Genomic DNA, 52,780 nt, shown 5'->3' with positions numbered 1-52,780 from the left:
ATCTACATCAACGCGCCGATTGGCATAGAGCATGCGGACCTTTTCGGGATCTGCCTTGATATCCCTTTCGTAAGCATCCGCCATTGCTTTCAGCGCCGACCCGGCGTCCGCCTTCTCGACAAGGGAGCCGGTTGCGGCGAGCGTTTCCACGAGCTTCTTGTGATCGCCAGCCTGCAGGGCTTCCACAATGGAAGTCTGCGAAAAATGACGCTCGCTGCCTGCAGAGTCAGCGCCTTGCATTTTCTGGTCATTCGAAGCCATATTTTTTTCTCCTGAGTCTTTGGTCGATCGTTTCTCTGAGACGTTTGAGGGGGCGTTCGTTGACGACAATTCCCAATTTGATCCCGGATCATCTTCCCGGTGCGGTATTGGACCCACTCGGCCATCAGTACCGATGATATGATCGACGTCCGCATACGTCGGTTGAACTGTGTTGGTGACCGAGGTTGCCAGTTTCAATCGTTCGAACAGGGAAGTGATATCTTCAACTTCCTCGGCAGAACTAACTGAGTGACGGGCCATTTTTTTGCGAGAATCGATTTCTTCCTTTGCCGCCGCTCGTTTCCGTTTCTCGATCGCTATCCCCAGGTTTGTTACCGTTGCGATCGTGACTTGGTGGCTTTCGTGGGCTGAGGTGTTAGCCGTCGATTCCGACCCGCAGAATTCCGGTTGCATTTGCTCTTCAGTCGTGATGACAGAAGACTGGAAAACTTCGAAGTCAATGGCGCTCGGGTAAAGGTCCGCGCTTTCCGGCATTTCCACATCCGATGTGGATGGTTCGTGCAGCTGGTTCTCCCCGAAGGAGCTTTCTTGTCTGCCTTGGAAGGAAAGCGGCGTCGTTGGAGAGATTTCCATCTGGTCGAGCGGCCTTAGCAAGTGCGCGTTCGAAACCGACGAGCGCTCTTGGAAGGCAGCAGGTTCGAGCGCTGGGAATTGAATGGAATTATTTGGCGCGCTTTGCTGAGTGAGCTTTGCACTGAGAGCCTCAACATTGTTTGCCACGAGGGGAGAAGCAATGACGTCGAGACGACTGCGATGCCTCGTCAGGCCGACATAGGTCAGCTTATCTGAAAGAGCACCATCACAGAGGAGAATGGCGTGATCAACTGTGGCCCCCTGACTCTTATAAATTGTAGCAGCATAGCCGTAGGTAAAACCCTTAAACTCGCTATCGGTCCAAGTGACGGTTCGTCCAGATCCGTCTAACCTTGCAGTAATGCGAACCCCAGCAGATGTGCCATTCTCAGCTCGGGAAGCTTCTGTGCTATTAAGTCCGACTACAGTTGCAAAAGTACCATTGCGGATGTCCGCTTGCAGACGGTTTTCGCTGAATATAATCCTGTCTCCCAAGACGAGATTAATCCTTTGCTGAACGCGTCTCGACGAACCCTCATCTATTCCAGATTCCGAACTTCCACTATCTATTACGCTTGACCACACACTCATTTGCTGGTCTTGCAATCCGGATTTGTCAACAAACCTCTGATGAAGAGCGATATTGGCGCGATTAACGCTCCTGTTGGAGTGTGCCATCACAAGACGATCATACACCGGATATCGGTCGCAAACTCTATTCATCTCCTCCAGCATGCGGTCAGTGATCTGGTCTGACGCCCTGACGTTTGAGCCGCTAGGAGGAGCATATACGAAATGGACGAGGCCCATTTGTTCGAGCGCTGTGAGATAGTGCCCGACGGCGCTCTTGGCATCGCGTCGTATGTCACGTCCGAGCTTTTCTGTTTCTATTCGCGACCGCGCGTCGAGCTGTCGAAGCGGCTGGACGAGTTCATAGCAGCCGGCTTGCTCCATAATAATCGGAAGCAGATCACCAGGTCCAACAGGGGGCAGTTGCCGATCGTCTCCCACACATATCAGTTTCGGCCTTTCGGTTGGGTGATAGGAAGTGGCATTTGCAACTGTCTCGATTAGTTGCGCGATCTCCTGCGTCTTGGCCATCGACATTTCGTCGATCACGACGATGGTATTTTTTCCGATGGTGCGGTCTTTCGCCTTGAAAGTCGTCGCGACGTCGCGAAGACCTTTCTCACGAAGCTCCTGGGCCGCCCGGTTGGTGGGTACGAAGGCAATCAACTTTATTTTCTCGGTCGGGAGCGCTTCCTCGTTGAACCTGTCCACCGCTTCGTTCAGGGCTCCAAGTACACTTGTTTTTGCGGAACCCGCTACGCCCACCATAGTGGAAGCTCGATTTCGCCTAGACAGATAATGTAATGCTCCTCTGAGCTCCGGTGTGAAAATGCCTCTATCGGCGACCATATCAACAATGGTTCCCGGAACGCCGAAGCTTTCTTCTGCGGAAAGATTGGTGACATGACGTACAGTATTCTGTTCCGCAGCTCTCAGCTCTGTAGAGGTGTAGAGAGGTTGGCCATCTGGAGAATCAAGCCGGGTCAGTTTGTCGCTTGCGACGACCTGTTGGAATAGCAGGTCGATTTCTTGTACCGGCCGTTTGTAGTGCGTGAGTGCCCGAGCCGCCGAAATCTTAAGTTGGTCTTGTCCGAAGCACGCATTGCGATTTGCGGCGTGGTTTACGACCCATTCCACAATATTGCTCTCGTCCAGCAGGTTACTGAACTGGCGAAGATCTGTCTGGAAGCGCGTAGGGACAGACGTGTCAACAGCAGCCATTCCGGGATCGGACATTACAATGTCGTCGGTTGGCATGCTTGCCACTCCTATTCCCCTCGCTTTCCAATCGTGTGTGATCAGCCAGCCAGGATGGAAAGTTCGGTAACGGTGCTGATTTCAAAACTCAATGAGCATCCGGTGCGGTCTCAAAGCCATTGAGGGGACATGGTGTTCATCAAAACCTAGAAGTCAGTTAGATGGCCCGCGTGGCTCCAAGTATATCTGAGGAAGAATTGAATTCCTTAAGCTCAGATGAGCAATCTTTCTATGGTGGATCGATTGCGAGGACTATAACTTGATATCAGGAACGCTTCTACACATGAAAAATTCAAAATCGCTACAAATGAAACTTTGGAAATGTTTACCTTTAAGGGTTACGGTTTGCAGTTTGTAATCATTAACGTTGGGTCGCTGGTTCGATCGAGCCTGTTCGTTGAAACGCGACTTTCATGCCTTTAGGCGAAGCGCGACAACAGTCCGCCGACGTCTGCGTGCTGAACCGTATGCTTCGAGATCTTCTCACCGCCACCTACCGACAATGATGTGACCAACCATGTCGCTCGGCTTAACTCAAGGAACACGAATATTGCACCTCTGTGCGGATTTCGGTCTTATTGTCGTAATGACTCTGGGAAGCTTCATGATCGTCTCCTGGAGCTTGATTGCACCCCGTGCGACCACACTCTCGCAGAGCGCTGGGCGCAGTTCACGCCTGCGGAAGTCCAGAGTGGCGTCAAGCTGGCGAGCGAAACCGGTCAGGTGCTGAAGACCATCGAAGGCTATATCGTCACGGTAAATCATGACGCGGACTCGAGCGCGACGTCGGCACGCGAACAGTCGGTCCGCCTTGCCGAGGTCAATACGGCAGTCAACCTGATAGACCAAATCATCAGCAGAATGCAGCGATGGCAAAGCGAGCAACGCGGCGAGCGCCTCGCGCGCGGGGTGAGGCCGCACGGCTTTGCGATCTCGTCGGCCGGTCGGACCTCTCGCCCGGTTTGCCTCCCCAGCACCGCGGATGGCGTCGGGTGTGACCAAGGCCATTGCCGACAAAGCTGCCGTCAAGCAGGTGGCTAGGCAAGAGTTCCGAGTTGCCCTCCCCGATCCGAACGGTGAACCTTTCGCACTCGGGGTGATTCCAAGAGGCTCGCCCACCGAACGAGAGGGGAGCGTCAGGACAGCCCTCGGTGATCGCGCCTCAGGCTTCATTCTTGCCCAGGGTTCGAAGAGATTTTTGCCGAACTCTCGGCACCCTCCTTAAGCGCCACACCGCTCAACTGCAAGCGCAGCGCCTCCCGGACGATCCAGGCGATCTTATCCGCGGCAATCTCGTAGCCGAGCCCGTCGGCGTGAATATTCGAAATGCAGTTACGCTCGCTGTCGCGCCGTCCTGCCTGGGGGCGGAAGGTGATGTAGGCACCCAGACTGTCAGGCACGCTTAACCCCGGTCTCTCGCCGATCAGGACGATTGCAACCTCCGCACCGAACGCCGCCGCCGCCTCGTCGCCGAATGCTACCCGCGCCTGTTCGCCCAAAATCACCGGGGCGACACTGAAGCCGCCAAGACGCTTCATGCATGCCTTGAAAAGCGGAACGGCATGACGCTCGACCGCCGAGGCGGAAAGCCCGTCCGCGATGACGAACGCGATGTCATGGCTATCCCCTGGCATTGGAAGATCGGCTGCAAGCGGCTGGCGACCCAGATCCGGGCGCGACAAGTAGATGGTACGATCCGTGGCGCAGGACCTGATCCGGATCGTTGATACCGGTGCAAGCTGCTTGGCGAGGGCGACAAAATCCACTTGACCGTGCACGGCGTCCCTGGCCTTCGCATGGGCCAGCTGGAAATCCAGAATTGCCGAGGTCGGCAACGCGTCGCCCGCTCTACCGAGTCCAATCCGGGCGCGTGTCGAATGGCGGAAGCGCTCAAACGGGTCTCGACCCCAACTCATGCGGACACCCCGTAGCTCAAGAGATTGCGAGAGAATTGGCCCGAGGCGCTGGCGGGCGCCAGCCGGCCCGAGTGATCAAGCATGCCCATGCGATTGAGCCAAGCCTCAAATTCGGGCGCCGGCGGACGATTGAACTGATGCCTGAGGCCGACAATATCGTGATAAGACAGGCTCTGGTAGTTAAGCATGACGTCATCAGCGCCGGGCACGGCAATCATGAAACTGACGCCCGCGACAGTCAATAGCACCATCAGATTGTCCATGTCGTCCTGGTCTGCCTCGGCATGGTTGGTATAGCAGACATCGACCCCCATCGGCACACCGAGCAGTTTTCCGCAGAAATGATCCTCTAGCCCGGCGCGAATGATCTGTTTGGCGTCGAACAGATATTCCGGTCCGATGAAACCGACCACGGTGTTGACGAGCAGCGGGCGGAGTTCACGTGCGACTGCGTAAGCCCGCACCTCGACCGTCTGTTCATCCACGCCGTGATGTGCATCTGCCGAAAGAGCGCTGCCCTGACCGGTCTCCAGATACATCACGTTGTTTCCGACGCTGCCGCGCTTCATCGACAGCGCGGCGTCATTGCCTTCCCTGAGAACGGCGAGATCGACGCCGAAACCATTGTTGGCAGCCTCAGTGCCGGCAATCGACTGGAACACAAGATCGAGCGGCGCCCCGGCCTCGATCGCCTTGATGGAAGTGGTGACATGAGTCAGCACGCAGGATTGGGTGGGAATCTCGAACCGCTCGCGCAGCCGGTCGAAAAGGACCATCAACCTGGTGCAGGCATCGAGGTTGTCGGTGGCGGGATTTATGCCGATCACCGCATCGCCGATTCCGTAGAGAAGGCCGTCGAGTGTCGAACCGGCGACGCCTTCTGGATCGTCGGTCGGGTGGTTGGGCTGGAGCCGGCTCGACAGCCTGCCCGGCAGGCCGATGGTGGAGCGGAAGGCAGTGACCACGTTACATTTACCGGCAACGGTGATCAGATCGTGATTGCGCATGATCTTGGAGACCGCCGCGACCATTTCCGGCGTGAGGCCCGTCGCAAGTGCTGCCAGCCTTTCGGTTGTCGCGTCGTAGGAGAGAAGCCAATTGCGAAACTCGCCGACCGTCATATGTGAAACTGGCGCGAAGGCAATTGGGTCGTGGCGATCGATGATCAACCGGCTGACCTCGTCGACTTCGTAGGGGATCAACAGATCCTCCAGGAATGTCTTGAGCGGCATGTCGGCAAGCAGGCAGCGGGCAGCGACCCGCCGCTCGTTGCTTGACGCTGCAACCCCCGCAAGCACATCGCCTGACTTGAGTGGCGAGGCACAGGCCATGACCGATTTCAGGTCGGCGAAGACATGGCGCTCGCGTCCAAGTATGATCGAATACATTTTATCTCCGCTCGTGGGTATCAGGCAGCCCATTTCTTGCGCAAGGGCGAAGCTACCTTCAAGATTGTAAGTCCAGCCCGAACTGGGCAGTGCGGGCGCCATGCCTCCTGAAAGCTATGCACGATCCATGCCACTCCTGGCTTGGGCGCGCGCGGTCCATTCATCGAAGGGCTTGTGCTCCTAAGGTGCCTCCGGACGATGCAAGCCGTGACCGAAGCATTTCGGATCCGCCATGGATCATGAGGCGTTCGGAACTCGATTGCCCGAGGCGGCTTCAACTGACCGTTTGCCCGGCCTTCACTGTCGAGGCTGCCTTTCCAATGAGCCTGGAGAGATAGCTGCCAACCGCAGCTTGGTCATCCGCGGCCACCAGGAGGTCATTTCTCACCTCTATCATGACATTTGGAATACCGTTCGCGATGCCGTGCTCGACGAGCGTGTGCGTGACCCCATCGGCTGGACCGTATGGCTGGTTGCGCATGACGACATACTTGCGATCGGCCCCTTCGAATTCCGCGAGAATTGCATCTGCGAGCGTCGTGTCGCTGTCGTGCAATATCCCGATCTCGACCTCGCGCTTCTTGCCGAAATAGACGGGGGTGAAACTATGGACTGTGACGAGCATCGTCCCGCGCCCCTGGGCCTTGCGAGAGGCGAGAATTTCGGACAGTCCATCACGAAAGGGTAGATAAATCTCGTTGATCCGCGTCAGGCGATCTGCTTCCGGCATGCTCTGATTTCCCGGAACGTCATAGATCTCGCTTTTGCCAACAATTGCAGACACTGCCTCCGGCGGGCGATTGCAGTCGTAAACGAGCCGCGAAAAGCGCTGGTAATAGAGGACCGCATCGAGAGATGACGAAAGATATCGTGCGAGTTCCAGGGCGCCCGGATCCCAGGCGATATGACTTGAACGCGCAGACGCATCAAGGCCGAGGTCGCCGAGTGAAGGCGGGATCAGGTGTGAAGCATGCTCGCATACGATTACAAACTTGCCGAGCGCGGCCTTGTTTTCGATCGCGATTGCAGACTCGCCAGGGGCGAGCAACGACAATTTACCCATAACAGTCTCCGTTGATATCCACACAATAACAACGAAAACAATAAAAGCAACATGATATCAACATTGCATAAAGTAGCCCTCTGTCGCGGTGGAGGTTTCGCCACGTCACGGCCCCTCGTTCGCTACGCCGATTTCTAACTGTTGCCGAAAACATGGGCAAAATGCCTGCAAAATATGCCTTTTTGTAAGGCAGATCCTCAGAGCATTTTATCCAATTCCCATCCTGTGCCGACGCTTGTGCTGTCAGCCGCGATCACTCTCATGGCGATTTTCTTAGCTACGGAAATTGAAAAACCCTCATCGGGTGTGTTGACAAACGCAAAATATCCACATAAATCCACATTCCAAGGAGATCGCAATCGTGGATTTTTCAGTTCTTTCGCTCAGCTCAGCAATTGTTTCCGGCAAGCTCACATCCGAAGCGCTCGTTCAGGAATGCCTGGCGCGCATTGCGCGGCTGAACCCCATCGTCAATGCCTTCAGCCAGGTGTTTGAAGAACAGGCCCTCAAAGAAGCGAGGGCCTGCGATCGCGAGGCAGCCGAAGGTCGGTTCCGTGGTCCTCTTCATGGTATCCCGATGGGCGTGAAGGACCTCTTCTTCGTGGAAGGGCAGCTATGCCAGCGCGGATCTCGTGCCTATAAGGATTTCGCTCCCAAGATGACGGCGCCGATCGTCCAGAGGATGATTGACGCCGGATCTATCATCATCGGCAAGACGACAACTACCGAAATGGGGTGGTCCGGTTCCGGCTTTTCCGAATTCTATGGCCCGACGCGCAATCCATGGGACCCCAAGCTCACAAGTGGTGGTTCGAGCTCGGGTTCGGGTGCTGCGCTCGCGGCCCGAATGGTTCCCTTCACATTGGGGTCCGATGGTGGCGGTTCCGTGCGCATCCCGGCAGCTTTCTGCGGTGTGTTTGCCATGAAGGGCTCGCTGGGGCGCGTTCCGGCTTGGCCCTGGAGCGCGACGGAGATGCTGTCCCACGCCGGTCCGATGAGCGTCACGGCAAAGGATAGCGCTTTCTTGTTCAATATTGCCAAGGGGCCCGATCCGCGAGACCATCAGGCGCTGCCGGACGACGGAGCAGATTACACTGAAACGCGATCGACAAAGTCCCTCCGGATTGGTTTTGCACCAAGCCTCTTCGGGTTCAAAGTCGCGCCGGAAATCGACCGGGTCGTGCGCGAAGCGGTCGATGCGCTCACCAAGGCGCTCACTATCGATGTTCGTTCGGTTTCCCCGGACTGGGAAGATCCGATCCGTATCTTCGAGACACTCTGGGTTGCCGGCCGGGGCGTCGCCTATGGGTCCCAGTCGGATCTTTCCGATTTTGGCAGCGGTTTCCGTGCGCTCGTCGAAGCGTCGGCACGCTACGATCTTAAGGATTATCTCTCGGCTGCGAAAGCGCGCGCGGAATTTGCTGGTCGCGTGCACGCACTCTTTGAGGACGTCGACCTGCTCCTCTTGCCAACCATCCCGGTCGAGCCGTTTGCGGCGGATCGGGAGGCGCCCGAAGGGTTCCAATCGCCCTCGGAAGTCCTCGCGTGGACGGGCTGGACGCCCTTTACATATCCCTTCAATCTTTCCGGCAACCCGGCAGCCTCGTTGCCTTGCGGCCTGACCGTCAACGGGTTGCCCGTTGGCCTGCAGGTCGTCGGCCGTCGCCACGCCGATGCGCTTGTCATGGCATTCTGCCAGCAGGCCGAGGACCATCTTTTCAAAAACAACAATCCTCCACTTGTCGTTGCTGGCGACAAGATGGGGTGGGGAACGCCCAGCAAATCAACTGTGGAGATGTCGTCATGGAGTTCAATAGAAGATCGCTCTTAAAGAGTTCGGCGCTTGCGGGCATCGCACTTGGCATGCCTATCCTCAATACTAAGTTCCTGGTCAACCCGGCCAATGCCGCGGAAAACAAGGTCCTTAAATTTCTCTCGGCCGAAACTCTGACCGGCAACTGGGATCCGTCTTCTCACACGACGCTGGCGCAGATCAACCTTGAGAGCTTTGTGTTCGGTTATCTAACCCGCGCACCGATGACGCCGGAAAAGCCTGACGAGCTCGTCATGGAACTGGCGACCGAGATGAAGCTGATCGACGAGCACACGCTCGAATTCAAGCTGCGCGAAGGCGTCACCTTCCACGACGGCAAGCCGTTCAGGGCCGAAGACGTCAAGGCGACATTCGAGTATGCAAGTCGCCCCGACCGACCGGCCGCCTGGTATCCCGGTCCCTGTGAAGTCGAAGTCGTCAGCGATTACGTCGCGCGCGTCAAGACCGACAAGGCCGGCTACCCCGCAAGCCTTTTCTGGTTCCTGTCCTCCTTCCTGCCGATCATGTCGGCAAAGGACGTCGCCGACCCGAAGACGCTCTCTGCCCGGCCGAACGGCACCGGTGGTTTCAAGTTCGTCAAGCAGGACGGCAACACGACCGTTCTCGAGGCCTTCGACAATTTCTACCTCGGCAAGCCGACGATTCCCGGACTGCATTTCAGCTTCGTCGGCGATGCGACGACCCGGACACTGGCGCTTCTGAATGGCGAGGCCGACCTTATCGAACGCCTTGAAGCCGAACAGGTCGAAACGATCGAAAAGACCGGCGGCTTCCAGCTTCACAAGGCGATCTCGGTCGAGAACAAGTATCTTTGGTTCCGTTGCTCGAAGCCGCCCTTCAACGACTGGAGACTGCGTCGCGCCGTGTGCCACGCGATCGACCGGTCGGTGATCGACGATATTCTCGGCGTTTCCGGTCACGCGTCGAACTGCTACGTGTCTCCGGTCAAGTTCGGCTATGTCGATATCCCGAACTATCCGAAGTTCGATCCGGACCAGTGCCAGAAGCTTTTGGCGGAAGCCGGCTTCCCGAAGGGCGAAGGTCTGCCCGAACTCGAATACATCACGTCGGTCGGCTTCTACCCGAAGACCAAGGAATATGCCGAGGCCATCACGGCGATGCTTCAGGAACAGGGCTTCCCCGTCAAGCTCAACGTCATGGAAGTCGCGGCCTGGGGTGACGCGCTCTACGATCGTCCCGGCGGCGGGCCCGGTCATATGATCGACTGCGGCTGGTCGACGGGTTCGCCGGAACCCGATCTGGTGCTGAGGACCCATTTCCACTCGACGACGCACCGCATCTGCGGCATCCAGGATCCGGAAATCGATGCTGCCCTCGACAAAGAGCGCAACGCCTCAAAGCCCGAGGAACGCAAGAAGGTCATTCAGACCGAGCTGATGCCGTTGCTGGCGGAGAAGACGCCATCATTTTCTCTCTTCACGTCCGTTTTCATCCACGGCATGCGTGATGGCCTGAGTGGTCTCTACATCTACCCGAATGGTATGATGGACGCCAACAAGGCGACATTGGCCTGATCCAGCGCTGCGGCCACTGCCTGGCAGTGGCCGCCTTGGCCCCGACAGACTAGGGTAAGTACATGTTCCTTCTATCATTCCTGATGAGACGGCTTCTGCAGGGGGGCCTGATCATCCTTCTCGTCATATTCATCATCTTCACGCTGTTGCGTGTGGTGCCGGGTGACCCCGCGCGCCTTATCGTCGGCGGCATGGCCCCTGATGCGGTCGTGGCGATGAAGGCAAAGGAACTTGGTCTCGATCGGGCCATCCCGCTGCAATTCGTCTCCTATCTTGGCCATTTGGCGACCGGCGATCTTGGCACGTCGTTCGTCAGGCCGAAGAGCGGGGCGAGCCTGGCCGGCTCGGCCTATAACGACCCGACACGCGAAGAGCGGGCGAAGGTCCTAGATCTCATTCTCGATACACTCCCGATGACCCTGCAGCTCGCAGCCGTCGCACTGGTCATCGCGTTGCTCGTTGCTGTTCCGCTCGGCCTTGCCGGCGGGCTCTATCAGGGTCGCTGGCCCGACAAACTCGCGCTCGCATTGGGGTCGATCTTCGTCTCGACCCCGAACTTCTGGCTGGGCATCGTGCTGACGCTCTTTCTGTCGGTGAAGCTCAGGCTTCTGCCCGCGATCGGCTACAACGGCTTCGAATACACCATTCTGCCCGCGATCGTGCTCGCGGTGGAGATTGCGCCGTTCATCCTGCGTACGTTGACCGTTTCTGTCGCTCAGGTGTTGCGCGAAGACTTCATTCAGCTTGCTGCTGTTAGAGGCCTGAGCCGCGGGCGCACGATCTTCTCGCATGTGCTGGGCAATTCCGCGGTCCCGTTGATCAACTTGCTGGGTGTGCAACTCGGCATGCTTCTGGGCGGCGTCCTCGTGGTCGAGTTCATCTTCGACTATCCGGGCCTTGGGCTCCTGACGATCAATGCCGTTCAACAGCGCGACTTTCCGCTCATCCAGGGCGTCGCGATCTTCATTTCCGTGATGTTCGTGGTGATCAACATCCTGGTCGATCTTATCGCGATGACCATCGATCCGAGACTGGAATACTGAGATGACCGATATCGTAGAATTGAGCGCCACCGAGCGCACCGTCGTCAAGCGCGGCACCACACCGACCAGACGCATGTTGCAAATTGCCGTGGGGCGCCTCGACTTTCGCATTGGCCTCATCGGCTTCGGATTGCTGCTTGGACTTGCGATTCTCCTGCCATTTGTCAGTTCGGTTGATCCGCTCAAGATGGCCTACAGCCACAAGTTTATTCCGCCATTCCCTTCCGAGGGCTGGCAATGGCCTTATGTGCTCGGTACCGATCAACTCGGCCGTGACGTTCTGATGCGCTGTCTCGTCGGACTGTGTTATTCGCTGTTCATCGGCGTGACGACCGTGGTTCTGATGTTCATCGTCGGCTGCAGTCTCGGTCTTCTTGCCGGTTTTCGTGGTGGTTGGCTCGATACGGTCATCATGCGGCTGACCGATGCTCAGCTGTCAATTCCGATGATCATTCTTGCCATCACCATTCTCGGCGTGTCACGCCCGACCGTGCCTGCGATCATCCTCGTGCTTGGCCTCTCCGGCTGGCCGCTCTATGCCCGCGTCGCGAGATCCGTGGCGCTCGGCGAACGCAATCGCGGCTATGTTCTCGGTGAGAGGGTTCTCGGTGCCTCGGACCTTCGCATCATGCTGTTGTTTGTGGCGCCTGTCGTTCTGCCTCCGATCGCCTTCGTCGCTGTGCTCGATATCGCCCGCATGATGATCTTCGAGTCGATCCTCGGCTTTCTCGGTCTCGGGGTTCAGCCGCCGACACCGACATTCGGCAACGTGATCGCGGATTCACGAAAGTATCTGCTGAACGCATGGTGGATCGCGACGATGCCCGGTCTGTTCCTGCTGATATCGCTGACCTGCCTCAATCTGATGGGTTCGGCGTTGGAGCGCGCGCGCAATGCGGTTCTGAGAGGGGATGCGTAAATGAGTGATCCAATCCTAGCTGTCTCCAATCTCTCGGTCGATCTCCTGCGGGATGGCGGCAAACGGCGCATCGTCGACAATGTGGACTTTGCGCTCCAGCCAGGCGAAGTTCTCGGCCTCGTCGGCGAAGCCGGATCGGGCAAGTCGGTGCTGGCGCGTGCCATGGTGAACGCCATTCAAGCACCGCTGGAAATCTCTTCCGGTCAGGTGATTTTTGAAGGAAAGGACGTCCTCTCCCTCGATGCGCGGGGTCTTCGGTCGATCAGAGGAAACCGCATTGGCTTCATCGGTGCAAACCCCATGGGTTCGCTTGATCCGAGGCTGCCGATCGGCCATCAGATCGTCGAGAAGCTTCGATCTGTCCGGCCTGATATCGGTAAGGCGGAAGCGAAGGAAAAAGTTCTCGATCTCCTTGGCCGGGTGCATATTCCCTCACCGCGCTCTCGCTTCCACGAGGCGCCCTTCCAATTCTCCGGCGGTATGATGCAGCGCGTGATGATTGTCGATGCGCTCGTTTCCGAGCCATCGCTTGTTATCGCCGACAATATTACGCAGCCGCTCGATGTAACGGTCGCAGCCCAGATTATCCGGCTTATCGACAGCCTCAGGCAAAGCCTCGACACGGCGTTCCTGTTTATCTCTTCGTCGTTACCGGTGGTGTCACAGATTGCCGAGCGAACGCTCGTCATGCAAGGCGGCCGCATCGTCGAACGGGGCAAGACTGCCGATATTGCTGCCAACCCGCAGCAAGCCTATACGCGCGCCCTCCTCTCGCGCATTCCATCGATCTGGAAGAACGTGTCGGCGCCGGAAGCAAAAGACGGTGAGGCTGTCCTGACCGTCGAAAATGCAACCCGAACCTATAGCGTGCGCCGGCGCGATGCGTTCAATGCCTTCAACGAAGTCAAGGCGGTTCGGGACGTGTCCTTTACCGTCAAGGCGGGTGAAAATTTTGGCATCGTCGGGGAAAGCGGTTGCGGCAAATCCACGCTTACGCGCCTGCTTGCCTGGCTCGAACAGCCAAATGCCGGTCGCATTGCGTTCCTCGGGAAGAACCTCTCGAGTCTCTCTGCTCGTTCGTTGACGGAGATGCGCAAATCGTTCCAGCTTCTGCTGCAGGACCCCTATGGATCGCTGCCGGCGGGCATGTCGATCATACGCATGATCGAGGAGCCGCTTCTGATCCACGGCGTCGGCCGGCGTGATGCCGAGCAGCGCGCGCAGGAGGCCATGCGCGAAGTCGGCCTTCATGCGGACCTCGCCGAACGATTGCCTGTGGGGCTTAGCGCCGGGCAGCGCCAGCGCATCAACATTGCTCGAGCCCTGGTGCTGAAGCCGCGCCTCTTGATCCTTGACGAGACCTTGTCGGCGCTCGACCAGGTCGAGCAGGCCGAGCTCCTCGATCTCTTCAAACGGCTCCAGGCGGCACACGGGTTTTCCTACATTTTCATATCTCACGACCTGGCGCTGGTCCGTCGTATCTGTCACCGCGTGGCGGTCATGTATCTAGGGCGCATCGTCGAACTGGCTGACAACACGACGCTTTTTGAACATCCGCACCACCCGTATACGCGGGCGCTGCTGAGCGCCATGCCGACGCTGGAGGAAAACCGTTTCCCGGGCGCGCAATATCTGCTCGATGGCGAGCCCCCGAGCCCCATTCATCTTCCGGTCGGCTGCTCGTTCCGTTCGCGCTGCCCGCGCGCGCAGAGCGACTGCGAAAAGACCGATCCGATGCTTGTGGGTTCTGATGGCGGGAATTACGCAGCCTGCCTGCATCGGCATGAGGACGAGGCGGTCCATGTCCAGTGAGATCCGCAAGGAGATCATCCTGGAGCGTCTCGGCCGTGATCAGCGCGTCAGCGTTGTCGAGCTTTCAGCAGAGTTCGGCGTTTCGGGCGAAACCATTCGCCGCGATCTGAAGAACCTCGAAGCAGAAGGTGCTGTGCGCCGCGTGCATGGCGGCGCAATTCCAGCCGGCCGCACAGCCGACACGCCGATTACCGAGCGCATCAAGCTCAACTCGACTGAGAAGGATGCGGTTGCCGGCGTGGCGCGCAACCTGATCAATGACGACTGTGTGATCTTCCTCGATACCGGCACGACGACGCTTGCGCTCGCGCGCCGGCTGATCGGCTTCAAGAAGCTTCGGCTCTACACGAATTCCCTGATGATTGCACAAGCCGCCTGCCAGCATTTCGGCGTCAGCGTGCACGTGACGCCTGGAAATCTGCGACCGGTCGAGCAGGACCTGGTCGGCTATGACACGCTATCCTACATCCAGCAGTTCCACTTCGACATGGTCTTCATGGGTGCCGCGGCAGTCAATGTCGAATATGGCTTCATGGACTATGAAGAAGACGAGGCGCGAATCCGTCAGATCCTCATAAAGCGGTCCTCGCGAAGCGTCATGCTGGCCGATCATTCGAAGTTTGGAAGGGTCGGCAATGTGATCACCGCTCCCTTCGGGCAAATCGGTGCGCTTGTGACCGACCGGCGTCCGCCGGAAGACATCCTCGGCGCCGTTCGGGCAGAAGAACTGGAGATCATCCATGCTTGACGCGGCGACGACACGGCGGACGGATTTCGATGCGATCTTCGACCGAATTTCTGCCATCGGTGCTCATCCCGGAGCGGGAGTGACGCGCCTCGCGGCGAGCGCCGAGGACGGCATGGCGCGAGGTGTTTTTGCCGTGTGGATGGAACAGGCAGCCGTCCAGATCGCGAATGATGCGATCGGCAATCAGTTTGCCTGCTTCGATTGGGCCGGTCAGGATGCGCCCTGGATTTTTGCGGGCTCGCATCTGGACACCCAACCCCGAGGCGGTCGTTTCGACGGCACCTTGGGTGTCCTGACTGCCGGACAGGCCGCGCTCGCTATTCACGCCGAGGTGCAACGCGGACTGTGCAAACCGCGCTACAACCTCGCGGTGGTCAACTGGACGAATGAGGAAGGCGCCCGCTACCAGCCGAGCCTGACCGGCAGCACGGTCTTCTCCGGCGCATTGGCGCTTGGCGATGCATTGGAACTACGCGACGGAGACGGCGTATCCCTCAAGCGCGCGCTCGAGGCCATAGGCGTCAGCGGCAGTTCGGGAATTGTTCCCCCTCCCCCGAAAGCCTATGTCGAGCTGCATGTCGAGCAGGGACGGAAACTTCTCGAAGCGGGCCGAAAGATCGGCGTCGTCGAAGGAACCTGGGCGGCGCGCAAGAAGACCGTCCGCTGGATCGGCCGGGCAGCGCATACGGGTCCGACGCCGATGGCCGATCGCCGAGATGCGCTTCTCGCCGCAGCAAGAGGAATTGCCGCCTTCGAAGCAGTCGTCGCGGCCAGCCATCCCCTCCTCCACCGCTCCGCTGCGCGCCTCGTGGTCGAGCCCAACTCGCCGAACGTTGTCGTCGACCGGGCGACTGTGTGGTTCGAGCTCAGGGGGCCTGACGTGGCCGAACTCGACATGGCAGGTGAGCTCGCCCTTGCCGCGCTCGAAAAGGCGGCAGCCGAAACCGGCACGCAGCTGGAAATCGTCGCCGATACTTTGCGCGATCCCGCCAGCATGGACAGGCGGTTAATGGCACTCGTCGATCGCACGGCACGTTCTTGCGGTTTCGAGCCATTGACCATGCGTTCGGTTGCAGGCCACGATGCTGTCGCCTTGCAAAACAGTGGTATCCCGTCGGCGCTGATCTTCATTCCGAGCGTCGATGGCATCGCCCATCATCCCGACGAACTGACCGAGCCACAGGACGTGCAGGCGGGGCTGGCGGTGCTGACCGCCACGCTTCGCAACATCATTGAGGGAGAGTTCCATGCAGGATGATGCTGCAGTTCAGGCTGCGCTCGACGCGGTCGGCCTTTCCGGCGCCACCCTCTCAGCTCCGATTGGCGGAGTGGTGTCGCCCATTCACCGCGGCGTCGAAAATCTCTGCTTTTTCGCAAGCAAGGCGGATCAGCCGCGGGTTTTCGTCAAACGTCTCCACGATGACATGTCTCGGTTTGTTGCCCTGAACCATGTGGCGGAGGCCAGCCGCAAGGCAGGCGAACTGGGCATTGCCCCGCGGCTCATCCATGCCGCTCCCGAGGGCGGCGTCCTGGTATTCGAAGCGCTTGGCGAGGAATGGGCGTGGGGGCATGCCGATGTCCTTCGCCGCCCGCGGGTTCTCGAAAATCTTCTGACGGCAAAACGCAGCTTCCATCAGGCTGAGAGGCTTGGCGAAACGCGCAGCGTTTTCGAGCTCGTTGCCGCCTACCGGCAGCTTGCCGAAGGAGCGGATGTGATCTTGCCAGCACCGGTATTCACCGTCTCTGCTGCCGTCGAGCGCATTGCCGGCGCCATCGGCGCCGCAGGTGTCGATACGGTCCCGTGCCACGCGGACGGCATCTCGTCGAACGTCATGGTCGGACCGGACGACGGAGTTCGGCTGGTCGATTTCGAGTGGGCGCGCCAGGCGGACCCCGCGTACGATATCGGAACCGTGCTGGCCGAACTCCTCCCATTCGATGGCGAGGCGCTGCTGGCCATTGAAATCGCAACCGGAAAGCCGGATGCGAGCGTGCTCGCGCGGGCACGCCTTTATGGAGCGGCCGACGATCTCATGTGGGCGCTTTGGGGCTTCATCAATGCCGCACGCTCGCCGCGCAAGCATGTTGAATTCTTCAAATACGCCGAATGGCGGCTTCTGAGAGCCCGCACGGTCATCGAAGGACCACGCTTTGAAACATGGCTGAAACAGGTCTGATGGAGAGAGCGATGAGACTGAGATTGGGTGAAGGCGCATCGCAGGCCGAGCAGGCGATCGAGCAGGCCATCATAGCCGTGGCGGACTGGCGAGGCCTCGAGGTTTCCTACGAACCAGTACCCGGGGGCATCAGCAATCCCAACTGGCGGGTTTACGTCGAAGGTGCGCCGCACAGCTTCTTCGTGAAGATACCCGGCGCTGGGACCGAAATGTTCATCGACCGGAGAACTGCCAACGAAGCCGGCCGCAGGGCGCACGAGGCGGGCGTCGGCGCCCGGATCATCGAGTTCTTCCCCGAAACGGGGGTCGAGGTGAGTGAATTCGTCGAGGGGCTCAGAACATCGACAAACGCCGATTTTCTTGATCCTGTCATCCGCCTCAACGGTCTTCGTGCGCTGAAGGCCTTCAACGACACCGCACCGCTTTCGCAGCGAAAGACCACCTTCGACATGATCGACGAACATTTCCAGCAGGTCCTGGAGCTTGGCGGCGATTTCCCGAGCGACTTCGGCTGGATGAATGCGCGCTATCGCGAGGCGCGAGCTGCGCTCGAGGCATCGGGTCTCGATCTCGCGCCCTGCATGAACGACACACTGGCCGGCAATTTCCTCCTTCATTCCGATCGCCGGGTCATGCTTGTCGATTTCGAATACGCCTCCACCAATGATCGGGCGGCGGAACTCGCGCTTTGGTTCTGCGAGATGTGCTTCTCGCCGGAGACCGAAAAGGAACTGATCGAGGAATATTATGGCCGGGCGGATCCGGGCGTTCTGGCGCGGATCGCTTTGTTCAAGGCTCTCGTCGACCTCAAATGGTCGACCTGGGCGATGGTGCAGAACGAAGTCTCGCGTCTTGACTTCGACTTCTTCAAATATGGGTTCTGGAAACATATGCGCGCGCGTTTCGCAATGAGCAATTCGCTGTGGCCGCAATGGCTGAAGGCGGTCTGACACATGCAAAGCACTGAAGAGGTGATCTCTCCCGATTTTCTTCGCCGCCTCGCGGCAGTTGCCGCCCGCGAGACATTGCCCCGGTTCCGGTTGCCGGGAGCCGTCGTCAACAAGATTGCCGGCGGGTTCGATCCGGTCACCGAAGCCGACCGCGAAACGGAGAAAGCGCTTCGAGCGCTTATCCGTTCGGAATATCCCGATCACGGCATCCTGGGCGAAGAGTTCGGCAATGAAGGCGCGGATGCGGGCCTGGTCTGGGTCATCGATCCGATCGACGGAACCAGGTCGTTCATATCAGGTATCCCGCTCTGGGGCACGCTTGTCGGGCTGACCAGGGATGGTGATGCGGTGGCCGGCATGATGGCGCAGCCTTTTATCGGGGAATTGTTTTATGCGACGGGCAACGGCGCATACTACGAGGGCCAGCACGGACAAACGCGGCTCGCAACCAGCGCGACGAAGAACCTTGCCGACGCGACGCTCTTCACAACGACGCCGGCGATCTTCGAAGCCGACCGGAGAGCAAGCTACGACCGGCTCGAAAAACAAGTGCGGCTCGCGCGTTACGGGACCGATTGCTATGCCTATTGCATGCTTGCGGCAGGGCAGATCGACTGCGTCGTGGAAGCGGGCCTCTATCCCTACGACATCGTTGCCCTCATTCCGATCATCGAGCAGGCCGGCGGCGTCGTGACGGACTGGGACGGGGGACCGGCAGAAAATGGCGGCGGTATCGTGGCGGCGGCAAATTCCTCCCTGCATGCGCAAATCATGGCTTTCCTGCACGGGGATTGACCACGGGGCTTCCTCAGACGGCGGACACCGGTCTGACGCTTTCGGTATGGTCAACCGTGGATGATTTCGAGGTCGCCCCTTTTGGCGGCCGCCAATATATTTGCCGGGGGACGTTGATCGGTGACCAATGTGTTAACGCTGGAAAATGCGGCGGTAATGACATTGCCCGTCTTGCCGCACTTGGAATGATCGGCCAGCATGATGCTTCTGGCCGTCTGCTTCAGCAGAGCCTGGCGAATTCGCGCTTCATCCTCTTCATAGTCCATGAAGCCATACTCCGCCGCGATTGCCGCCGCACCCATAAAGACCATGTCAAAGTGGAATTGCTGGATGTAGGACAGCGTATCATAGCCGACCAGATCCTGCTCAATCGGGCGGAGATTTCCCGGCGTCATTTGGACCCGGACGCCGAAATGCTGGCAGGCGGCTTGCGCGATCATCAGGGAATTGGTGTAGAGCCGCAGCTTCTTGAAGCCAGTCAGGTGGCGCGCAAGGGACAGGGTGGTGGTGCCTGTGTCGAGGAAAATGGCGCAGTCGTCGGTTATGAGGTTGCGCGCCATCTGCGCGACCGCGTCCTTTTCGAGCGCATTGAATCTGATGCGGTCGGTAATCGGCACATCCGCGGTTCGGCCGGCCGGTATAGCGCCTCCGTGAACGCGCCGAACGGCTCCCTCGGCCTCCAGATCCTTCAGGTCGCGCCGAATGGTTTCACCCGAAACACCGAACTCTGTCGAAAGCTCCAGAACGCTGACGCGTTGATCACGATCGAGTCGTTCGAGAATGACTTCTTTGCGAACTTCACTCGACATTGACAGCTTCGTCCTCGGGTCGGTGCGGGGGTCGACAGCAACGCTGATGCTGACAATCCCTTAAAGCGGCAGATCTATCTCGCAAGCCTTCGGAAAAGGTTGCGAGATGCTTGTAAGGATGACGGTGAACCGGGAAGTCGACGACGTTGTCCTTGGATTTGTGTATTTATGTGGTGTTTGCGGATCTTTCAAACAAATTACGCGATCTTCCACCGCGCAATGACCATCCCGCCCGCGCGAGAATCGCTGCCTATGTGATCAGCAACGCGCTTGCCTTCCATACAAAATGAACCCTTCGATCGAAATCCTGGTCCGGAGTGAATGCGATTCTGTCCCTGCTCCATGTGGGAATGTTGGAATATTGAGGGCATATCACCGGAGAATTGAGCTAAAATCCACAAAAGCAACATCTGAAAACCTCAAGGTTCTTGAGGGCGTGCCTAAGCAACATATTGAAAATAGAAAGAAAGTTATGACCCGTAACGGATTTTTCAGAACTGTCGTCGATGATGATTAGCAACTGTTTGACTCGAAATGGATTCAAAATGCAGATTTTCCACAATGCTTTGCAATTGTCCCACCGCATGCGATCCATTAAGGCCAAGTTTGCCGTGGTGATCATAGGGACAGCGATCGTCTCTTGCGCGTCTGTCGGAGCATTGAGCTACCAGATCGGAAAGAACGGTTTGATCGAGGCGAGCAAGATCCGCCTTGAAGCGATTGCAGCCAATCAATCGAAGGCGCTCCGGGCCTATGATGAACGGGTCGAGCAGACGCTGACCGAGATCGCGCAGAGCCAGTCGCTCGGAGAGATGACGGAGCAGGCCGGAAAGGCCATCGCAATGTCTGATGCCAAGATAAGGGAGGCGTTCCAGGACATGTCGAAGAGCCCCGCACAAAGAGCGGCTTTCGACGGATCGACCGTCAAGATGCTCTATGCCGTCAAGCATAGCTCGGTGCATGGGCCACTCTTCAGCGCCTGGAAGAATGCCGATCTCAGCGATATCTTCGTCATCGATAACAATGGCCAGGTGGTCTATACGGTCACCAAGGGACCCGAGTTCATGGCGGCCGTCCAGGATTCGCAGAATGCCGCCCTGAAGTCCCTGTTTGCCTCATCCATCGCCGGACCGGCCGACCAAGTGTATCGGACGGGGTTCGTTTCGTTCAAAAGCGAGGAAAGCGATGTTTCGGCTTTTCTTGCCAAACCCCTTGCCAACGTTGTCTGGGGCTCTGTCGTCAAGCGCGGCACCGTCGTGATCCGTATCGCGCCGGCAAAGCTTTTGGCGCTCATTTCGCCCGAGGGCTTGGGACGGAGCGTCGACGAGGCGTTTCTGATTGCCGCCGACGGCACCTTGAGAGCAGGCAACGTCGCAGCGGAAAATGGAGTGCCGCCGGAGCTGCTCAAGGCCGCGAACGAGCAGAAGAATGGCTCCGTCTTCGCTGATGGGGCCCATGGTTCAAATTTTTACTCCTACGTCCCTGTCACCCTCTTTGGTCAGCCGCACCTTCTCGTCATCGGCCAGAGCAAGGCTAATGTCGTCTCCTCGGCAAACGAGCTTGCAAAGTGGGCCGCGCTGACCGCTCTCGCCGTCCTTTTCGGAATGGGTATCGTCGGGTACATCTTCTCCTCCCGTCTTACGAAGCCGCTCGCGGACATCACAGGCCTGATGAACCGCCTGAACAATGGCGATCAGGCAATCGAGATCCGGTCCGTCTCGCGTTCTGACGAAATCGGCATCATGGCGCGGGCGCTCGAATCCTTCCGCCAGGGGGCAGTCGACAAGGTGCGAATGGAGGAGGAGGCGATCCAGCGTAACCGTCAGATCGAAGAGGAAAGGCAACTCCGCGAGACGGACAGGGAAAAAAGCGCGGCCGAGCTGGAACATGCGGTCTCGGCACTCGCCGCCGGCCTGAAGAACCTGGCCGACGGGCGGCTCGATCATCGCATTGCGACTCCTTTCGCGCCCTCCCTCGACCAACTGCGGAAGGATTTCAACGGCTCGATGATGCGGCTGCAGGCGACGATGCGCCAGATCCGCGACAATGTCGAAATGATCCAGGGCAATGGCAACCAGATGGCCGAGGCGGCCGAGGATCTTGCCAAACGGACTGAGCAGCAGGCTGCTTCGCTCGAAGAAACGGCAGCCGCCGTCGACGAGATCACCGTCACGGTTCGCTCGTCGGCGGAACGTGCCAAGGATGCCGACCAGATCGTCCGCCAGGCCAAGCAGAGCGCCGACGATTCAGCCATCGTCGTCAACAATGCGATCGATGCGATGGGCCGGATCGAAGAAGCCTCCCGCCAGATCGAGCAGATCACCGGCGTCATCGACGAGATCGCCTTCCAGACCAATCTGCTGGCGTTGAATGCCGGCGTCGAGGCGGCACGCGCCGGCGATGCGGGCAAAGGCTTTGCCGTCGTTGCCCAGGAGGTGCGTGAACTGGCGCAGCGCTCCGCCAAGGCGGCCAAGGAGATCAAGGTCCTCATCAACAAGTCGACGGCCGAGGTCAATACCGGCTCGCATCTGGTCCAGGAAACCGGTTCGGTCCTTGCGAAGATCAGCTCGCAGATCGTCACGATCAGTCAGCATGTCGAGACGATCGCCCGCGGCAGCCACGATCAGTCGAGTGCGCTGCAGGGGGTCAACTCGACCGTCAATCAGATGGACCAGATGACACAGCACAATGCGGCGATGGTCGAGGAGACGACGGCCGCGAGCCGCGAACTCGCCTCCCAGGCTGACGGCCTGTTGGCGCTGGTCCAGCACTTTCAAATCGGAGGCGAAGATGAAGCGGCGTTGGCCCACAGTCGGGCGGCGTGATTTGCCGCAGTTGACATCGATTGACGCGGCGTCCCGTTCTTTCAAGGCCTCTTCTACGGCCGGTCCCGCGCATGTCGGGCTGGGATGGTGGCGGTGAACCCAGCCGCCACCACGGTCTTCAACTTTCCACCATGAAACGGGAGATGAATGGCAGGCTTGCAGCACCGACGGCCTTCGGCGTGTTCAATATGCCGCTCGGCATCACGGTCACTTCGGGAACCAGCTTTTGCAGCGAGACGCAGATGTTCCGATAGACGACATTCGGCACGAATGAAGAAACGATCACCGCTTCGAGCTCGACAAATTGCGCGAGCGACTTGACGATGCCCTGCATCTTTTCCGCCAGTTTGCCTTCCCATTCGAGAACCAGACTGTTCTCCGGCCATGGTGCGAGCGGCTGCCACAGGTGATCCGTTGGCGCGCCCACGGCGGTCAATACGGATTCCAAAGATGCCACGCCGACATCGAAACTGACCACCGAATTGCCGTGGTGGATCTGGTGGTTCAAGACCAGGCGGCTGTGGAGGTTCGCGCCGATATAAAAGTAGAGATAATCGGAAAACGGCTTGGCGACACCGAACATGCTTTCGCCGCTGGCCGCAGCCGTAATGTCGTTCTGCACGAACACCGAGTAGCCGGTAAGCTCCTCGACTTCCTTCTGGAGCGAGTCGAAGTAGGCCTTTTCCTCACGCCCCTCCGAAGCGCTCGACGGAAGCGCAAGGCCAATGCCGGCTAGACGCTTTTGAGCATTCTTGGGGACGATGTTCACCGCCTGACGAATGGTCTCGATGAACATTGTCTGGTTGCTGTCGCGTTCGGGCTGCGGATTAGGCAATTGCATATGATAGCGAACGGCGCCGGCAAAATCGATCAGAACGACGTCGGTACGCTTCAGGCCGACACTGATGCCGATCGAAAAGGCCCCTTCCGGATTGAGGGCAACCGGAACGGTCGGAGGCCCGACCCGTCCCTTCTGGGCTTCCCCCTTCGCAACCAGTCCTTCCTGCTCCAGCGACCTGACCAGCACCGAAATAGTCTGGGCTGAAAGGCCCGTCCGTTCGCCGATCTCCAATCGGGTGATCTCGCTGTTCTGAAGCAACAGCGACAGCAGCAGGCGCTCATTGTAACTGCGCACGCTGACCGCATTCAGGCCGGTTGCCCGATCGGCAATACGCAAGGGATTGGGTGGTGCAAAACGCATATCAGGCATCAATGCAATCCTCTTGGAGTAAGGCATAAAGATGTACTGGCATCCATTCGTAACGTCGCTGCGGCAATATCATCATCTCCAACCGATCGCCTCGACTTCCCTGGCGAGCGCCGTTCCCAAGGCTTCATGCGCTTCCCGATTGATGTGAAAGCCATCGCGCGGATCGCAAGCCGCGACGGTGGCGGCGTCAAAAAAATGTACTTCGAGCGAATCGGCAATGATTTCGAATTCGAGGGCGAGACGCCGGGATTTCTCCTGGGCGCCGAAAAATATGGGTTCCCATTCCTTGATATCGTCCAGCATCGGCGGTGGAGCAACCACCATGATTTCGGGGGGCTTGCCGGCCGGACCGGGCGCCAGCTCCCGGATATCGTAGACCAGGCAGCCAATCCCCATCGCCACTTCGGAGGGAGGCTGGTGGAAACGGGCTTTCAGGTCGTTCGTCCCGAGCATGATGATGACGAGATCGAGGATTGCGTGGCTCATGAGGCATGGCCGGAGGTAGGTTCGGCCATTCTTCATCGGGCCTTCGATCGGATCGTCTCGAACCGTCGTACGGCCGCTCAAGCCCTCCTCGACCACATACCACTTGCTTCCAAGCTCCCGTCTCAAAACGCCTGGCCAGCGCTCGTCCGGCCCATATCGATCGAGCGGCGAGCCGCCCGGAATCTGGCCATGCGTATTCGAGTCGCCGTAACATAAGACTGACCGCATTTCCTCCCCACCTTTATGGCAAATCATAAAGACGCATGAACATTCAACGGCGATTATGGCCTTTGTCGATCCATGGTGCAAGTTTATTGATATTCATTCAGTCTGAATAATTATTGACAGCCGTTTATCCGTGTGGCATTTCTATGAATGGGAGAGCAAGATTTTCCAGGAACTGAACATAGCCAGCCCAGTCATCCAATGGCTTTGGCCCGCGATTAAAGCCGCTTCAGCGGCCTGGATAAATGTGTCTCCGTGGCAATGGAGATCCGACGTCGAGAGGACGACGGTGTTTGAGCAAGGGAGGAAATCTCGTGAACGGCTATGTGAAATCTATCCTCGGGGCTACGCTTTTGATGGCGTCGACCGCGGGCCCGCTATGGGCGGATGAAGTCAAGTTTATGGACGGCATCACGCCGAAGGCTGGCGACAATCCGCAGACGGAAGCCGGGAAGTACAAGAAGGACTGCGGCTGGGTTATCGGCATGAGCGATTTTGGCGTCAACGCCAACACTTGGACCGTTCAGGTTGCTCACGAATCGGAAGCGGCGGCCGCAGCCAACAAGTGCATCAAGAAGTTCATCCTGCTCGACGCCGGCTTTGACCAGAAGAAGCAGGTTGCCGACATCGAAGACCTGATCGCCCAGAAGGTCGACGCGATCATCGTGCAGCCGGTCACCTCCACCTCCGCAAACGCCTCCATGAAGAAGGCGATTGCCGCCGGCATCCCGGTCATCGTTCATACCGGTCGCGTCGAAACAGAAGACTACACGACCGAGATCCAGGGCGGCGCCGAGCACTTCGGCAAGGTCATGGGCGACTGGCTCGTCAAGACCGTCGGCGATAACGGCAAGATCTGGGTTCTGCGCGGTCTCGCCGGTCATCCGGAAGACACCAACCGCTATAATGGCCTTCTGGAATCCCTCAAGGGCACGAACGTGAAGATCGTCGCCGAAGAGCACGGTGACTGGCAGTACGACAAGGGCAAGAGCGTTTGCGAAACGCTTTACCTGAACAGCCCCGATGTCGATGGCATCTGGTCGTCGGGTGCCGACATGACGCGCGCCTGCGTCGACGTCTTCAAGCAGTTCGGCGCCAAGATCCCGCCGATCTCCGGAGAAGGCAACAACGGCTTCTTCGGCCAGTGGATCCATGACGGCTTCCAGTCGATCTCGGCTGAATATTCGCCGGCCCAGGGCGCCGAAGGCGTGCATGCCGCTGTCGCACTGCTGGAGGGCAAGCAGCTCTACAAGCACTACGACTACAATCCTCCGGGCTGGGACCTGGAGAAGGTCAAGAAGTATTACCGCGACGATCTCTCGGCGAACGTCTGGTGGCCTTCCCAGCTCTCCGAGGACGACCTGAAGAAGTATTATACCAAGAACTAAAATAGCCTCCCAAGGCGCATCCGCCGGTTTCATTCCGGAACCGGCGGATGGTGACCGAGCGGAGCTGCATGGATTGGGAGGAACGAATGGCCAACCTTATAGAAATGTCGAACATTTCAAAGTCGTTTGGCGGAAGTCTGGCACTGGATAGAGTGTCGCTGGAGCTCTTGCCGGGTTCCGTCCATGCCCTGATGGGCGAGAATGGCGCTGGCAAATCGACGCTCATGAAGATCCTCGCGGGCGTTCACCAGCCTGATAGCGGCGAGATCTTCAAGAACGGACACAAGATCGCCTTCCTCAATCCGAAAGAGGCGCTCGACTTCGGCATATCGACGGTCTTCCAGGAGATGACGCTTCTGGCGAACCTGACGATCGCCGAAAACATGTTTCTCGGGCGCGAGCCCGTAACGCGCTTCGGCACCGTCGACTACAAACGGATGAATGCCGAAACCGGAAAGGCGCTGAAAGAGCTGTCGCTCGATCTTGATCCGCGGACGCTGGTTTCGAACCTCACGATTGCCGAACGGCAATTCGTCGAAATCGCCCATGGCATCAAAGCCGATGCCTCGATCTTCATTCTCGACGAGCCGACCGCCGCACTCAACGCCGCTGACGTCGAGATCCTCAACAAGCATATCCGCCGACTGCGCGATGCGGGCAAGGCCCTCGTCTACATCTCGCACCGCATGGATGAAATTTTCCAGATATGCGACACGGTCACGGTTCTGAAAGACGGCAAGCTGATCGGCACGCGCCCGCTTTCGGAAATGACGCCGACATCGCTGATCGCAATGATGGTCGGCCGGGAATTGAAGGACCTTTTCCCGGCAAGGAACGCCTCGGCAGCCTGCGAACCGATGCTCGACATCAAGCACTTCAAGATCGGCGCTTCGTCAAAGCCGTTCTCACTGCATGTTTGCAAGGGTGAGATCGTCGCACTTGCCGGGCTCGAAGGACAGGGTCAGCAAAAACTCCTCCGCTCGCTGGTCGGCAAATTCCAGCCGTTTTCCGGCACGATCACACTGAACGGAAAATCGCTGGCCTTGCCCGTGCCGAACGAGAACGGTGTGCGCAAGCTGCAGCAGATGGGCGTGGGCTTCATTCCTGAGGACCGCAAGGAGGAAGGCTTGTTCCTCAACCTCCCGATCGCGCACAATATCGAGATCGCGCTCCATTCGGCACGAGCAGGATTTTCCCCCGCGAAGAACTATCGCAAGCTCGTTGCCGACACGATCAAGCGGCTCAACGTTCGCACGATCAATGCGTCCGCGCCCGTCGGCGCGCTCTCCGGCGGCAATCAGCAGAAGGTCCTGCTTGGCCGCTATATCGCCGCCAATCTCGACATCCTCCTGATCGAGGAGCCGACGCGCGGTGTCGATATCGGCGCCAAGTCTGAAATCTACAAGCTGCTTCGCGACTTCACGCAGAACGGTGGGGCCGTGCTGGTCCTGTCGAGAGAAACTGTCGAGCTCATCGGCCTTTGCGATCGCATCTATGTCGTCCATGGCGACACGGTCGTTGCCGACATGCCCGCCGCCAAGGCGACCGAGCACGACATCCTCGACGCCGCCTTGAGCGCGTGAACGCCAACAGAGAACCAATCCGATGACCAAGACCCTCACAAGACTATTCAAGGGAAATCAGAGCCGCCAAGGTCTCTGGATCGTTCCCCTGCTGATCACGATCGTTCTCAGCATCGCTCTGATCATTCAGACGGACCAGTTCCTGAACCGGGAAAATCTGTTCAACCTGGTCGCGCAGGCAATGCCGCTCGTCATCACCGCGGTCGGTCAGCTGTTCGTCATCCTCGTCGGCGGCCTCGACCTGTCCGTCGGCTCGCTGATCAGCTTCACGACGGCCATCCTCGCGCTGGACGCTCCGGGCTACATCACGATCCCGGCAGTCTTCCTGCTGGCGGCCCTGCTCGGCCTGACCAACGGCATCGTGATCACTCGTCTCAACGTCCATCCGATCATCGCGACACTGGCGATGCAGTACATCGTCCTCGGCGCTGCGCGCATCTTGCGTCCGGTCTCCGGCGGGACCATTCCGGATGTCGTCATCAGCTCGGTCTCGGGGTCGTTCCTCGGCATCCCCATGCCGATATTCTGGGGCATTTGTGTCGCCCTGGTCGCCTGGAAACTGCTCTACGGCTCGCGGTTCGGCCTGCATCTCTTCGCGATCGGCGGCGGTATTGCCAGCGGCGTCGAAGACGCGACGCGCAACTTCGGTGTTGCCGACAAGCGCAACGTCATCCTCGCCTATGTTGCCTGCTCGTGCTTCGCAGCCCTTGCTGGCGTGTTCCTGGCCGGCCGCATCGTTTCCGGCGATCCAAATGTCGGGCTTCTCTTCGAACTCGACGCGATCACCGCCGTCGCCATTGGCGGCACGCAACTCTCCGGCGGCGTCGGCAGCCTGCAGGGAACGATTATCGGAGCCCTGGTACTGGCGCTCCTCTCCAACGGCATGAACCTGGTCAACGTTTCGCCGTTCATTCAGACGGCGATCAAGGGCGGCATCCTGCTCCTTGTCGTCGGTTTCCAGACACGCAAGAAGATGGGGCTCTAAGATGTCAGCCTTCGCAAAAAATCCCGCAATTCAGCGAATGCTTAAGATTGCGCCCGCCTATTATGTCTTTGCATTGCTGCTGATCGTCCTGTGGGTCTCGCGCCCGCAGATGCTGAACGCAAATGTCATGGGCATCTTCATTCGCCAGGTCGCCCCGCTCGGCGTCCTCGTTCTCGGGCAGTTGCTCGTCATGCGGGTCAAAAGTATCGACCTCGCCGGCGGCGGCGTCATCCTGCTCGTCAACTACTTCATCTCGTCCGGCCAGTTTCCCGGAATGTCGGCGACCGGTTTCGTGCTGCTCGCGCTCTTCACGGGCACCGCGATCGGGCTGTTCAACGGTTTCATGGTGGGCAAGCGCCGCGTCTCGGCTGTTATCGTGACGCTTGCGGTCAGCATCATCCTCGTTGGTGCCGTGCAGTTCCTGTCGAGCGGCAAGCCGCCGGGTAACGTGCCGAGCTACTTCAACGATATCTATAACGTCAAACTCGGCCCGCTGCCCCTCCCGGTCCTGTTCTGGGTGGTGCTGACCACGCTGCTGTCCCTGCTTCTGTCGAGAACGGTGTTCGGCCGTTACGTGACCTCGGTCGGCGCAAACGCGGAAGCAGCGCATTTCTCAGGCGTACCCGTCGAACGCACCGTCGTCGTGGCGCATACGCTGGCAGGCCTGATCGCCGGCATCGCGGCTCTCGTTCAAACGGCTTCGATCGCAGTCGGAAGCGTTCGCGTCGGCCTGGATCTGCCGATCCTTTCTGTTGCCGCAACCATTCTCGGCGGCGTGGTCTTCGGCCGCGGCGAAGGCGGCGTCTGGGGACCGTTCTTTGGTGTCCTTTCGTTCGCGCTCCTCTTTGTCGTGATGACGTCGTTCGGCGTCAGCGACTCCGGGAAGCTCATCGCGCAAGGCCTCATCATTCTCCTTGCGGCCATTTTCTACGGCCTCAAGGCGCGTACCAACTAGTCGTCATCGGAGGAGTAATGACATGGCAGAAAGCCGCTCGATATTGTGTTTTGGGGACTCACTGACATGGGGATGGATTCCGGTACCCGAGTCGTCGCCGACACTCAGATACCCCTTTGAACAACGCTGGACCGGCGCAATGGCCGCAGCACTCGGTGACGGCTATACGATCATCGAGGAAGGCTTAAGCGCCCGCACCACGAGCGTCGAGGATCCGAACGATCCCAGGCTGAACGGCAGCGCCTATCTGCCGATGGCGCTCGCCAGCCACCTGCCGCTCGATCTCGTCATCATCCTGCTCGGCACCAACGACACCAAGTCGTATTTCCGCCGCACGCCTTACGAGATCGCCAACGGCATGGGCAAGCTTGCGGGACAGGTTCTGACTTCGGCCGGCGGCATCGGCACGCCCTATCCTGCCCCGAAGCTTCTGATCGTCTCGCCGCCGCCGCTCGCTCCCATGCCTGACCCATGGTTCGAAGGCATGTTCGGCGGTGGCTACGAAAAGTCCGTCGAACTTTCAAAGCAGTACAAGGCGCTCGCCAACTTCCTGAAGGTCGACTTTCTCGACGCCGGCGAGTTCGTCAAGACCGATGGCTGCGATGGCATCCATTTCTCGGCTGACACGAATATCACGCTCGGCCAGGCAATCGCAGAAAAGGTCAAGGCGATTTTCTCTCAAGAGGCGAAGAAAGCTGTGGCCTAGCAGCGTTCCGTCGCCGGCCGCCAGGCGCCATCCTCCCAGGCGGCTGGCGGTCCTTTTCCGCAAACAAGATTTGAGGCTCCCATGACCGGCTATGTTCTGGCGATCGACCAGGGGACGACGTCCTCCCGAGCCATCGTTTACGGCCCCGATGCCCAGCCGATCGCGATCGATCAAAAAGAGATATCACAGTCGTTTCCGAAGTCGGGTTGGGTCGAGCACGACGCCACCGAAATCTGGGATTCTGTTGTTGAGACCTCCCGTACCGCTCTCGCGCGAGCCGGCATCGAGGCGCGCGACGTTGCGGCGATCGGCATCACCAATCAGCGCGAAACCTGCCTCATCTGGGAGCGGTCGACGGGCAAGCCGATCCATCCGGCGATCGTCTGGCAGGATCGCCGCACCTTCGGCGCATGCGAGGTCCTTCGCGCAGACGGGTTTGGCCCGCTGATACAGGAAAAGACCGGCCTTCTGCTCGATCCCTATTTCTCCGCCACCAAGATCGCCTGGATCCTCGACAATGTCGACGGCGCGCGGCGTGCGGCCGAGAATGGCCAGCTGCTGTGCGGCACGATCGACACTTATCTCACCTGGATGCTCACCGGCGGCGCCGTGCACGCGACGGACGCCACCAACGCGTCGCGCACCTCGCTGTTCGATATTCGTCAGAATCGCTGGGACGACGAATTGCTGGGCGCCTTCAGAGTCCCGCGGGCTCTCTTGCCCGAGGTCAAGGATTGTGCCGACGATTTCGGCCAGACGGTTGCCGCCCATTTCGGCGCTCAAATTCCAATCCGGGCGCTCGCGGGCGACCAGCAGGCGGCTCTGCTTGGTCAGGCCTGCCTGAAGCCCGGAATGCTCAAATCGACCTATGGCACGGGCTGCTTCGTGGTCCTGAACACCGGCGATCAGATCGTCAGATCGTCCAATCGTCTGCTGTCGACCATTGGCTATCGCCTCAATGGCAAAACGACTTATGCACTTGAGGGTTCGATCTTCATGGCGGGTGCCGCGGTTCAATGGCTGCGCGACTCCCTGAAGCTCATCAAGGCGGCCGACGAGACGGGCCGTCTCGCGCATCTGGCCGACGAACAGGAAGACGTTTACCTGGTGCCGGCATTCACCGGGCTCGGCGCGCCGCACTGGAATTCGCAAGCCCGTGGCGCGATTTTCGGCCTAACGAGAGGCACGGGGATCGCCGAGCTTTCGCGGGCGACGCTGGAATCCGTCTGCTACCAGACGCGCGATCTCCTCGAGGCGATGGCCTCCGATTACCCGATGGACGTCAGGGGTGCGACCCTGCGCGTCGATGGCGGCCTGTCGGGCAGCGATTGGGCCATGCAGGCGCTGGCCGATTGCCTCGGAAGCGTCATCGAGCGGTCGCAAAGCCAGGAAGCGACAGCTTACGGAGTTGCGGCACTCGCCGGCGCGCAAGCGGGCGTCTGGCCCGATCTTCAGACCTTTGCCGCGAACTGGAAGGCAAAGCGCAGCTTCACCCCCAACCTCAACACTGACGAGCGGGCGCGACGCTATCGGAAATGGCGCGCCGCCGTTGCAAGCACGCTTTCCTATGCGGCAACGGCGTGACGTTACGGGAGACCGACATGGCAGATAAGATCCACGACCTGTTCGTAATCGGCGGCGGCATCAACGGTTGCGGGATCGCGCGCGACGCGGTCGGTCGCGGCTATTCGGTCGCGTTGGCGGAGATGAACGACTTTGCATCCGGCACATCATCGGGTGCCACCAAGCTCATCCATGGGGGCCTGCGTTATCTCGAACATTACGAGTTCCGGCTGGTGCGTGAATCGCTGATGGAGCGCGAAGTGCTCTGGGCGATGGCGCCGCACATCATCTGGCCGATGCGCTTCGTGCTGCCCTACCAGAAAGGCGGCATCCGCCCCGCGTGGCTGATCCGGCTCGGGCTCTTCCTTTACGACCATCTCGGCGGCCGCAAGCTGCTGCCGCCGACGGCGGTACTCGACATGCGCCGCGACGAGGCGGCCAAACCGCTGAAGGCGCTCTTCTCCAAGGCGTTTGAATATTCCGACGGCTGGGTCGACGATGCCCGCCTCGTGGTGCTCAATGCCCGCGACGCCAGCGACAAGGGCGCGCTGATCATGCCGCGCACCAAGGTTGTCTCGGCGCGGCGCGAGAACGGGCTCTGGACGATCGAGACGGTGGATACGGTCTCCGGGATCGCGGCGGTTCACCGCGCACGCATGCTCGTCAATGCGGCCGGTCCCTGGGTCGACCATGTGATCCGCGGCGCCTTCGGCAAGAATGAGGCGCGCAACGTCCGTCTCGTCCAAGGCAGCCATATCGTGGTCAAGAAGAAGTTCGAGGGGCCGCGGGCCTATTTCTTCCAGAACCCCGACAATCGCATCATCTTTGCCATTCCCTATGAGGACGAGTTCACGCTGATCGGCACCACCGATCGCGACTTCAGCGGCGATCCGAAGGACGTCAGGATCTCGCAGGAGGAGACGGAATACCTCTGCAAGGCGGCGAGCGAATATTTCAAGGAGCCGGTCAGGCAGGACGATATCGTCTGGACCTATGCAGGGATCCGCCCGCTTTTCGACGACGGCGCCACCAAGGCGCAGGAGGCAACCCGCGACTATGTGCTGAAGCTTGACGGCTTCGTCGGCAGCGAGGTCAACAGGGCTCCGCTCCTCAACGTCTTCGGCGGCAAGCTCACCACCTACCGGCGTCTGGCAGAGCACGCGTTGGAGAAGATCGGTGAGGCGATCGGCACCAAGGGGGCTCCCTGGACGGCCAAGAGCCATCTGCCGGGCGGCGACTTTCCGGTTCAAGGCTACGAGGCGGAGGTCACCAAGCTTCACAAGGCCTATCCATTCCTCGCCGCTTCGCATGCGCGCCGGCTTGTCCGCCGCTATGGCACAAGAGCATCCGTCCTTCTCGGCACTGCCGGGAAAATCGAGGATCTCGGCCGGTTGTTCGGGTCCGATCTCTACGAAGCCGAAGTGCTCTACCTGATGGCGCACGAATGGGCGCGCACGACGAATGACATTCTCTGGAGACGCTCGAAGAAGGGACTGCATCTCAGCCACAGCGAAGTGGCCCTTCTCGACCAATTCATTTCTGAGATCATCCAGCGGCAGGTTGCCGCGCAGTGAGATTTTTCGGCGGGCCGTAGCGCATCGATCATGCCGGCCGGCCGCCTGACATTTGAGGAGTTTTGATGTCGGACAAGATTTATCCGGTCACCAAACCGGTGGAGAGCCATGCGCTGATCAATAAGGCCGAGTACCAGGAATGGTACGAGGAGAGTGTCGCTAGCCCCGAGCAGTTCTGGGGCAAACACGGCAAGCGCATCGACTGGTTCAAGCCTTACACCCGCGTAAAGGACACCTCTTTTACCGGGGATGTCTCGATCAAATGGTTCGAGGACGGTGAGACCAATGTCTCCTACAACTGCATCGACCGGCACCTCGCAACAAACGGTGATCAGGTCGCCATCATATGGGAAGGTGACGATCCATCGCTCGACAGGAAGGTCACCTACCGCGAGCTTTACGAGCACGTCTGTCGTATGGCGAACGTCTTGAAGAAGCACGGGGTCAAGAAGGGCGATCGTGTCACTATCTACATGCCGATGGTGCCGGAAGCGGCCTATGCGATGCTCGCCTGCGCCCGCATCGGCGCAATCCATTCCGTGGTGTTTGGCGGCTTCAGTCCCGAGGCGCTGGGTGGCCGCATCGTCGATTGTGAATCGACCTTCGTCATCACCTGCGATGAGGGCCTGCGCGGCGGCAAGCCGGTTCCGTTGAAAGCCAATGTCGACAAGGCGATCGACATCGCCGCGCGCGGTCATGTCATGGTCAAGAACGTGCTCGTCATCCGCCGCACCGGCAGCCCGCTCAGTTGGGCGCCGGGCCGCGACCTCTGGCATCACGAGGAAGCAGCCACTGTTTCGGCCGACTGCCCGCCCGAGCCAATGAACGCCGAGGATCCACTGTTCATCCTCTATACTTCAGGCTCGACCGGCAAACCGAAGGGCGTTCTCCACACCACCGGCGGCTATCTCGTCTACGCCTCGATGACCCACGAATATGTCTTCGATTACCAGCACGGCGATATCTACTGGTGCACTGCCGACGTCGGCTGGGTCACGGGACACTCCTATATCGTCTACGGACCGCTCGCCAACTGCGCAACGACGCTGATGTTCGAGGGGATCCCGACATTCCCCGATGCCGGCCGGTTCTGGGATGTGATCGATAAGCACAAGGTCAACATCTTCTATACCGCCCCGACCGCAATCCGTTCGCTGATGGGCGCCGGCGATGATTTCGTCAAACGATCCAGCCGATCCAGCCTGTGGTTGCTTGGCTCGGTCGGCGAGCCGATCAACCCCGAAGCCTGGGAATGGTACTATCACACGGTCGGCGACGGGCGCTGCCCTGTTGTCGATACCTGGTGGCAGACGGAAACCGGCGGCATCATGATCACGCCGCTGCCGGGTGCGACCGACCTGAAGCCAGGCTCGGCCACTCGGCCCTTCTTCGGCATCAGGCCGGAGCTCGTCGATGCCGAAGGCAAGCTCATCGAAGGGGCCGCCGACGGCAATCTCTGCATCGCCGACAGCTGGCCAGGTCAGGCGCGTTCCGTCTATGGCGATCACAAGCGCTTCATCCAGACCTACTTCTCCACCTACGAGGGCAAGTATTTCACCGGCGACGGCTGTCGCCGTGATGCCGACGGCTATTATTGGATCACAGGTCGCGTCGACGACGTCCTCAATGTCTCCGGCCACCGGCTGGGGACGGCGGAAGTCGAGTCCGCCCTGGTTTCGCATCACCTCGTGTCCGAAGCCGCTGTCGTCGGCTATCCACACAACATCAAGGGCCAGGGCATCTATTGCTATGTCACGCTGATGGCGGGCAGCGAAGGGTCCGAGGAGTTGCGCCAGCAGCTGGTCAAGCATGTCCGCGCGGAAATCGGCCCGATCGCGTCGCCTGATAAGATCCAGTTCGCGCCGGGCCTGCCGAAGACCCGCTCGGGAAAGATCATGCGCCGCATTCTGCGCAAGATCGCCGAGGACGATTTCGGGTCGCTCGGCGACACCTCGACGCTTGCCGATCCCGCTGTCGTCGACGATCTGATCGTCAACCGCCAGAACAGGGCCGAGGCGGCCTAGACCGAAGGAAAGGACTATCCCATGAGACTGATCCTGATGGGCCCGCCCGGGTCCGGCAAGGGGACCCAAGCCAAGCGCATCTGCGAAAAGCTCGGCATCCCGCATCTATCGACCGGCGATATCCTCCGGGCCGAGGTCAAGGCGGGAACGCCCCTCGGTTTGGCGGTCGCGGCCACCATGGCAGCCGGCGGGCTCGTTTCCGACGATACCGTCTCGGCGATCGTCGCCAACCGGATTGCCAGTCCGGAAGCTCAGCGCGGATTCGTACTCGACGGGTTTCCGCGCACGATTTCGCAGGCGGCGTCGTTGGATCAATCGCTCGGGGAGCATTCCCTGACTGCTGTCATCGAGCTCGTCGTCCCGGAGGAAGAACTTTACGACCGCATCTGCCGAAGGGCGGCAGAGTCTGCCGGCGCACAACGCGCCGATGACAATGCGGCGACATTGGAACTGCGCCTCAAGGCGTATCGGGCCGAGACCCTTTCGGTGAGCGAGTTCTACAAGGGTCGGTCGCCCTACTTTCAGGTCGACGGCCTCGCCGTTCCCGAGGAAGTGACCGCCCGGATTCTGGAGATCCTGGAGTCGGCCGCGGCCGAATATTCCTGAGACATTACTAATTCGAGATCAATTTTACCGGATATTCATTCACTCAGAATAATTATTATGGGACCTCGTTATCTTGGGTGGAGAATCATGAGCATTCATTTTGACTTCCTGCTGTTGCGCGGACCGATCCGGACTAAAATCTTTTGTCTGCTGACGCCGATACTGATCGGCATCGCAGGCTTGAGCCTCGTCAACTATCTCTCAGGCAACATGCTGAATACCCAGCTCGCGAGCAGTTCGAGCGGGATGGTCACGCTGTCTGCGATCAAACAAGCCCAGGACGGGATGAACTCCTTCCTGCTCGAGGCGACCGAGGCCAAGCGCGATGCGCTGAAGGCGCTGCTCGCAGACCAGAGCGCTAAGATATCGACGAGCCTGTCCTTCGCTCAAGAGCAGGATGAACGGCAGAGCCTGGTTGCCGCCGGGACGATTGCCGAAGAGGTCTCCAGGACGATCGACGGCCTCTGGGACATGCACAGCGACGAGAGGAAACTGCGGGAAGGGATTTCCAGCGATCTCGCAACCCTGTCGGATGTGCAGTCCAAACTGCAGACCTATCTGAACATTCCCGCCGATCAGGCGGCAGCACAAGCGGCGACCGCCGAAACGCTGAACAAGATCAATTCCATGAACTACGAACTTCGGATCGCCGCTTCCGACTTTCTGGGTGGAATGAACGACGATACCCTCAAGAAGGTGAAGGGCCGTCTCAAGGGCCTGGGCTTCTATCTGGGCAAGGTCAAGGAACAGCATGCCGCCAACGGTCCTATCCAGGAACTGGCCAGCAAAGCCATCGACGTGATCGGCGGGACCTCGGAGAGGTTCGACCAGCTCCTCGTCAAGGTCGGAGAACGTGACGCCGCCTTCAAGGCTGCGAGCGCCAGCATGAATGACGCCTGGAACAAGATCCTTCTATTCGCCGACATCCAGCGCGGCCATGCCTCCGCGGCCCAAGACCAGGCGCAAACCATATCCTTAGTGACGACCGTGATCGCCCTGCTCTTCGGCTGCGTCGCCGGCTATCTGCTGCTCAGAACCATCAAGTCTCCGATCGAAGCGCTCACGGCCTCCATGAAGGCGGTTGCATCAGGCAAGCTCGATGAAAAGATCGGCAGCGTCGAAACGCGCGACGAGATCGGCGAGATGGCAAGGGCGCTTGATGTCTTTCGCCACAACGCGCTCGAAAAGATCCGCGTGGAAAATGAGGCGGAACAGTCGAGGTCACTCGCGCGCCAACAGCGCCAGGAAGACGACCTCCGCAAGACCCGCGATGCGGCTGCCATCAGTAACGCTGTCGAGGCGGTTGCATCCGGCCTGCACAAGCTGGCGAGCGGCGATCTGACCGTGACCATCGGCCGTCCCCTCGATGGTGAGCTCGATCAGCTTCGGCAGGACTTCAATGCCTCGATGCTGCACCTGCAGGCGACGATGCGCCAGATCCGCGACAATGTCGAAATGATCCAGGGCAACGGCAACCAGATGGCCGAGGCGGCCGAGGATCTTGCCAAACGGACTGAGCAGCAGGCTGCTTCGCTCGAAGAAACGGCAGCCGCCGTCGACGAGATCACCGTCACGGTTCGCTCGTCGGCGGAACGTGCCAAGGATGCCGACCAGATCGTCCGCCAGGCCAAGCAGAGCGCCGACGATTCAGCCATCGTCGTCAACAATGCGATCGATGCGATGGGCCGGATCGAAGAAGCCTCCCGCCAGATCGAGCAGATCACCGGCGTCATCGACGAGATCGCCTTCCAGACCAATCTGCTGGCGTTGAATGCCGGCGTCGAGGCGGCACGCGCCGGCGATGCGGGCAAAGGCTTTGCCGTCGTTGCCCAGGAGGTGCGTGAACTGGCGCAGCGCTCCGCCAAGGCGGCCAAGGAGATCAAGGTCCTCATCAACAAGTCGACGGCCGAGGTCAATACCGGCTCGCATCTGGTCCAGGAAACCGGTTCGGTCCTTGCGAAGATCAGCTCGCAGATCGTCACGATCAGTCAGCATGTCGAGACGATCGCCCGCGGCAGCCACGATCAGTCGAGTGCGCTGCAGGGGGTCAACTCGACCGTCAATCAGATGGACCAGATGACACAGCACAATGCGGCTATGGTCGAGGAAACGACGGCCGCGAGCCGCGAACTCGCCTCTCAGGCCGACAGCCTGCTGGCCCTGGTTCAGCAATTCAGGATCGAAGGAAATGCACGAGAATTTGGGTTCTCAAACGCCGAGGAGTTGTCGCACCAAAGACCGGCCAGCCAGAGCGCGGCGTGAGGTCGCCACCGAATTACATTGGCCGGACAGAACTGCGTCTGAAGCGGAGTAACGAAATCGGATCTCACTGGATTTACGAGACAGGTTGAAACATCGACATGACAATCACACCGGACATAGAACTTGGCGCTTATCTCCACGAGACGAAAGTCGATCCTGCCCTGGCAAGCTTGGTTGAAAGCATAGCAGCCTCAGCGATCGTTGTTGCCGATCACCTGAAGGAAGCAGCCTTTCAGAACCATATAGGCAGCTCCGGCACGACGAATGTCCAGGGTGAAGATCAGAAGCTCCTCGATGTCCTGGCCGATCGTGTGTTTCGCGAAACATGCGGCGAGGCGGTCTCGCTTGCTGCCTATGTTTCCGAGGAGGCGGAGGAGGTCACGTGGTTGAAACCTCCAGCCGCTGGCGACCTCATCCTTTACGTCGATCCGCTGGACGGCTCATCGAACCTTGAAGTCAACCTTTCCGTCGGTTCGATCTTTGCGGTGAGTCAGGTCCAGGCGGACGGCGACACCAATGTTCTACGCAAGGGGCGAGAGTATCTCTGCGCCGGCTATGCCATCTATGGCCCCTCGACGCTCTTCGTTATCACATTCGGCCTCGGCGTGGTCGGCTTCACGCTGGATCCGTCTGACGGGCAATTCAAACTGACCAACGCGCGCATGCGCGTGCCGACGGAAACGACCGAGTTTGCCGTGAATTCGTCGCGCCAGCGTTTCTGGGATGAGCCGATCCGACGCTATGTCGACGAATGCCTTGCGGGATCGGCAGGGCCGCGCGGACAGGACTTCAACATGCGCTGGACCGCCTCGATGGTGGCCGACGTCCATCGCATTCTGACCCGCGGAGGGGTGTTTCTCTATCCGGCGGACGAGTCCAATCGCCGCGCCGGCGGCAAGCTGCGCCTGATGTATGAAGCCAATCCCATGGCGTTCCTCGTCGAGGCGGCCGGCGGTGCAGCATCCACCGGAACCGAAGACATCCTTCGCATCCAACCACAGGCTCATCATCAGCGCGTGTCGGTGTTGCTCGGCTCGAGCAACGAAATCCAACGCCTGGTGCAATTTCACCAAATCCATCACTCGCAAGAGGAGATCGGCTCTTAAATGGCTCTCGTCACCCTTCGTCAATTGCTCGACCACGCCGCCGAGAACGGCTACGCCATCCCGGCTTTCAACGTGAACAACATGGAGCAGATGCTCGCCATCATGAAGGCTGCTGATCGTACCGACAGCCCGGTCATCATGCAGGCAAGCCGCGGCGCCCGAGCTTTTGCAGGCGACGCGACGCTGTCGCATCTGATCCGTGCGGCGATCGAGATGTATCCGCATATCCCGGTGTGCATGCATCAGGACCACGGCAATTCGGCGTCGACCTGCATGTCGGCAATTCTTGCCGGCTTCTCCTCGGTGATGATGGACGGTTCCCTCTCTGAAGATGGGCGCACGCCTCTCAGCTTCGAAAATAATGTCGCCGTCACGGCCAAGGTTTCGGAGATGGCGCATCTGGTCGGCGTCTCCGTCGAAGGAGAAATCGGCCATCTCGGCTCGTTGGAAAGCGGCCGCGGCGAAGCAGAAGATGGGCACGGCTTTGACGGCGAGCTCAGCCGCGACATGCTTTTGACCGATCCGGAAGAGGCTGCCGAGTTCGTGCGCTTGACGAAGGTGGATGCGCTCGCCATCGCCATCGGCACGTCTCATGGCGCTTACAAATTCTCCCGGAAGCCGGACGGCGACATCCTTTCCATCAAGCGCCTGAAGGAGATCCACGCCCGCCTGCCCGATACCCATCTCGTCATGCATGGGTCGTCGTCCGTGCCCCAGGAATTGCAGGAACTGATCAACGCGCATGGCGGCGAGGTCAAACCGACCTATGGTGTTCCGGTCGAGGAAATCCAGGAAGGCATCCGCCACGGCGTTCGCAAGGTGAATGTCGACACCGACCTTCGATTGGCGTTCACGGGGGCGATCCGCCGCGTCTTTGCCCTTCATCCCGGGGAGTTCGATCCACGCAAATACCTCGCCCCGGGCATCGAGGCGATGGCAGCGGTCTGCGGCGACCGATACGAGCAGTTCGGCGCCGCCGGACATGCCTCCGCCATCAAGCCCTTGCCGCTTGCCGAGATGGCGAAGCGATATAGCCACTAACCGGGGGCAAGAACTTGAGTAACACTCCCCGCCGGCTCATCGTCGGCAACTGGAAAATGAACGGGCTTACGGCCGATCTCGCCGAGATCGAAAAGGTCGCCTGGAACATCGGCGAGCTGAATGCGGATGTGGCTATATGTCCTCCGGCAACGCTCCTGCAATCCGCCGTGAGGATAATCGCCGGAAGCCGGCTTCTTCTCGGTGCCCAGGATTGCAGCGCTCAGGAAGCTGGCGCCCATACCGGCGACATATCCGCCAGGATGATCGCCGATTCCCGCGCCCGCGTCGTCATACTCGGTCATTCCGAGAGGCGGCAATATCAGGGCGAGACGGACGCGATGGTCAGGCGCAAGGCCGAGATTGCGGTGAGCGCCGGCTTGATGCCAGTAATTTGCGTCGGTGAGACAGAAGCGGAGCATCTCCGCCAGGAGACGCTTACTGTCCTCAAAAACCAGCTGCAGGGTTGCCTGCCCGCCGAAATGAACGAGCTCGCCTTGGTCATAGCTTATGAGCCGGTCTGGTCGATTGGGACCGGTCGGCTGCCCGAACAAAGCGAAATTCTCGCCGCCCATGCCTGCATCCGATCCAGTCTGATCGATGCCTATGGATCGATCGGTGCACAGCTCAGGATCCTCTATGGTGGATCCGTCAAACCTGAGAATTCGGCCGAGATTCTTGCTCTTGAAAATGTCGACGGTGTTCTGGTCGGCGGCGCCAGTCTGCGCGCGGAAAGCTTTCTTCGGATCTGCGAGGCAACCGGGAGGTAGGTCACCAGTCGTTCCGCTGCGGAAGTCAGGGGCAAACCCATCGGGCGGATCGTTCGCCCTGTTGCTCGAGGATGAAAATAAACACCAACGAAAGCAGGTTGGTCATGGAACATTGGATGCTTTCGCCCATCGAAAAGACCTGCCTTCGATGGGTGTCGATGGGAAAGACTGTTGATGAAATCGCCCTGCTCCAAGGCAGAAGCGTCATTGAAATCGAAAGCTATCTCGAGCAAGCGCTTGCTGCACTCGAGGCGAGTTCGATGCAGGAGGCTCTCGAGAAGGCAAGCCTTTCGGAGCCCGACTGATGTTGGCCGCAGGGCGGCGAGCAGCAAACCCACGACCTTTCAACGACAGGGATGGCGATGAAATGACCAATCATGTGAACAATCAGAGCAAGGCCAAAGCGCCGAGCCCGATCGATGTCGAGGTGGGAGCAAGCGTGCGCGGAATGAGCCAAAGCACACTCGCCGAGGCTTTGGGCGTGACGTTCCAGCAAGTCCAGAAATACGAGAAGGGCACGAACCGCGTCGGCGCGAGCCGTTTGCTCAATGTCGCCACTCTGCTCGGTGTGCCGGTGTCGTATTTCTTCGACAGCCAGAGCCGTGATGGAAAACCCGATGGGCTGACAGGCACCGGCGCCGAGATGGAGCTCAGCGCCTTCCTCGATACCGACGAGGGGCGAGACCTCAACGTCGCCTTCGCCAGGATAGCAAGGCCGGCACTGCGCCGTCAGGTCCTATCCCTCGTCAAGGCCATGGCCGCGACGGATGTAAAGGGTTCCCGCGGGAACGCCTAGTTTGGTGCCGCTCCGGTTATGCGGCGAAACTCAACTCCTGGAGATGCCCATTGCAGCATGCTGCACTCCGACATGGCAACATCGCGCAGGCCGGCCCGGTTGGTCAGCTGGATCGCGATCACGTGTCTTGCGTCGGGGACAGCCATTACATCGTCGGCCGGTTCCACGCCTGGAAAGGAAAGTGCCATTCAGCCCTGAAGCTGGCGTTCGATGGCGCGCCAGACGCTTATTTGCTTTACCTGCCCCTATCCACCACGCCTGGGACACGTTCGGGGGCACTGCGCCTTTCGACGGCACAGGCAGTTGGTTTTCTGGAGGATCTCGCTCAGTTCGATGAGCTGACCCCTCATGAACATTCCAGCTATATCGGCCTCTCCTTCGCAAAGTCGGCGATGGTGCAACAGGTCAGTGAACTCTTGGATGGGCCTGTCACGGCAGACCTTCATTTCGACCGCATCGTCGATCTGACCACCGAGAAGGGTCTGCGGCTGGCCGCACTCGGCCATCTCGTATGGAGCTGTCTTAATCTTTCCGACGCGGATCGATTGGCGCCGGCTGCCATCGAGCGGCTGTTTGAGTCGACGATGATCGCACTTCTGGAGGTTGTTCCCAATAGCTACATGCCGCGGCTCGAGCGGCCGGTCTCGCCGGCGGTGCCCCGGCAGGTGAAACGGGCGATCGAGTATATGCATGCCAACCTGTCGCAACCTCTCACTGTTGCGTCGATAGCCAGCGAGACCGGTACGAGCGTCAGAGCATTGCAGGTCGCCTTCCAGCGGTTCAAGGGCACAACGCCTTTGGGCTATCTCAAAACGATCCGCCTCGAAGCAGCGCGCCGAGCGCTGGTCGACGATACCGGCTCGCGGTCGATCGCCGACGCGGCACGCAGTGCAGGGTTCACCCATATGGGGCGGTTTGCGGCCGTCTACTATCAGGCTTTTGGCGAAACGCCGTCGGAAACGATCCGGACGAGATAGATTGCCAGTCAACGGCAATGTCGAAAGCGGAAACCATCTTCGTGTTGCGGAAGTCAGCCGCGAAACTGGCATGGTATGAAATGCGTGCGCGAACCGTTCATCTCCCCCGGAAGCAGCCCAATCCCGCTCTTTTGTGATGGCGTCCTGGCCCGGCGCCGGATCTTCCACGATCAACCCGTTAAGGGTCCGCTAGCAAGCTGCGGCCGCTTCGGCTTCGCCTCGCGGTGATCGCGCCCGTCGCCGGGCCTTTTGAGGAGCCATCGAGCGGGATTGGCCCGCTCCCGCAGGAGCCTCTTATATGTCGCACGATCTTTCCCTCGCTCAGTCCCACGCCTTCCAGCTTTCCCGCGACCTGATGGTCCCGGTCACCGTCTTCGAAGTCGACGGCGAATATGGCGTCCTCCCTTCTGACGAGATCGACGCCGGTGACGCCCTTGAGATCGTCAATGAGTTCTTCCCCTGGCCGGCTCATTGAGCCGGCCGCCAGTGCCTTCGGCGTGCCGCTTGCGCGCGGCAGGCCGCAAGGGAGGCTGCGCCGCGGCCGGGTATTGCATGATCCGACAATTGTCAGCCGCGCCCTTGCGGCCTTTGCTCTTCGCGGCGGGTGGAGCGCGCCTGCGAAGCGACGGGCAAGAAAGGCAATGAGGAAAAGCATGGACAGAAAGGAAATAGAGGCGCTGCGCGACCAGGTGAGCTGCGCGGCTGTTCTTGAGCAGGCGGGCTTCGCCATCGATCTAAAGGAGAGTACCCGGCGGGCGGTGAAGTTCCGCCGGTCGGGCGAAATTATCATCGTCACCCATGACGGTCGCGGATGGTTCGATCCGCTCGGCGATGCGAAAGGCGATGTGTTCGGACTTGTCGAACATCTCGATCATGTTGGCTTTCTCGAAGGCGCCGGAAGGGTCGCCGGCCTTGTTGGTTTTGCGATCACGGAGCCGGAATGGCAGGCGCCGAGGCCTGACCGAGACCTCGATCTTTCTTTACCCGAGCGTTGGCAGGCACGCCGCCGGCCGTGGCCCAGCTCGTCGACATGGGCTTATCTGAACGGTGAGCGCTTCCTTCCTGCCACTCTGCTCCGAGCCACGATCGGGCAAGACCGTCTGCGGGAAGGCCCGCAAGGCAGCATGTGGGCAGCGCACACCGACAATGCCGGAGTTGTGACCGGCTGGGAGGCGCGCGGTCCTGAATATCGGGGATTTGCCTCCGGTGGAACGAAGGTCCTCTTCCGTCTGGGACCGGACCCAGCGTTGCGCCTGGCCGTGACGGAAGCTGCGATCGACGCCATGAGCCTTGCCGCCATCGAGGGGCTGCGCGATGGAACCGTGTATCTCAGTACCGGGGGCGGATGGTCGCCGTCGACGGAGGCGGCGCTTCGGCAGATGGCCTCGCGAGCAGATAGTCTCCTCGTCGCCGCGACAGACGGCAATCCGCAAGGAGAGATGTTTGCCGAGCGCTTGCGGGCGCTCGCGGATACCGTCGGCTGCGACTGGTCGCGGCTCCGCCCGCCCGAGGAGGATTGGAACGAAACCCTGAAAATCAGGGAGAAAGAAAAGAGGGAAAGGAAGGAAGGCGGCGTGCCGCATTCGCGCCGCCCGCGTCAAGGGAAGCTTCGCCCGGGCGAGCCGGCCCTTGACCCGGCCGGTCGCGATGCCGGCGGCCCGGGAGGTGTCATGAAGGACTGAAGAGGATGGCAAGGTCGGAAGGACAGTGCCGCACTTCGGTCCGGAACCATCTCCAAGGAGCCGCAGATGTATCCCTCTCCCGCAATCCGCAAGGTCTTCCACGGCGTTGCCTCACGCCAGCAAATGTTCCGGATGTTCGATCGGCACGCTCAACGTCCGAACCGTTGGGACGGTGACGCCTCGCTCCTCTATTCCGGCGAATGGTTCGAGATCGCCGAGACCGAGCACGACTATATGTTCGAGATCCTGCCACCGCTCTGGATCCGCGGGTCGATGTTCGCCATGCGCGAGTATCTGACGGGTTCGGTGACATCAGTGTTCTTCGCATTGCGCATCGATGGTGTCATCCGACATTTCCACGGCTATTGCGATCTATCGGACAAAGGCGCCGTCGAGCGCATGCGCGTGGCAATCATCGAGCGTGAGAGCCGGCCGGTGCGCGCCATGACGCGCGAGGAACGCCTGGAGCATATCTGGAGCATCACGGCGGACGACTATCGTGGCTATGCCGGCGATCGCTGGGACGAAGCTGCGCGCGGCAAGCGCACGATCATGCTCTACGGCGGCGCAGTGGGCAGCACTCTGAAACTGCTCGACGAGCTGACCGACGACGAGATCGCGGCGAAGCTGCCGGTGCAGCTGCGCCACCTCCCCTCGCCGATTGCCGCATGAGGGAGGCACACTATGCTTTCCTTCCCGCTTACATCCGTCCGCGAGGTCGTCGCCCGCAGTCGTGCCGACGCCGAAGCCAATGGCGGCTTTCGTAACCCCTACTACGGCCTGCGCCCTGGCAAGGACGAGAAGCCCGGCCTCTGGCTCGTCGGCGACCAAGGAGTCTACCTCCTGTCGAACGGCAAGCTGCCCGATGGCGCCAAGCCTTTGGTCGTTTATGCCGAGGAATGCGATCCCCGCACCAATGACGACTGGTTCGCAGTCAAACGCCGGACATTCGGCGGCGATGACGGAGTCGATTTCGTCGATGCGGAACAGCTCGAAGCGATGATGGCGGCCGCGCCGGAGGCGACGCACCTGCGTATCGCATTCCTTCAGGACTCGATGCAGCTCTTCCTGGTCGCGAAGCCCTAGGCAATTCGCGACCAGTCCGGCCCGTTTGGCCACCTATCCCAAACCCTTGAGCTCCCTTTAATCCCCGCAAGTGCTTCCCGCGGGGTGATGACGCTCGCCATTTTCCGAGGAAACCTCCATGAGCAACGATCCCTTCACTCTCGACATGTTCGGCAGCAGCGCGCTGTCATCAGGCCTCGGCCTGGGCGTCACACCGTTCGGCGGCTTCGATACGGTCGCGGCCAACGACGATGACCCGGAACCGACGCCGCCCTCTCCCTCCCCGGCCTTGCCGGCCGCGGCGATAGAACGTCCGGCGCCCCGGCGCCAGGGCAACCGGTGCAACTTCTACCTCGACGATGCGGATCGGGGCTTGGCCGGATCCTGGAAGGATCGCGCTCGCGCCAATGTTGCGGCGATCCTGATCGCGAACAACATCGAGAAGCAGGATCGGCCAGCCAACGCGAAGGAGCAGGCGCAACTCATCCGCTTCACCGGCTTCGGCGCCAGCGAACTGGCGAACGGTATGTTCCGCCGCCCCGGCGAAGTCGATTTCCGGGCCGGGTGGGGCGAGCTCGGTGGCTCGCTCGAAAGTGCCGTTTCAGATGCCGACTACGCGTCGCTCGCCCGCTGCACGCAATATGCCCATTTCACGCCGGAGTTCATCATCCGGGCAATCTGGTCGGGCTTGCAGCGCCTGGGCTGGTGTGGCGGCCGCATGCTCGAGCCGGGTATCGGTACGGGCCTGTTTCCGGCTCTGATGCCGGCGGCCTTTCGCGACAGGACCTTCGTCACCGGCGTCGAACTCGATCCCGTCACGGCCCGGATCGTCAAGCTGCTGCAGCCTAAGGCCCGCATCATCAATGGCGATTTTGCGCGCGCCGATCTGGCGCCGATCTACGATCTCGCCATTGGCAATCCACCCTTCTCCGATCGCACCGTCCGGTCTGACCGGACCTATCGCTCACTCGGTCTCAGGCTGCACGACTACTTCATCACCCGTTCGATCGACCTGCTGAAGCCCGGCGCGCTCGCCGCGTTCGTCACCAGTTCCGGCACGATGGACAAGGCCGACGCGACCGCGCGTGAGTACATCGCCAAAACCGCCGACCTGATTGCCGCGATCCGATTGCCGGAGGGGAGTTTCCGCCGCGATGCTGGCACGGATGTCGTGGTCGACCTTCTGTTCTTCCGCAAGCGCAAGGTCGGCGAACCGACAAGCGATCTGTCATGGCTCGATCTCGAGGAGGTGCGGCCCGAAAGCCAAGACGAGGGCGCAGTTCGCGTGAACCGCTGGTTTGCAGAGCATCCTAATTTCGTCCTCGGCGATCATGCCCTGACCTCCGGACCGTTCGGCGAGACCTATACATGCCAGCCACGCGCTGGCGAGGACCTGCAGGCGGCTCTAAAGAACGTCGTTCGCCTGCTGCCTGAAGGCCGCTATGACGGTGAGCCGACCGCAATCGACGTCGACCTCGAGGACGAGCTCGGCGAGATCATCGATCTTCGCCCCGGTGACGCCAAGGTCCGTGAGGGTAGCTTCTTCATCGATAACAGGCACGGCCTGATGCAGATGGTGGACGGCGCACCCGTGGAGGTCAAAGTCCGCAAGGGGCGCACCGGGGACGGCATCCCGGAAAAGCACGTCGGGATCATCAAGAAGCTGATCCCAATCCGCGACGCGGTGCGTGAGGTGCTGAGGGCCCAGGAGCAGGATCGGCCGTGGCGTGATCTGCAGGTTCGCTTGCGCATCGCCTGGTCGAGCTTCGTGCGTGATTTCGGTCCGATCAACCACACCACCGTCTCGATCAGCGAGGACGAGGAATCCGGCGAGGTGCGCGAAACGCACCGCCGTCCAAACCTGCAGCCTTTCCTCGACGATCCCGATTGCTGGCTGGTCGCCTCGATCGAGGACTACGACCTCGACACCGATACCGCAAAACCGCGCCCGATCTTTTCCGAACGGGTCATCGCGCCGCCTGCGCCGCCCGAAATCACCAGTGCGGCGGATGCGTTGGCCGTGGTGCTCAACGAACGTGGCCGCGTCGATGTCGAGCATATCGCCGAACTGCTGCACAGACATGCCGATGCCGTCGTCGACGAGCTCGGCGATGCGATTTTCCAGGATCCCGCCGATGGCTCCTGGCAGACGTCGGATGCCTACCTCTCCGGTGCGGTCCGCACCAAGCTTGGTGTCGCCGAAGCTGCCGCGGCACTCGATCCAGCCTACGAGCGTAACGTCCGCGCGCTTCAGGCAGTCCAACCCGCCGATCTTCGCCCGTCCGACATCACCGCACGTCTCGGTGCGCCCTGGATTCCGGCCAGCGACGTCGTCGCCTTCGTGAAGGAGATGATGGGTGCCGAGATCAGGATCCACCATATGCCGGAATTGGGCAGCTGGACGGTGGAAGCACGGCAGCTTGGCTACTGCGCCGCCGGCACATCGGAGTGGGGCACCAGCCGCCGTGATGCCGGCGAGTTGCTCGGCGACGCGCTGAACAGCCGTGTTCCCCAGATTTTCGATATCTACAAGGATGCCGGTGGCGAGCGGAGGGTCCTGAACGTCGTCGATACCGAGGCGGCGCGCGACAAGCTGCAGAAAATCAAGGAAGCCTTCCAAAACTGGGTTTGGACCGATCCGGATCGCACCGACCGGCTGGCGCGGGTCTATAACGACCGGTTCAACAACATCGCGCCTCGAAAATTCGACGGATCGCATCTGAAACTTCCCGGCGCCTCTGGCGCCTTTGTTCTTTATGGGCACCAGAAACGCGGCATCTGGCGGATCATCTCCTCCGGATCGACCTATCTCGCCCACGCCGTCGGCGCGGGCAAGACGATGACGATGGCGGCCGCGATCATGGAACAACGACGTCTCGGCCTGATCGCCAAGGCGATGCTGGTCGTCCCTGGTCATTGCCTGGCGCAGGCGGCGCGGGAATTTCTGGCACTCTATCCCAATGCCCGGATCCTCGTCGCCGACGAGACCAACTTCACCAAGGACAAACGGCTTCGCTTTTTGAGCCGGGCAGCGACCGCGACCTGGGATGCGATCATTATCACGCACTCGGCCTTCAGGTTCATCGCCGTGCCGTCCGCCTTCGAACAACAGATGATCCACGATGAGTTGGAGCTCTACGAGGATCTGCTGACCAAGGTGGACAGCGAGGACCGCGTGTCGCGCAAGCGCCTCGAGCGACTGAAGGAAAGCTTGCAGGAACGGCTGGAAGGGCTCGCGACCCGCAAGGACGATCTGCTCACAATCTCCGAGATCGGTGTCGACCAGATCATCGTCGACGAGGCGCAAGAGTTCCGCAAGCTTTCCTTCGCGACCAACATGTCGACGCTGAAGGGTATCGACCCGAACGGCTCGCAGCGCGCCTGGGACCTCTATGTGAAGTCCCGGTTCCTCGAAACGAAGAACCCGGGCCGCGCGCTGGTGCTCGCCTCCGGCACGCCGATCACCAACACACTCGGTGAGATGTTCTCGATCCAGCGCCTGCTCGGCCACGAGGCTCTCGCCGAGCGCGGCTTACACGAATTCGATGCCTGGGCGTCCTGCTTCGGCGATACGACGACCGAGCTGGAGATCCAGCCGTCCGGCAAATACAAGCCGGTCAGCCGCTTCGCGAGCTTCGTCAATGTGCCCGAACTGATCGCCATGTTCCGGGCTTTCGCCGACGTCGTCATGCCGGCGGATCTCCGCGAATACGTCAAGGTGCCTGATATCTCCACCGGCCGACGGCAGATCCTGACCGTCAAGCCGACGCCGGCGTTCAAGGCCTATCAGCAGATCCTCGATGCCCGCATCAAGGCGATCGAGATGCGCGAGGGACCGGCTGAGCCCGGCGACGATATCCTGCTCTCGGTCATTACCGACGGTCGCCATGCGGCGATCGATCTCCGCCTCGTGATACCGGCCAACGACAATGAGGAGGACAACAAGCTCAACCTCCTCGTCCGCAATGCCTTCCGCATCTGGCAAGAGACGAGCGACGATACCTACGTCCGGCCGGACGGCAAACCCTTTGACCTGCCCGGCGCCGCGCAGATGATCTTCAGCGATCTCGGCACGATCAACGTCGAGAAGACCCGCGGCTTTTCCGCCTACCGCTGGATTCGCGACGAGTTTGTGCGGCTGGGCGTTCCCCCGTCCGAAATCGCCTTCATGCAGGACTACAAGAAGACCGAGGCCAAGCAACGGCTCTTCGCCGACGTGCGCGCCGGCCGAATTCGGTTCCTGATCGGATCGTCGGAGACGATGGGAACGGGCGTGAACGCTCAAGCGCGGCTGAAAGCGCTGCATCACCTCGATGTGCCGTGGCTGCCGTCGCACATCGAGCAGCGCGAAGGCCGCATCGTCCGGCAGGGTAATCAGCACGATGTCGTCGACATTTTCGCCTATGCGACCGAGGGCAGCCTCGACGCTTCCATGTGGCAGAACAACGAGCGCAAGGCCCGCTTCATCGCCGCCGCGCTCAGCGGAGATACTTCGATCCGCCGGCTCGAAGACTTCGGTGAAGGGCAGGCGAACCAGTTCGCCATGGCCAAGGCAATCGCCTCCGGCGACGAGCGGCTGATGCAGAAAGCGGGTCTCGAAGCCGATATCGCGCGACTGGAACGGTTGCGCGCCGCCCATGACGATGACCAGTATGCGGTGCGCCGGCAGATGCGCGATGCCGAGCGTGACATCGAGACGTCGACCCGCCGCATCGGCGAGATCGGCCAGGATATCGGTCGGCTCGTTCCGACCGCCGGCGATGCCTTCGCGATGACCGTGCTGGGCAAGCTTCACCATGAGCGCAAGGAAGCCGGTCGCGCGCTGATGAAGGAGGTTCTCACGCTCCTCCAGCTCCAACAGGAGGGCGAGGTTCACCTCGCATCTATCGGCGGTTTCGATCTTGTCTATGAGGGAGAGCGCTTCGGAAAGGGCGACGGCTATCGCTACGCCACCACGCTCCAGCGCACAGGCGCCGCCTACGAGATTGACCTTGCGGTCACAGTGACACCGCTCGGCGCCATCTCCCGCCTCGAGCATGCGCTCGACGGGTTCGAGGAGGAACGCGAGCGTTATCGCCATCGCCTCGATGATGCGCACCGGCGGCTCGTCTCCTATCGCTCGCGCGAAGGCGGCACTTTCGCCTTCGCCGACGAACTTGCCGAAAAGCGCCGACAGCTTCGTGACGTCGAGGACGCTCTTGCCGCCGCGTCAGTTCAGAACGACGCCGCCTCGGCGGAGTCTGCTTGAATGGAATCGCGGTTTTGATGCGACGCAGCATTTGCATAGCTGCATTGCACAATATTTGCTTTCCTTCCGACCGAAATTTGAGCATAGTGCTCACAGCTGATGCACATGGCGGTTTTCCTCCCAGTGCCGCCGCAGCAGCTGTTCCCCTCTGGAGGTTTAAATTACCTTCATACCTATAGGGCCCGAGTTTTCTCGTGGCCCTCTTTTTTTGTCCTGATTTCCGTTCATCGAAGCGACCCCTACGACGGTCATCCTCGTCGCGGTTTTCCCCCGCTCAGGTAATCACCTCGACGCGCTCCATCTTTTCGATCAGCCGCCCGCTCATATCCTCCGGGTCGTTCAGGACGGTCACGAAGTCGGAGAGGCTCGGATTCTTCAAACCGACTTTGTAGATCGCAACCCCGCTTCGACATTCTCGTCCATGGCCTTCAGCCCCTCGAAATGTCGGGAGGCCTCCTGCCAGGCGAGCCCCAAAGTCTCGGTGAACGCAAGGATCTCGTCTGTTCCCGGAACGACCTGATAGGCAAATATCTCTTTTGTATCGTGCATCGAAACCTCCTTGAGCTGCGACAGCCTAAGGCGCGTTTCCGGTTGCTGTGAACTATCAAAAGTGTGAGCGGCAGTTTCCGGAAGGAGGGAGGACAAAAAGAAGGAAGAGGGAAAAGAAACCGGTCGCAGATCGGTCTTCCAGTCGCCGCTTGCGCTCAACCGCCGCCTGCGCATCCCGGCCACTCGTCCCGCGCAGGGCTGTTAGCCCCGCTCGGACATCGCAGCAGGGACGCTCGGCCGCAGTTGCGCCGGGCCGCCCGCCCCGCGGTCCGGGAGGTGTCTTCGAAAGAAACGAAGACAGGAAGGACCGGCAAGCGAGCCGTGTCCCGCATCTCGGAAGAGGAAAATCCCATGCACATCATGAAGGTCGATCCGCGCTCGTTGAAGGACAACCCGGACAATACTCGTCAGTCGAAATCCACCCCGCAGGCTGATGCGCTGCTGCTCGCGACCATCAAAGCCGTCGGCATCATCCAGCCGCCCGTCATCTTTCCGCAAAGCGATGGCGGAAACGGCTACGTCATCGAAGCCGGCCATCGGCGGACCCGCATGGCGATCGCCGCGGGCCTTGAGGAAATCGAGGTTCTCGTGGTCGAAGCCGCTAACGATAATGGCGCCATGCGGTCCATGGTCGAGAACATCGCCAGGGAGCCGCTCAACCCCGTCGACCAGTGGCGCGGCATCGAACGCCTGATCGCACTCGACTGGACCGAGGAAGCGATTGCGGTCGCACTTGCCCTCCCCGTCCGGCAGATTCGCAAGTTGCGGCTGCTCGCCAATGTCTTTCCGGCGATGCTCGACCAAATGGCGCTCGGCGACATGCCGAACGAGCAGCAGCTTCGAACGATCGCGGCGGCACACCTCGATGAGCAGAAGGAAGTCTGGAAGGCGCAGAAGCCGAAGAAGGGCCAGCCTGCCACGTGGTTCCAGATCGCCAACGCGCTGAGCAAGACCCGCATGTACGCAAAGGATGCGAGCTTCGGCGACGATCTCAGGGAAGCCTATGGCATCGAATGGATCGAGGATCTGTTTGCCCCTGCCGATGAGGACAGCCGCTACACCACCAACGTCGAAGCCTATCTCGGCGCCCAGCAGGAGTGGATGACCAACAATCTGCCGAAGAAGGGCGTGATCGCCGAGGTCACGCAATGGGGTGACGTAAAGCTGCCGCAGAAGGCCAGCCGCGTTTATGGCAAGCCAGGCAAGGGCGACCACACCGCAATGTACCTGGATCGGAACGGCAAGGTTCAGACCGTGCATTACCGGATGCCGGAGGAGAAGAAGACGGCGGGCAAGAGAGCGGTCGTTGGAGGTGGTGCCACCGCTGGCGACGATGTGATCGACGCGCCGAAACAGCGTCCGGATGTCACGCAAAAGGGCCACGACATGATCGGTGACCTCAGGACCGACGCGCTGCACGAAGCGCTCGCTCGCGCGCCGATCGAGGACGACACGCTGACGGCGCTCCTCGTGCTCGCCTTCGCCG

39 protein-coding genes and 4 pseudogenes (1 of these 43 only partly in view) are annotated in these 52,780 nt (G+C 60.1%); 33 read left to right on the top strand and 10 right to left on the bottom strand.

The features are described from left to right. The 5 genes and pseudogenes from PIB16_RS20265 to PIB16_RS20245 form a co-directional block, all read right to left on the bottom strand. The coding region (locus tag PIB16_RS20265; protein WP_142843415.1) for an ATP-dependent DNA helicase at positions 1-2,682 on the bottom strand (2,682 nt) is incomplete at its 3' end. Positions 2,683-3,104: 422 nt separating this feature from the next. After that, positions 3,105-3,233, bottom strand: a pseudogene (locus PIB16_RS20260) (IS110 family transposase); the annotation flags it as partial. 618 nt (positions 3,234-3,851) lie between these two features. After that, positions 3,852-4,598 (bottom strand): ethanolamine ammonia-lyase subunit EutC, encoded by a 747-nt coding sequence (eutC, locus tag PIB16_RS20255; protein ID WP_012475942.1) that lies wholly within the window; start codon positions 4,596-4,598, stop codon positions 3,852-3,854. Beyond that, positions 4,595-6,019: an ethanolamine ammonia-lyase subunit EutB gene (locus tag PIB16_RS20250; RefSeq protein ID WP_077768183.1), complete on the bottom strand. Its 1,425-nt coding sequence runs from the start codon at positions 6,017-6,019 to the stop codon at positions 4,595-4,597. Before PIB16_RS20250 ends, eutC begins: the two co-directional genes overlap by 4 nt. 241 nt (positions 6,020-6,260) lie before the next feature. After that, a complete protein-coding gene (locus PIB16_RS20245) occupies positions 6,261-7,049 on the bottom strand; it encodes an N-formylglutamate amidohydrolase (RefSeq protein ID WP_012475944.1) in 789 nt (262 codons plus the stop codon). Positions 7,050-7,410: 361 nt separating this feature from the next. Here PIB16_RS20245 and PIB16_RS20240 point away from each other — a divergent pair, with 361 nt between their 5' ends. The 10 genes from PIB16_RS20240 (at position 7,411) to hisN (ending at position 18,862) form a co-directional block, all read left to right on the top strand. Continuing rightward, positions 7,411-8,880, top strand: coding sequence for an amidase (locus PIB16_RS20240; protein WP_202048391.1), 1,470 nt, complete (start codon positions 7,411-7,413; stop codon positions 8,878-8,880). Further along, entirely contained in the window at positions 8,853-10,418 is a 1,566-nt protein-coding gene (locus tag PIB16_RS20235) for an ABC transporter substrate-binding protein (RefSeq protein ID WP_012475946.1), read from the top strand. The genes PIB16_RS20240 and PIB16_RS20235 overlap by 28 nt, the downstream gene beginning before the upstream one ends. A 62-nt stretch (positions 10,419-10,480) precedes the next feature. Continuing rightward, on the top strand, positions 10,481-11,461 hold the full coding sequence (locus PIB16_RS20230; protein ID WP_077768150.1) for an ABC transporter permease: 981 nt from the start codon (positions 10,481-10,483) through the stop codon (positions 11,459-11,461). 1 nt (position 11,462) lies between these two features. Beyond that, a complete protein-coding gene (locus tag PIB16_RS20225) occupies positions 11,463-12,380 on the top strand; it encodes an ABC transporter permease (protein ID WP_012475948.1) in 918 nt (305 codons plus the stop codon). Next, complete coding sequence (locus tag PIB16_RS20220; protein WP_077768149.1) at positions 12,381-14,192, top strand: dipeptide ABC transporter ATP-binding protein; 1,812 nt, start codon at positions 12,381-12,383, stop codon at positions 14,190-14,192. Beyond that, the gene (locus tag PIB16_RS20215) at positions 14,182-14,940 is read left to right on the top strand and encodes a DeoR/GlpR family DNA-binding transcription regulator (protein WP_161596387.1); all 759 of its coding nucleotides are present in this window, start codon (positions 14,182-14,184) and stop codon (positions 14,938-14,940) included. Before PIB16_RS20220 ends, PIB16_RS20215 begins: the two co-directional genes overlap by 11 nt. Further along, on the top strand, positions 14,933-16,198 hold the full coding sequence (locus tag PIB16_RS20210; RefSeq protein WP_012475950.1) for a Zn-dependent hydrolase: 1,266 nt from the start codon (positions 14,933-14,935) through the stop codon (positions 16,196-16,198). Before PIB16_RS20215 ends, PIB16_RS20210 begins: the two co-directional genes overlap by 8 nt. Beyond that, positions 16,188-17,117: a phosphotransferase gene (locus PIB16_RS20205; protein ID WP_012475951.1), complete on the top strand. Its 930-nt coding sequence runs from the start codon at positions 16,188-16,190 to the stop codon at positions 17,115-17,117. Before PIB16_RS20210 ends, PIB16_RS20205 begins: the two co-directional genes overlap by 11 nt. 11 nt (positions 17,118-17,128) lie before the next feature. After that, positions 17,129-18,067 (top strand): choline/ethanolamine kinase family protein, encoded by a 939-nt coding sequence (locus PIB16_RS20200; protein WP_077768147.1) that lies wholly within the window; start codon positions 17,129-17,131, stop codon positions 18,065-18,067. Positions 18,068-18,070: 3 nt separating this feature from the next. Then, complete coding sequence (gene hisN, locus PIB16_RS20195) at positions 18,071-18,862, top strand: histidinol-phosphatase (RefSeq protein WP_012475953.1); 792 nt, start codon at positions 18,071-18,073, stop codon at positions 18,860-18,862. Positions 18,863-18,912: 50 nt separating this feature from the next. On the opposite strand, the gene PIB16_RS20190 is transcribed toward hisN, so the two are convergent. Both PIB16_RS20190 and PIB16_RS26795 read right to left on the bottom strand, forming a co-directional pair. Then, on the bottom strand, positions 18,913-19,479 hold the full coding sequence (locus tag PIB16_RS20190) for a DeoR/GlpR family DNA-binding transcription regulator (RefSeq protein ID WP_269703988.1): 567 nt from the start codon (positions 19,477-19,479) through the stop codon (positions 18,913-18,915). A 33-nt stretch (positions 19,480-19,512) separates the two neighbouring features. After that, a pseudogene (locus tag PIB16_RS26795) lies at positions 19,513-19,671 on the bottom strand (DeoR family transcriptional regulator); the annotation flags it as partial. A 1,586-nt stretch (positions 19,672-21,257) separates the two neighbouring features. Here PIB16_RS26795 and PIB16_RS20185 point away from each other — a divergent pair. Beyond that, positions 21,258-22,496: pseudogene (locus PIB16_RS20185) on the top strand (methyl-accepting chemotaxis protein); the annotation flags it as partial. A gap of 118 nt (positions 22,497-22,614) precedes the next feature. On the opposite strand, the gene PIB16_RS20180 reads toward PIB16_RS20185, so the two are convergent. Both PIB16_RS20180 and PIB16_RS20175 read right to left on the bottom strand, forming a co-directional pair. Continuing rightward, positions 22,615-23,706, bottom strand: coding sequence for an ROK family transcriptional regulator (locus PIB16_RS20180; RefSeq protein ID WP_234888140.1), 1,092 nt, complete (start codon positions 23,704-23,706; stop codon positions 22,615-22,617). A 72-nt stretch (positions 23,707-23,778) separates the two neighbouring features. Next, a complete protein-coding gene (locus PIB16_RS20175) occupies positions 23,779-24,420 on the bottom strand; it encodes an SGNH/GDSL hydrolase family protein (protein ID WP_077768143.1) in 642 nt (213 codons plus the stop codon). Positions 24,421-24,773: 353 nt separating this feature from the next. On the opposite strand from PIB16_RS20175, the gene PIB16_RS20170 reads away from it, so the two are divergent. The 21 genes and pseudogenes from PIB16_RS20170 to PIB16_RS20070 all read left to right on the top strand — a co-directional run bounded on the left by PIB16_RS20170 (position 24,774) and on the right by PIB16_RS20070 (position 50,745). Beyond that, entirely contained in the window at positions 24,774-25,805 is a 1,032-nt protein-coding gene (locus tag PIB16_RS20170) for an ABC transporter substrate-binding protein (protein WP_161991478.1), read from the top strand. 86 nt (positions 25,806-25,891) lie between these two features. Next, positions 25,892-27,388, top strand: a complete 1,497-nt coding sequence (locus PIB16_RS20165) for a sugar ABC transporter ATP-binding protein (protein WP_077768141.1) — start codon at positions 25,892-25,894, stop codon at positions 27,386-27,388. A 22-nt stretch (positions 27,389-27,410) separates the two neighbouring features. Continuing rightward, the gene (locus tag PIB16_RS20160) at positions 27,411-28,373 is read left to right on the top strand and encodes an ABC transporter permease (protein ID WP_012475959.1); all 963 of its coding nucleotides are present in this window, start codon (positions 27,411-27,413) and stop codon (positions 28,371-28,373) included. A 1-nt stretch (position 28,374) separates the two neighbouring features. Then, complete coding sequence (locus tag PIB16_RS20155; protein WP_012475960.1) at positions 28,375-29,328, top strand: ABC transporter permease; 954 nt, start codon at positions 28,375-28,377, stop codon at positions 29,326-29,328. 22 nt (positions 29,329-29,350) lie between these two features. Beyond that, the gene (locus tag PIB16_RS20150; protein WP_012475961.1) at positions 29,351-30,034 is read left to right on the top strand and encodes an SGNH/GDSL hydrolase family protein; all 684 of its coding nucleotides are present in this window, start codon (positions 29,351-29,353) and stop codon (positions 30,032-30,034) included. Positions 30,035-30,115: 81 nt separating this feature from the next. Further along, on the top strand, positions 30,116-31,618 hold the full coding sequence (gene glpK, locus PIB16_RS20145) for a glycerol kinase GlpK (RefSeq protein WP_012475962.1): 1,503 nt from the start codon (positions 30,116-30,118) through the stop codon (positions 31,616-31,618). A gap of 17 nt (positions 31,619-31,635) precedes the next feature. Continuing rightward, complete coding sequence (glpD, locus tag PIB16_RS20140) at positions 31,636-33,171, top strand: glycerol-3-phosphate dehydrogenase (RefSeq protein WP_077768140.1); 1,536 nt, start codon at positions 31,636-31,638, stop codon at positions 33,169-33,171. 65 nt (positions 33,172-33,236) lie between these two features. Then, positions 33,237-35,195 (top strand): acetate--CoA ligase, encoded by a 1,959-nt coding sequence (gene acs / locus PIB16_RS20135; RefSeq protein WP_077768139.1) that lies wholly within the window; start codon positions 33,237-33,239, stop codon positions 35,193-35,195. A gap of 21 nt (positions 35,196-35,216) precedes the next feature. Next, positions 35,217-35,801 (top strand): adenylate kinase, encoded by a 585-nt coding sequence (locus PIB16_RS20130; protein ID WP_012475965.1) that lies wholly within the window; start codon positions 35,217-35,219, stop codon positions 35,799-35,801. Between the two features lie 1,026 nt (positions 35,802-36,827). Further along, a pseudogene (locus PIB16_RS26790) lies at positions 36,828-38,063 on the top strand (methyl-accepting chemotaxis protein); the annotation flags it as partial. Between the two features lie 98 nt (positions 38,064-38,161). Then, entirely contained in the window at positions 38,162-39,169 is a 1,008-nt protein-coding gene (locus tag PIB16_RS20120; protein WP_012475967.1) for a class 1 fructose-bisphosphatase, read from the top strand. Beyond that, positions 39,170-40,210: a class II fructose-bisphosphate aldolase gene (fba, locus tag PIB16_RS20115; RefSeq protein WP_012475968.1), complete on the top strand. Its 1,041-nt coding sequence runs from the start codon at positions 39,170-39,172 to the stop codon at positions 40,208-40,210. A gap of 14 nt (positions 40,211-40,224) precedes the next feature. Next, positions 40,225-40,977 (top strand): triose-phosphate isomerase, encoded by a 753-nt coding sequence (gene tpiA, locus PIB16_RS20110; RefSeq protein ID WP_077768138.1) that lies wholly within the window; start codon positions 40,225-40,227, stop codon positions 40,975-40,977. A gap of 104 nt (positions 40,978-41,081) precedes the next feature. Next, a complete protein-coding gene (locus PIB16_RS20105) occupies positions 41,082-41,282 on the top strand; it encodes a helix-turn-helix transcriptional regulator (protein WP_077768137.1) in 201 nt (66 codons plus the stop codon). Positions 41,283-41,344: 62 nt separating this feature from the next. Further along, positions 41,345-41,773 (top strand): helix-turn-helix domain-containing protein, encoded by a 429-nt coding sequence (locus PIB16_RS20100; protein ID WP_077768182.1) that lies wholly within the window; start codon positions 41,345-41,347, stop codon positions 41,771-41,773. Positions 41,774-41,823: 50 nt separating this feature from the next. Then, a complete protein-coding gene (locus tag PIB16_RS20095; protein ID WP_077768136.1) occupies positions 41,824-42,750 on the top strand; it encodes a helix-turn-helix transcriptional regulator in 927 nt (308 codons plus the stop codon). 298 nt (positions 42,751-43,048) lie between these two features. Beyond that, on the top strand, positions 43,049-43,225 hold the full coding sequence (locus PIB16_RS20090; RefSeq protein ID WP_162854299.1) for a hypothetical protein: 177 nt from the start codon (positions 43,049-43,051) through the stop codon (positions 43,223-43,225). Positions 43,226-43,403: 178 nt separating this feature from the next. Beyond that, the gene (locus tag PIB16_RS20085) at positions 43,404-44,432 is read left to right on the top strand and encodes a DUF3991 and toprim domain-containing protein (protein WP_077768135.1); all 1,029 of its coding nucleotides are present in this window, start codon (positions 43,404-43,406) and stop codon (positions 44,430-44,432) included. Between the two features lie 66 nt (positions 44,433-44,498). After that, the gene (locus tag PIB16_RS20080; protein ID WP_012475973.1) at positions 44,499-45,104 is read left to right on the top strand and encodes a DUF1419 domain-containing protein; all 606 of its coding nucleotides are present in this window, start codon (positions 44,499-44,501) and stop codon (positions 45,102-45,104) included. Positions 45,105-45,116: 12 nt separating this feature from the next. Beyond that, positions 45,117-45,518, top strand: coding sequence for a DUF3085 domain-containing protein (locus PIB16_RS20075; RefSeq protein WP_012475974.1), 402 nt, complete (start codon positions 45,117-45,119; stop codon positions 45,516-45,518). A gap of 118 nt (positions 45,519-45,636) precedes the next feature. Next, the gene (locus PIB16_RS20070) at positions 45,637-50,745 is read left to right on the top strand and encodes a DEAD/DEAH box helicase family protein (RefSeq protein ID WP_012475975.1); all 5,109 of its coding nucleotides are present in this window, start codon (positions 45,637-45,639) and stop codon (positions 50,743-50,745) included. Positions 50,746-51,120: 375 nt separating this feature from the next. On the opposite strand, the gene PIB16_RS20065 is transcribed toward PIB16_RS20070, so the two are convergent. Next, positions 51,121-51,294 carry a hypothetical protein gene (locus PIB16_RS20065; protein WP_236771566.1) on the bottom strand — a complete coding sequence of 58 codons (174 nt, stop codon included), beginning with the start codon at positions 51,292-51,294 and terminating at the stop codon, positions 51,121-51,123. 351 nt (positions 51,295-51,645) lie between these two features. Here PIB16_RS20065 and PIB16_RS20060 point away from each other — a divergent pair, with 351 nt between their 5' ends. After that, positions 51,646-52,780, top strand: the 5' portion of a protein-coding gene (locus PIB16_RS20060; RefSeq protein ID WP_012475976.1) for a ParB/RepB/Spo0J family partition protein. 617 nt of this gene lie beyond the right edge of the window; 1,135 of the gene's 1,752 nt are visible here — the first part of the coding sequence; it begins with the start codon at positions 51,646-51,648; the stop codon falls past the right edge of the window.

The sequence above is a fragment of the Agrobacterium sp. ST15.13.015 genome, assembly GCF_027871645.1.
In the GTDB taxonomy this organism is placed as follows: domain Bacteria; phylum Pseudomonadota; class Alphaproteobacteria; order Rhizobiales; family Rhizobiaceae; genus Agrobacterium; species Agrobacterium leguminum.
The sequence above is the reverse complement of the archived record's forward strand: the minus strand, read 5'-3'. Positions and strand labels throughout refer to the sequence as shown.

Bases quoted from the DNA above. Each gene is read 5' to 3' on its own strand.
- PIB16_RS20100 (WP_077768182.1), top strand. From the start codon at position 41,345: ATGACCAATCATGTGAACAATCAGAGCAAGGCCAAAGCGCCGAGCCCG.
- PIB16_RS20150 (WP_012475961.1), top strand. From the start codon at position 29,351: ATGGCAGAAAGCCGCTCGATATTGTGTTTTGGGGACTCACTGACATGG.
- PIB16_RS20215 (WP_161596387.1), top strand. From the start codon at position 14,182: ATGTCCAGTGAGATCCGCAAGGAGATCATCCTGGAGCGTCTCGGCCGT.
- PIB16_RS20170 (WP_161991478.1), top strand. From the start codon at position 24,774: ATGGCGTCGACCGCGGGCCCGCTATGGGCGGATGAAGTCAAGTTTATG.
- PIB16_RS20065 (WP_236771566.1), bottom strand. From the start codon at position 51,294: ATGCACGATACAAAAGAGATATTTGCCTATCAGGTCGTTCCGGGAACA.
- PIB16_RS20210 (WP_012475950.1), top strand. From the start codon at position 14,933: ATGCTTGACGCGGCGACGACACGGCGGACGGATTTCGATGCGATCTTC.
- PIB16_RS20200 (WP_077768147.1), top strand. From the start codon at position 17,129: ATGAGACTGAGATTGGGTGAAGGCGCATCGCAGGCCGAGCAGGCGATC.
- acs (WP_077768139.1), top strand. From the start codon at position 33,237: ATGTCGGACAAGATTTATCCGGTCACCAAACCGGTGGAGAGCCATGCG.
- PIB16_RS20075 (WP_012475974.1), top strand. From the start codon at position 45,117: ATGCTTTCCTTCCCGCTTACATCCGTCCGCGAGGTCGTCGCCCGCAGT.
- PIB16_RS20070 (WP_012475975.1), top strand. From the start codon at position 45,637: ATGAGCAACGATCCCTTCACTCTCGACATGTTCGGCAGCAGCGCGCTG.
- glpD (WP_077768140.1), top strand. From the start codon at position 31,636: ATGGCAGATAAGATCCACGACCTGTTCGTAATCGGCGGCGGCATCAAC.
- PIB16_RS20250 (WP_077768183.1), bottom strand. From the start codon at position 6,019: ATGGGCTGCCTGATACCCACGAGCGGAGATAAAATGTATTCGATCATA.
- PIB16_RS20235 (WP_012475946.1), top strand. From the start codon at position 8,853: ATGGAGTTCAATAGAAGATCGCTCTTAAAGAGTTCGGCGCTTGCGGGC.
- PIB16_RS20085 (WP_077768135.1), top strand. From the start codon at position 43,404: ATGGACAGAAAGGAAATAGAGGCGCTGCGCGACCAGGTGAGCTGCGCG.
- fba (WP_012475968.1), top strand. From the start codon at position 39,170: ATGGCTCTCGTCACCCTTCGTCAATTGCTCGACCACGCCGCCGAGAAC.
- PIB16_RS20165 (WP_077768141.1), top strand. From the start codon at position 25,892: ATGGCCAACCTTATAGAAATGTCGAACATTTCAAAGTCGTTTGGCGGA.
- PIB16_RS20175 (WP_077768143.1), bottom strand. From the start codon at position 24,420: ATGCGGTCAGTCTTATGTTACGGCGACTCGAATACGCATGGCCAGATT.
- PIB16_RS20090 (WP_162854299.1), top strand. From the start codon at position 43,049: ATGTCGCACGATCTTTCCCTCGCTCAGTCCCACGCCTTCCAGCTTTCC.
- PIB16_RS20230 (WP_077768150.1), top strand. From the start codon at position 10,481: ATGTTCCTTCTATCATTCCTGATGAGACGGCTTCTGCAGGGGGGCCTG.
- PIB16_RS20225 (WP_012475948.1), top strand. From the start codon at position 11,463: ATGACCGATATCGTAGAATTGAGCGCCACCGAGCGCACCGTCGTCAAG.
- PIB16_RS20120 (WP_012475967.1), top strand. From the start codon at position 38,162: ATGACAATCACACCGGACATAGAACTTGGCGCTTATCTCCACGAGACG.
- glpK (WP_012475962.1), top strand. From the start codon at position 30,116: ATGACCGGCTATGTTCTGGCGATCGACCAGGGGACGACGTCCTCCCGA.
- PIB16_RS20220 (WP_077768149.1), top strand. From the start codon at position 12,381: ATGAGTGATCCAATCCTAGCTGTCTCCAATCTCTCGGTCGATCTCCTG.
- PIB16_RS20245 (WP_012475944.1), bottom strand. From the start codon at position 7,049: ATGGGTAAATTGTCGTTGCTCGCCCCTGGCGAGTCTGCAATCGCGATC.
- PIB16_RS20130 (WP_012475965.1), top strand. From the start codon at position 35,217: ATGAGACTGATCCTGATGGGCCCGCCCGGGTCCGGCAAGGGGACCCAA.
- PIB16_RS20080 (WP_012475973.1), top strand. From the start codon at position 44,499: ATGTATCCCTCTCCCGCAATCCGCAAGGTCTTCCACGGCGTTGCCTCA.
- PIB16_RS20160 (WP_012475959.1), top strand. From the start codon at position 27,411: ATGACCAAGACCCTCACAAGACTATTCAAGGGAAATCAGAGCCGCCAA.
- eutC (WP_012475942.1), bottom strand. From the start codon at position 4,598: ATGAGTTGGGGTCGAGACCCGTTTGAGCGCTTCCGCCATTCGACACGC.
- PIB16_RS20180 (WP_234888140.1), bottom strand. From the start codon at position 23,706: ATGCCTGATATGCGTTTTGCACCACCCAATCCCTTGCGTATTGCCGAT.
- PIB16_RS20105 (WP_077768137.1), top strand. From the start codon at position 41,082: ATGGAACATTGGATGCTTTCGCCCATCGAAAAGACCTGCCTTCGATGG.
- PIB16_RS20205 (WP_012475951.1), top strand. From the start codon at position 16,188: ATGCAGGATGATGCTGCAGTTCAGGCTGCGCTCGACGCGGTCGGCCTT.
- PIB16_RS20155 (WP_012475960.1), top strand. From the start codon at position 28,375: ATGTCAGCCTTCGCAAAAAATCCCGCAATTCAGCGAATGCTTAAGATT.
- hisN (WP_012475953.1), top strand. From the start codon at position 18,071: ATGCAAAGCACTGAAGAGGTGATCTCTCCCGATTTTCTTCGCCGCCTC.